The organism is Lichenicola cladoniae (assembly GCF_013201075.1).
Classification (GTDB): domain Bacteria; phylum Pseudomonadota; class Alphaproteobacteria; order Acetobacterales; family Acetobacteraceae; genus Lichenicola; species Lichenicola cladoniae.
The window spans coordinates 4,135,307-4,192,977 of the sequence record NZ_CP053708.1; the positions used below are offsets into that span (position 1 = coordinate 4,135,307).

A 57,671-nucleotide genomic window follows, 5' to 3' on the forward strand; every position below is an offset into this window, starting at 1 on the left:
GACAGCTAATAACGGTAAAATGATGCGTCATGGATGACCTGATGAGTAGTCCCGCCCTAAGACGATGTCCGCTATTTGGTATACGCGATCCTATAATGTCGCCCGCGTTATTTTCCATAACCATACCCACGCCGTCGATTTGGAGCCTCGGCACAGACGCCCAGGAGGACGGCCCCGCTTCGATAAGGCATGTCCCTCATGGAATTTCGGCGGAGGCCCGATCTTACGAGGCTTTATCCGCAGATTTCGGTTTCTTGACCGGGACGAAGATCGGGAATCATACAGCATGACTAGTCGAAAGCTCGGTATAGCCGTTACGACATATAACCGTTGCGACATTTTACTCTCGGGGCTGGAGGCGATAAAGCGCCTTACTTCGATAGATTACGAACTTGTTGTCTGCGACGATGGTTCGGTCGATGACACCGTTTCAGCCTTAACCAGGCATAATATAACGGTCGTCGGCAAGACGAATAAAGGCATAGCCTGGAACAAGAACCGGGGACTTTTTTACCTTAGTCAACACATGTGCTGCGACACAATCATCTTGCTTGACGATGATGCACATCCGGTCTTGATGGGCTGGGAACAGGAATGGATCGCAGCTTGCGATCGGTTCGGGCATGTGAACTACATCCCGCCGCACTACCGCGAAAGCCTGCTTGCAGGAAAAATGACGGCAACGAACCCTGGGGTCGGTCCGACGGTAGGGGGCATGGCAATCGGACAGACTGCACAAGCCTTATCCTGTGTTGGATACATGGATGTGCGCTTCGGCCGCTACGGACATGAGCACTCAGACTTCACGGGGCGCTTCGCTCGTGCAGGATTTGGAGGTTTCAAATATCAAGGGCTCACAAGCATAGAAGACGTTTATTACCTCATCGAGGGCGGTATAGAGCTTGTTCCAAGCGAGAGCAGCGGCACACCTCACGATCTTTCCCAAAATGGGGCACTGCTGGGTCAGCTAGCGAATGATCCCATCTACCGATCACCCTGGCGGACCGATGCCGAGATGCGCGATTTCCTGTCCGAGATGCCAATCGCGTTCTGGGGTGCGCAGGGGGGGTTGATTCCTCCGCGTGAAGCGTTCAGCGCGAGCGCGTATCTCACCCAGTATGACGACGTTCGTGACGCAAATAACGACGCGCTCGAACATTATGTCCGGGCTGGGCGCTCCGAAGGACGGGCTTATGGTCGGGCAACGGAGTAGTATACCCGGGCTAGTCCGCCGGAATTGGTGTCGGGAATTATCCTGATCCGAAAGCGTTTTCTTTGCGACCTCGGATCATGGAACCAAGCCTCGGATCTTGGCGACGGTCCGGATGCCAACTGCATCGCGATGTCGGTGATGCCGATCCGGTCTTGATGGGTGTGCACAGCAAAGCCACGCCCTCCAGGACACGATGCACACGCCTGGAAGCCACACCAATGAAGGTGCCTGCTTGGCCGCCGCCCCGATCTAGAACCATGCCGGCCGCGAACCGATCGAGATCTGGCACAGGACGAGGGAGGAATCGGCCAGCAGAGGCACGCTGATCTGGCACTAGCTCGAACGCGGTCTCACGTGCCGGCGCCGCGGAAGCGCTCCTATACGTAGGCGAATTTGTTTGGAATGGTCCGTAACGCTGGCCACGGCCAGCATTGAAAGCGTGAACTTGATGCTGGTCGCTATCGGCGGCTACGCATCGAGGAGTGCCAGTGCGGTGGTTCGTGTGGATGGCGCCACTTGGCACCAACCGGACAACAAAAACGTCGGGAAACTACCTGCTTACAACCACCTCCACCTGACCCTTCAACATATTCGCCGTAGCCGTTGATACGTGCTGTCAAGCTAGAAATAGCCCTGCTGCAGTGGCAGAACGCGTCCGCGGTCATCGCCAGCCACCTGGGCGCCGGTAATTGAATGTCGCGACTGAGAGAGCTTTGCAGGCACTCCAAAGCCCTGCTCAAGCCACACAACCTCGCCGTCAGTAGATGGAACCTGCCCTCTTAACGCGTTCTTTCAGACTGTTCTCACTTTAAGGTTGTATCTATGTGCGATAGAACATCGAGTTAATGACAGTGCGCCGTTGATCGTAGATGGTCGCCATGACGCGCAAAACGACCCCAGCGAACACGGATTCGGATGCATCCGATCTGGACAGCCGAACGTCAATCTCTATGCGTGGAATCGAATACCGTGATCAGGGGCCGCACCCCGACATCACCAGGGTGGGGTCCACCCATCCGACACGCGGTCAGTATACGCAAATATAACTTGCAGCCATACTGGCAGCGAGTAGTTAAGTTCGTATGTTTATTGGCAATTTAACGTCCGACAACGACTAAGTGATGATGCAACGGTAAAGTCATGACTGCAACGTTTGCGTGCGCCGGGGCAGGAACTTACCTCCCATAGGAGTTGCGTCACCAGTCCAGTGCCCTTCGTGGTCTGGAAGGACGCGGGACCGCAGCGCCGCTACACCGACCGAGACGGCAATTCCGCTGATCATTGCAGCACCTAGATGGAAAGCCCTGCTAAAGACCGGGCCCTCGATCAAGCAATGAGACAGAACGGATAACGACATTTTCATTCATCGACGGCATTGCAAAGCATCTACGGAACGAACCGAGGTTAATAAATCATTATTTCTCGCGTAAGTTGTATATACCTGTATCAAAGTCAATCGCGCTATGGTTGTCTCTGGCCATGATGAAGAGGTCATCGCGGCTGAGGGCTCTACTTTCCAAGGCGGACGTGAATTCTAGAGAGTTTGAGCCGGCATCGAAGTTCGGCAGGATCTCATCCTATCGATAGAGGCGTCTGTAAACTTAGCTGGATAACGAATTTTTGACGGTCGGTTGGAAATGGGGCGTGCTTTAGACGGCTGAATCCGCTTTCCATGATTTAGCCTTGAAGCGGCTATCTACTGTGTCCGATATGCCCTGTGCTCGATTCTACCGCGCCTATGACCATCTTGAACGACAGACAGAGACAAGGACCCGAGCCATGGCGACAATCGCCTGCCTGATCATGATGAAGAACGAGCAGACACTTATCGAGCCCTGGCTGCTTTACCATGCCGACCTGTTCGGCATCGACAACCTCTATGTCTTCGATAACGGGTCGACCGATGCCCACAGCCTGGCGATACTCGAGAAGTACGAGAGCCAAGGCCTCAACGTCGACCGGTTCTTCACGACCCCGAGCGCATATGCTCATAAGGGCGATATCATCAGCTTGCTGGTCAAATCCCTCGATGGCTTGAATAAATACGACTTTTTTGTACCGCTCGACTGCGACGAGTTTCTTATGCTCCGCGACCCCGGTTCGGAGAGCGGGTATACGTCCTCGAAAGACCGCATTATTAGCTACTTTGACTCGATTGATGCCGACGAGGGTCGGATCCTGAAGGTCAGGGAAAACCTGACCAACGTCCTCGGCCATGCCGGTCTGTTCAAATCCGCTTTCTCAGCCAACACGATCTACCCGAGAAATTCTCTGGTCGAGACCGATCATGGTTACCAGAACGCGACGTCCAGCCGTGCGCCCGGATATCGGGAAGTCGATCTGGCTTATGCGCACTTCCATTATCGCCCTTACGAAGAACTCATCCAGGTCTCGCGCGAGAAACTGCGGATGGCACTGACCGACGGCGACATGAACAACAAGGTCACCTTGAGTAACTTCAAGGGCCGGGGATCCCATCTGGTTGAATATTTCATGAACGATGCCGAGACCTATTATGGCCGTTTCCGGCACGTCCCCACCGGGATACTGTTGCCTGAGTTGACCGAGCGGTTTTCTGCACTGGGCGTGCCGGTACCGTTCTCTGACTTCGAGCTTCCCAAGGAAACCGCACGCAACCTGGTGATCGATAGCATCGAACACGACTGGATCCAGGGCTGGGCCCGCGATCGGACCAATCCGAGGCAACCTCTCTTCACTCAGCTTCTGCTCGATAACGTGCCGTTCGTGGAAATGATCTGCGACGAGCCACGTGCGGATGTCATGGCAGACGGATACGAGACCGATCAGGTCGGTTTCCGCGTGCGGCTACCGGAGGTAGTTCTCGATGGCTCCAGCCACACTCTTTCGGCTCGCGACCTGGAAGGTAACGGGATCCCCCTGTCCCTGAACAACGTCATGTTCCAGTCGATCGAGGTCAGCGCCGACGCGTTTCTCCCGGTCCGGAGCCATATCGATGGCGTGACCGATGGCGGTGTCGAGGGCTGGGTCCTGAACGGCCAGGACGGTGACGAGCTCAAAGGAGGCTGCTCGGTCATCCTGGTCAATGGTTCCAAAGTAATCGCCGAGACTGTCGCAGATCTCGAACGCCAGGACGTGTCTACTGTGCTGGGTGGCGACCCTAACTGCGGCTTCCGGTTTGAGCTTCCAAATGACGGTGTCGCTGGCGACCTCAGCCTATACGTAATGCCTGGAATGCGGCCACTTCATGGTAGCCCGTTCAACTTAAACGGCACTGCAAGCATTAGTACTCGTGATTTGCCGAGCGAGCTCCTGGTCGCAGCGGCCGGCACACCGACGTTGGTCGCCGCCTAATTCATCGCCTTGTCACCGACGTCCTAAAACAGGAAGCGAGTATTTTAATCATGCCGAACTTCCTGTCTTCATGGACTGCCTCCGAAGAAAACCAGGTTAAGGCCACAAATATGCGCTCGGCTATCTGCATGGTCGTCAAAGACGAAATCGATGATATCCCACAATGGATCATCCATCATCGCCTTGTCGGCTTCGACCAGATCATCATCTATGGAAACGGTGCCACCGACGGTTCGGCCGATCTCATCGATGCAATGGCGGCCGAATTCCATGTTGAGCATATACTGTGGCCAACCCCTGAAGGCAGGCCGGTTCCTAAGCTCGTCTATGAGGATTGCCTGCGCCGCTTCGGTGGCGCGTACGACTGGATCGCATTCCTGGATGCCGACGAATATCTGGTTCCCGCGGACCCTGAATCACACATTGGATCGCTGTTGGAGCAGCACCGCGATCACTCGGCCATCGCCATCAACTGGCTGATTTTTGGCTCCTCCGACGCTCCGAACACGAATGGGCTTCTCAACACCGAGACGTTCCTAAATCGAGCTGAGGATCAGTTTTCGGCAAACCGCAATGTAAAGTCGATCATCCAGCCGAGCCGGACGATCGAATGCGTCAACCCGCACGCCTTCGTTTGCGACGGTCCCTACTTCACCCTCGACAACGAGATGGTGGAATGGGCATCGGAAGGCCTTGGCGTGGTTCCCGATGGGAAGGTCGTGGTCGGCTCATGGCGGATCCACCACTACATGATCCGGTCGCACGATCATTGGCGTCGCCGTCTGGTTCGTGGAAACGACTCCAAAGGTGCGGAATGGGACGAGGTGTTTCGTCATCACGACCGCAATGAAATCGAGGATCTTACCGCACTCCCGTTAGCGGCCCGCGTGCGGGAGGTCATGACTGAACGCGAGATCTGGTCGTTGATCGAGACTCATAGAACCGACAAGTCCGATCGTCGTACGCCGGTTCCGGATGCCGCCATGCAACTCGTCGCCGAGCCCATCCAGATACCGACGATCGCACTGGTTGCCGGGACGGACCTCGATGCCGAGAAGCTTCGTTCCGTGGAGAGCAGCGCCGTGGCAGATGCCGTTTCGGACGATGACCAACTCTGGACCCAGAGTGGGCTACCGGTTGCACCGTCGGTGGAATGTCATCTCGATACCCTGTCCTCGACCCTCGTTCGCGGTTGGGCGGTGAACTTCGCCGACGCCGAGACGCCGCTGGTCATGCACATCATCATCGACGGTGCGAACGTGGCGGCTGTTCCCTGCCTTATCGAGCGCCAGGACGTCCGGGCTGCCGGTTACCCCTCCGCCCGGGTCGGATTTGAGTTCACGCTCGAGCGTCGGTTCTTCAACGCGCAGACGCATCGGCTCGAGTTCCAGACCGTCAGCGGGGAAGTCATCCGGATCTCGACGCCTGACGAGAAACTCGAGTTCTACGATTTCAGCGAGAAATGGAAGCCGGCGGTCCGCAGCCTGGTCGATGGCATGCACGAAGGCGTCATCAAGGGATGGGTGCTTCGCGAGGAGCAGGATCATGCCTGGCTCGGCGGGTGCAATATCGTCGTCACCTCGAACGGCACGCACGTCGCCAACATCAAGGCCAATCGCAATCGCGGCGACGTCGGGAAGGCCATGGGTGCCGATGTCAATTGCGGCTTCGAGTTCCTGCCGCCGATCGCCTTCCGCAAGGCACATCCGCAAGCGTTCCGCTTCTTCCTGGCGCCGTACGATATCGAGCTCACCGGCAGCCCCTACACGACCAGCTTCGTCAGCGACGGCAACGAGGCGGCCCTGCTGGATCTCAACGACACGCTCGATCGTCTTTATGTGGAAATGACCAGGCTCCGCCGCCAGGTCAAGACGATGCTGCCGAAGCACGTTCACAACCTGTCCGATTACGATACCTGGGCAAGAACCTATCTCGAGGCGCTTCGTACGCGTGTCGAGAAAGAGCGCTACGCGCGCAGCCGCAACCTCAAGACGTTCGAGATCGCGCGCTCCGAGCCGCTGGTCAGCATCGTGTGCCCGACCTGGCGTCCGAAGATCAGCGACTTCTGCGCAGCGGTCGAGTCGGTAATCGCCCAGACCCTGCAGAGCTGGGAGCTGATCCTGATCGACGATGGCAGCCAGATGCCGGACCTGACCGCGCAGATCGATGCCTTCACCAAGCGCGACCCGCGCATCCGCGTCATCAGGCGTATGAAGAACGTCGGCATCAGTGCAGCGACCAACGCCGGCATGCGGGCGGCACGCGGCGACTGGCTGGCGTTCTTCGACCATGACGATCTGCTGGTGCCGGTCGCACTCGAGCTGATGGTATCCGAAGCACAGCGTACCGGTGCCAAGCTGCTCTATTCGGACGAGGATAAGATCGACGACAATGGCTACTATTCGGAGCCGGCGTTCAAGACCGACTGGAACTACCGCCTGCTGCTAGGCTGTAACTACATCTGCCACCTGGTCATGCTCGACCGCGCCACGATGAAGCAGGTCGGTTTCCTGAACCCGAAATACAACGGCGCCCAGGATCATGACTATCTCCTGCGTGTGTCGGAAGTGCTGCGGCCGGACGAGATCCACCATGTCCCGGAGGTGCTGTATCATTGGCGCAAGTCGGAAACCTCGACCGCCAGTAGCACGTCGGCCAAGCAGTATGCGGTCGATGCCGGGGTCTATGCGATCACCGACCATCTGGCACGCCGCGGCAAGTCGGCCGAGGTCACCAGCTTCAACGACAGCACCTGGTACAAGGTGCACTGGAAGATGGAGCAGCAGCCGAAGATCACGATCATCATTCCGTACAAGGAACAGATCAAGACGACGCGCACCTGCATCGACTGCATCCTGGCCGGGACGGACTACGAGAACTTCGACGTCATCCTGGTCGATAACTGGTCTACCTCGGAAGAGGCGATGCAGTTCTCCGAAGAGATGGGGCAACTCGACAACGTGCGGGTGCTCAGGGTCGAGGAGGAGTTCAACTACTCGCGGATCAACAACCTGGCAGCGCGTGCCAGCGACGCCGAGTTCTTCGTCCTGATGAACAACGACCTGTTCGTGACGGATAAGTCCTGGCTGCGGACGATCCTGGACGAGGCGCTGGTCGACGAGCAGGTCGGGATCGTCGGCGGCAAGTTCGTCTATCCGAACCGTCGCGTTCAGCATGCCGGCGTCGTCCTGGGCGTTGGCGGCGTTGCCTGCCACTCCCATTCCGGCATCGGCGAGGATGAGCCAGGCTATGCGGCTCGGGCGTTGTTCGCCCAGGAGGTTTCTGCGGTCACCGCTGCCTGCCTGTTGATCCGCGCCGACATTTACTGGCAGGTCGGCGGCCTGGACGAACAGCATCTTGCGGTGGCGTTCAACGACGTCGATCTCTGCCTGAAGGTCAGGCTAGCTGGCTACAAGGTGGTCTGGACACCCGAATTCCTGGCCGAGCATCATGAGTCCCTGAGCCGTGGAAGCGACGAGATCCGTCCGGAGAAGGAGGCCCGCTTCTTCCACGAGATGCAGACGATGATCGAACGCTATGGCGACTACCTCAAGAACGACCCCTTCTACAGCAAGCACTTCACGCTCGAGCATCGTCCGTTCTTCGATCTCAGGGACCTGTTGATCGTTCCGGACGTTGCAAGACGGTCGACCCCGATGACGCTTAACCCGCCGCTGGCGCACATGGACGCTGCCGATTGATCAGGACGAGGCTGGATATGGTCGAGATGTGTCAAATCGACGGTAATCGGCTTCTACCCGACCGTATATCGTAGGTTGTGTTTCATTGCCTATGCTTAATGAAACGGCCTTCTGCGGTGTCATTGATCGGCACTTCTGCATTGCCCCTTTAGTTGTTTGATAGGATCGGAAAGATGGCGACCCTCGAGCTTTCAACACAATTTGGCGAGCTGCATTCCGGCACGTCGAACGATGAAAGCCATGCTGATTCGCCGACGTTCGACATCCCGTTCATCCGCCCGAACCCGCCCAGCCTTCGCAGCCTTGGGCCAGATCTTGCGCGGATCGAGGCGTCCGGGGTGTTCACCAACTATGGTCCGACCAATACCCGCTTCGAGCGCACTCTCGAGAACGACATGTTCGGCGGCCGTGGGTCCTGCCTGACCGTCTGCAACGCCACAATCGGTCTCATGATGGCGATCCGTTACGTCGTCGACCGCGCCGAGGCACAACGGGCGAGCACTCACCGCAATGTCCATGGCCGGCGCTATGCCCTGATGCCGTCCTTCACGTTCGCAGCCGCTGCCCATGCGGCCGACTGGGTCGGTCTGACACCATTGTTCTGCGACATCGACGAGAATGACTGGGCAGCGTCGGCAGCAGCCGAGGACAGCCTGATCCGCCAATATGGCAGCGAAATCGCGGTCATCGTTCCCTACGCGACATTCGGCAACAATATCGACCTCAGGCGCTACGAGCGCATCGCTGCCGAGACCGGCATCCCGGTCGTGGTGGACGCGGCCGCATCCCTGGGCAGCCTCGAGCTGTTCGGCGAGGCGTTCGGCGCCAGTTTCCCCTTTCCAATCGTATTTTCGATGCATGCCACCAAGACCTTCAGCACCGGTGAGGGTGGCGTCATCTACTCTACGGACCGGACAGCGATCAGCGACCTGCGCACTATGGGTAATTTCGGCTTCGGCGAGCCGCGGTCGGCCACGATGCCGGGGCTGAATTCAAAGATCAGTGAGGTCTCGGCACTGCTCGCCCTGACCCGGCTGAAGGATTTCGATGGCGTGGTCGGTCACCGCGAACGCCTGGCGATCCTCTATCGCAGCATGCTGCCGGGCTGGGGGTTCCAGCGGATGAACGGGCTGCGCTGCGCCTACCAGTTCATGCCTGTTCTGCCGCCCGGCATGGTCGCGATGCCACGGGATGAGATCGTCGCGTCCCTCAAGATTCGTGGCATCGGCGCTGCGTGCTACTTCGCGCCTCACGTCGCGGAACAGCCATTCTTCCGCAACCGAGCGGTGTGTGGCGACCTGGCGGTAACCGAGCGCGTGTCGAAATCTATCATCGCGCTTCCCCTGTGGGACGGCATGACTGGCGAGATGGTGAAGATCGTCTGCCAGACCCTTCTGGAAATCTGTGGCCTCGATGCTTCCCCGACCTTGGTTCCGTCCTCCCTCGCCACCATACCATCGATGAACTCCGCCCTGGCGCAGCTCGACAGCTTCTCGGACCGGGTCATACCGTTGATGGAGACCGCCACATGACGAACATGATCGAGACCGGAGCGCTCATCGTCGGCGGCGGTCCGGCCGGCTTGGCACCTCTGCTTGCAGCCTCCTATCTGGACCTTCTACCGAGGCTCCTGTCGGACGGCCTGGTGATCGCGGAGGGTGGTGGTCATATCGGAGCCGGTGGGATCGGCCGCTACATCATCAATTCGGACAGCTCGGCCATCACCTTCCTTTCGTGCGTCGTCGACAATCCCGATCCGCGGCTTGCCGCGGTGGCGAAGCATCCGGCTGCGCTGGCGATCGCCGGTTGCGGCCGCGGCGCCGTTCCGCTGGCGCTGGTCGGCGCGTTGATGGAGCAGGTCGGGCAGGCGCTCGACACGGTGGTCCGGGACGCGCCCCACGGCACCGTCATGACGCATCACACCGCGCTGCATACCCAGAGACGCGCTGACGGACGCTGGTCGACGCGCCTGCGCTCCACCGCGACGGGACAGGATACCGAGATCGTGTCGGCCAGCGTCGTTCTGGCATGCGGCGGCCATCAGCCGGACTTGCGGCTGGAGAACGAACTGGTTGCCGGAGGTTCGCTGCTGCCTGATTACGGCGCCAAACTCATTCAATCCGACGTGGCTCTGACCGCGGCGGGCCTGACCGACATACGGCGCCGTCTGGCCGGGGTCGCCGACCCGCGCATCGTGGTGATCGGCGGTTCCACCAGTGCCGTGGCGACCGTCCGGCTTTTGCTGGAAAGTCTCGGTAGCCAGTTGCAGGCCGGTGCCATCACCCTGATGCATCGCCGGACGCTCACGCTGTTCTACCCTTCCGCCGATGCCGCCCGCGAAGACGGCTATCTCGCCTTCGGGCCGGATGACCTGTGTCCGGTGAGCGGCTTCGTGTTCCGATTCGGCGGCTTGCGGTTCGACTCACGCGACCTGGTGATGCAACTCCTTGGCGTCGGTGGTCAGCCGGCAGAACCACGCGTGACGCTGCATCGCCTGGCAGGTGATCCCGACCAGGATGGAATTGCCTTCGACCCGGCCGAGAGCCGGCGTGTTCTCGACGAGGCCGACGTGGTGATCTCGTGCCTCGGCTACCGTCCACGCGCACTGCCGGTCCTGGACATGGATGGGACGGTGATCCCGCTCCTGGCGGATCAGCCGGGCGGCGCGCTCGTCAATCCGCAGTGCGGGGTAGTCGATGCGCACGGCCGTGAAATTGCCGGACTGCTGGGGATCGGGCTCGCGGCAGGCTTCACGCCGCATGGCAGCATGGGCGGCGAGCCATCCTTCCGTGGGCAGGCGAACGGGCTGTGGCTCTGGCAGAACGATGTCGGCGCACTGGTCAGCCGCCGCATACTCGATCGGGCCGTCTCAATCCGATCCGCAACGGAGCTGCATGCCGAGACCGGGACATCCCTGAAACGGCCGCCGGTTGCTCCGATAACGATGTGGTCCAATAGCGAATACCAACCCCTGGCGGTCGAAGCCTGATGACGAGGAAAATTTATCCGGACATACTTGCAGGATGAGCATCGACCTGATTGTCGGGGGTACTCCATCCACCCTGCCTGAGACGACATCCAGCACATCGAGCCTCTACAGCTCGATCGCGGTGGATTACGACGAGAGCTATGAGCGCCCGACGCACAGGCGTGTCTATGACCTCCTGGCCTGGGAATACGCCCAGTCGATCGCCCTGCCGGCGAACGCCTGCATCGTCGATGTCGGGTGCGGCACTGGTCGCTGGATTCCGCGCTGGCTCGAGCGCGGACACCGGGTGATCGGCATCGAAGTGGCCCCCGGCATGATCGCCGAGTTGAAGGCCAAATCGTTCGACGGCGATTTCGCGTTGATCGAATCCCGCATGGAAGAGGCGGTGATCGCCCCCGGTTCGGTAGACCTCGTTCTCGCGCTGGGCTCTGTGCAATACGCCGCCGATCCGGAGGCGATGATCCGGCGGTTCGCAACCTGGCTACGGCCGGGCGGCGCCGTCTGTCTGTATGTCGACGGCCTGAAGTCGCTCGTGCTCGAACTCATTCGCGACGGACGGCAGGAAGAGGCGCTGGACCGCCTGGAGAACCGGGCCGGCCTGTTCCGGGACGGCGACCACGAGGCGCCGCTCGCCCTGTATGACCGGCACACGCTGGAGGCGCATTTCGCCGAGGCCGGCCTGGTCGACGTGCACTGCCATGGGCTGGCGGTGGCGGCGAGCGCACTCGGGCGTACCGGCTCCACCGAAGCAATGGAACAGGACGAGGAAGCCGCGATGGATATCGAGCGCGCGCTTTCTGCCGATCCGGCAATGGCGGATGCCGGCCTGCATATCCTCGCCATCGGGTTCCGCCCGCTATAGCTTGAGACGCTTGCCCTATTCGCCCGGAGTATCCGACGCTGTCGATCGAAACATCCGCTACTGACCTGGACAGCCTGCTCGAGACGCTCGCTGCCTTGTTCGCCGGTGAACATAACCTGATCGCCAACTCGGCCAACATGGCGGCGCTCTTGTTCCAGACATTGCCGGACGTGAACTGGGCAGGATTCTATTTCATGGCGGATGGCGAACTCGTGCTGGGCCCGTTCCAGGGGCGGGTTGCCTGCGTGCGTATCCCACTTGGCCGGGGGGTCTGCGGCACGGCCGCCGCGCGGCGTGAAACGATCCTGGTGCCGGACGTGCACCTGTTTCCCGGGCACATCGCCTGCGACGCCGCGTCGCGCAGCGAGGTCGTGGTGCCGTTGATCCAGGACGGACGGCTGCTTGGCGTGCTCGATATCGACAGCCCGGTGGCAAACCGCTTCTCCGAAAGCGACCGCATCCTGTGCGAGGCAGCGGCCACGCTGCTGGTGCGCTCGCTCACGGCCTGACCGAGTTGATTGCCCCGGTCGCGGCGGTCATTTCGGTGGTGGTACGCCGGGGCCAGGTTTTGCTGGTGCGGCGCGCCAACCCACCGGATCAGGGGCTGTGGGGATTTCCGGGCGGCCGCATGGAAGCGGGCGAGACCATGTTCGCGGCGGTGGAGAGGGAGCTTCTGGAGGAAACCGGCATCCGGGCCCATGCCGGGCGGCTGGTCGATGGGTTCGACCTGTTAGACCATGCTCCGGACGGAACGCTTCGGGCACATTTCGTGCTGCTGGTGATCGCGTGCGACTGGATCGTCGGCACGCCGGTCGCGGGGGACGATGCGCTGGACGCGGCATGGTTCGACCTGGATGGATTGCGCGACAACGACCCGCGCTTCAGCGAACGCGTGGCCGCGATCGCACGGAAAGCACACGAAGCCTCAGCCTGAGCCGACCCATGGCCTGACGGGCTCGATAGGCCTAGGTTGTTCCGGATACATAACCAAGTTCGAGACCAGCGATGTCCAGGACAGCAGCGACCCTCCGATGGGGCTGGATACCTGCCCTGCCGATCCGGCGCGCAGTCTGCTTCGGGTTGCTGATGCTGCTGCTGACCGGATGCAGCGAGGACAACCAGCAATCCTGCCGGATCGGGATGGCAGCCGATCTGCCGCTCCTGGCCAATACGATGATCCCGGCCGTGAAGGCCAGTCTGGACGGCCGCGACGTCGTGCTGTTTATCGATACCGGTGCCGTGATGTCATCGGTTTCATCCAGTGCTGCCGAGCGGTTCGCCTTGAGTGGAGGCATGGGAAGCCGGTCGGTGACGCTCGGTGGCATCGGTGGTGCGATCATTGCTCCACTCGTCACTGTCCGGCACCTGGGCCTGGGTTACGGTCATGCGCGCGACATCGAGTTGCCGGTCCTGCCGGGCCTGCCCGCCAGCGTGCAGGGCCTGCCGGTGCTCGGACTGTTCGGCGCCGATTTCATGGCCAACTACGACGTCGATATCGACATCCCGAACCATCACTTCGCGCTTTATCTCTTGCATCACTGCGGCAAGAATATCCAGCCGTTCGACCCCCCGTACTTCCAGGTGCCATTCCAGCTCGATGGGACCGCGATCAAGCTGGATCTCAAGCTCAACGACACGGCGCTGAACGCCGTACTCGATTCAGGCTCATCCATCACCACCATCACCGAGGAGGATGCCGAACGGGCCGGAGTGACGAAAACGCTGCTGGCGTCGGATCCGGGCAACACGCGACTGATCGGGATCGACCACCATCTTATCAAAGCGCGCCGGCACCAGTTCGGCAGCCTGGAGATCGGGGACGAGCAGATGAGGAACTTCCATTTCGCCGTGGCCGATATTTCCAGCGGCACCTCGTTGCTGGGCGCGGACTTCCTTCGCCTCAATCATGTGTGGATCTCGTATTCGCGCCAGATGCTGTTCATCCAGCCGGCCAATGACCTCATGCATGCCACGGTCAAATGATCTGCAGGTTCTGGACCACGATCTCGAGTTCCTGAAACGTCGGCATGTGCTGGGTCGGTACCATCTTGCGGCCGCTTTCGATGCTGATCTGTGGCGGGTTTCCATGCAGATGCGCCACGATCACCGCGCGGATCAGCTCGTAGTATTTCGATTCCTCGATCACCACCGACCGTAGTTTCGCGGCGATCGGCGCGACGACGCCGTAGGCCAGCAACACGCCCAGGAAAGTGCCGACCAACGCGCCGCCGATCATCTCCCCCAGCACTGCCGGCGGCTCGCTGATTTTCGACATGGTCTTGATGACGCCGAGCACCGCTGCGACGATGCCCAGCGCCGGCAGCGCGTCCGACATACTCTGCAGCGCGTGGCACGGGTGCAGTTCCTCGGCCAGCGTCTTTTTCAGTTCGCGCGCCATGATGTCGTCGATCTGGTGCGGGTCGTCGGCATTCATGCCGACCATGCGCAGATAGTCGCAGATCATCGAGCTGGCATGCCGGTTCGCCAGCACCTTCGGAAAAGCAATGAAAGCACTGCTGCTCTCGGGGCTTTCGATATGCGGTTCGATTGCCGTGGCGCCCTTGGCCGAAGCCAGCCGCACGAAAAAATAGAGCAGGCTTAGCATCTCGACATAGTCGGTCTTCTTGTAGGCTGGTCCCTTCACGGTCTTCTTGAAGCCGGCGACGGTATGCTTGATCTCCTGGATCGAATTGGCCATCAGGAAACTGCCGACCGCCGCGCCCAGGATGCTGAGCAGCTCGAACGGCATCGAGGCGATCAGCGGGCCGATCGCGCCACCCGACGCGATGAAGCTGCCGAACACGCAGAGCAGCAGGAACACCAGGCCACCGATGGTGAACATCGCGGCTCAGCTCCCGCCGGCATGCTGGCGACGCAACGTCAGGACGATGCGGCGATTGGCGCTTGCCAACGGGTCGGCGGGCAGCAGCAGATGCCGGTCGGCGAAGGCGGTCACCTCGCTGATCCGGCGATCCGACAGGCCGGACCGGACCAAGAGGTCGCGCGCTGCATCGGCACGCCCGGACGACAGCGTCCAGTTCGAGATGCCGCCCGACGGCCACGGCGCCGCATCGGTATAGCCACCTATCGACACCGGCTCGGGAAGCGTCTCGAGGAACGGTGCCACCTTGCGCAGCAAGGCGCTGGCACGGGCATTGAGCGTGGTGGCGCCACGGTCGAACATGGGCAGCCCTTCGCGGTCCATGATCTGAATGCACAGGCCATCGGGTGTGACGTCGATCGCCATCTGGCCTGCGAACTCGGCCAGCGCGGGATCGGCGCCGACGAGGCTCCGCATCCGTGCAGCCGCGTCCTTGAGGCTTGCATCCTCGGCCGCAGCTTCGGCGTGGTGCGTCAGGCTGGACGGGCCGCCGCCATCGTCGGGCTCCACGGCCAGTGCGACGGTCGAGCCCTGCCCGGCAACGGCAGCGGTTCGGCCTAGCCCGGACGGCGGAGCGTCGTCGTCGCTGTCGGGTGTGGCGGGTATTCCGTCCCCGTCGGTTGCCACTTGGCCCGGCGCGGTCTGGATCGATACCGTCTGTGGCGGTGCATCCGCGGGCGGCGCGCCGGTACCCCTGGCGACCAGGCTGGTGCCCTTGTCCAGTGGGCTTATGCCGCCCGGCACCAGTCCGGCGCCGGAAAATCCGTTCTCGACGTTGGCAAGCGGGCTGAAATAGGCGGCGATGCCTCGGCGCTGCTGCTCGGTGGTGGCGTTGAGCAGCCACATCAGCAGGAAGAACGCCATCATCGCGGTGACGAAATCGGCGTAGGCGACCTTCCACGCGCCACCATGATGGGCTTCCACCACCTCCTCCTCGCGTCGGATGATGATGTTGACGACTTCGCCCTTGCCGCGCCGCTTGACCATTCCCGGCACCGCCCCCGATTGCGTCATTCACCTGATGACGCATCGTGACCGATCCGGCTTAACCAGCCGCTAACGCGGCGCCGGCAGCCGCGCGATCTGCACCGCAAGGTCCGGTGGCAGGTCGGGCCGGATCCTGGCCCGATACAGCCGGTAGCGTTCGGCGACGCGGCCGTCACGCTCACGGACCAGTTCGCCGACCGGCACCAGATCTGCCCAGTAGCGCGGGTCGGGGGCATCGTGCCGGCGCTCGCTCCTGACCAGCAGCCCGGTCGCCTCGCCCGCGGTGTCGTGCGGCAGCCGGAACATCTGCCAGCGCGGCTCGATGCCCAGCACCACCCGTCCGGGCAGGTCGCGCGCGAGCTCGGCGGCAAGCCCGTATTCGTCGGCGGCGATGAAGCCCGGACCGGAACGCCCGACCGCCAGCGCCAGCTCCGGCCAGCCGGCGAGGCGCTGCAGGGTGACGTCGAGCGCACGCGGCAGCGGGAACGGTGCGAACGTCGCCTGCGCATAGACCGGCAGCACGAGGGCGAAACCGAGCACCGACGCAGCCCGCCACCAGCGCGCACCGGCCGAAGCGGCGATGACCGCACCCGGATAGAGCAGCCCGGGCCAGTTCGCCTGCACCCGGTCGCCGAGCGCGTGCTGGACGAACACCGCGAGCGGCAGCAGCGTCACCCAGGCGAGCAGTGCCGGTCCGGCCTCGCCGCGTCGTCCTGCCTGCACCGCCCGAATCATGCCGGCCACCAGCAGCACCAGGATGAACGGCGTGGCCAGGCCAAGCTGTCCGCCCAGCAGTTCCGGCAGGTAGCGGCCGGCACGGGCGGGCTGCCAGGCGCCGGTTCGGCCTCCCTGCTTGGCGAAGCTTGCCCAGCCGTGCGTCGCGTTCCAGTCCAGCACCGGGGCGAACAGCAGAAGTGCCAGCGCGCCGGCAATCCATGGCCAGGGCGTGCGCAGCCACGACCGTCCGGCGCGGGTGGTCAGCAGCCACAGGACCAGGCCGGCTCCGGTCAGGACGGCGGTATACTTGCTGTCCAGCGCCAGCCCGATCGCCAGGCCCACGAGGAGCCACCAGCCTCGACGCCCGGTCGCCAGCACGCGGCCGAGTGCCGCGAGCGCCAGCGTCCAGAAGAACAGCAGCGGCGTGTCCGGGGTCATGGTGACGCTGCCGACGCCCAGCAGCAGGGTCGCGTTCAGCATCACCGCGGCGACGATCCCCCGCCGCCGACGCTCCTGGCGGGTGCCGCCCCACAGGTCGGAGGCGGCGGATGCGAGCAGCAGCGTACCCAGGGCAGCCGACAGCGGAGCCAGCAACCGGACCCCGATCGGGCCGCTGCCGAGCATCGAGGTACCGGCGCGGATCCAGAGTGCGGTCATCGGCGGATGATCGAGATAGCCGGGCGCCAGTGCCCGCGACCAGACCCAGTAGTAGCTCTCGTCCGCCGATATTGGCGTGAACCCGCACACCAGCAGCCGCAGCACGGTCAGCGCGCCGAGGGCAAAAACCCAAGCCTTCAACGCAGGCGCCAGATCAGTGTCGAGGAGACGGCATAGTTCCACACCACGCCGATCGCGGCCCCGGCGGCGCCGGCCGGTTCCCAGCCATGGTGGGCATCGTGCAGTGCCCGCGCGATGCCGATATTGGCGACACCGCCCGCGCTGCAGACCAGCATGAAAAGGGCCAGCCCCTGCCACATGCGCCTGCCGCGCAGACGCCGGTCGCGATAGGTCAGCGCGTTGTTCAGCCAGAAATTGACGCCCATCGCGACGATCGTGCCGACCGTCTGCGATGTGCCGAAATGCGCCCCGGATCGGCGCATCAGGTCCAGCACGACGAGATTGACGAGTACTCCGGCGCCTCCGACCACCGCGAAGGCGATGAAGCGGCCCGGCAGGTAGCCCCGGCAGGCCTTGTCGAGCAGCATGACCGCGAACTGGACCAGCACCAGCACGTCGAGCTTGCTTTCCCCCGCGATCCGCGGCCGGAACCGGGCCGGGATCTCGAGCACGCGCGGCGGCTGCGGCGCAGACAGGATCAGGTCGAGCAGGATCTTGAAGCCTTCGCCGCTAAGTCTCGGCGCAACCTGCTCGAAGTAGCGCCGTTCGCAGGCGAAGAACCCGCTCATCGGGTCGCCCAGGGGTGCGAAGCCGGGCCGCATCGGCAGCAGGCGCTGCGCGATCCGGATGCCGGTCTCGGACAGGCGGTGCCGCCATGGCGAGGACAGGCCGGACGCATCGCCGCCGGCCACGTGGCGCGAGCCCACGGCGATGTCGCAAACGCCCTGCGCGACCGCATCGAGCATCGGCACCAGCCTGGTTTCGTCATGCTGCAGGTCGCCGTCCATGACCGCGATCAGCGGCGCCGACGAGGCCAGCACGCCTTCTATTACCGCTGACGACAGGCCGCGCCGGCCGATCCGGCGCAGGCCGCGTACCCGCGGATCGATGGCGCCGAGCGACCTGATCTCGTCCGAGGTGCCGTCCGGACTGTCGTCGTCGACGAAGATGACCTCCCAGTCGCGCCCGGCCAGGGCAGCGTCCAGGCTCGCCACCAGCGGGCGCACGTTGGGTCGCTCCTTGTAGCAGGGGACGATTATGCTGATCAGGGGTGGCATCGGTTATCGGGGAAGCCCTAGAGACCGTTTGAGACTGCGCTAGGCCGATTGAGAGCTCCCGTTTGGGAGCACCCATACTGGCTATCGGAGCACCGGAGCGGAGCGGCCTCCTGGCCGTGAGCACCGGAGCGCACGAAAGCCACGACGGATCGCCGACCTAGCAGCATTCTCGAACGATCTCTCAGACCGGGACGCCAGCCAGGTCGCGGCTGGTGCGGATGGTCTGCAGCGTCTGCAGCCGGCTGACATGCGGCGCTTCGGTCAGGCGGCGGGTGAGCTGGTTCTCGTGCGCGGTGTCGCGGGCGACCAGCCGGAGCAGGAAATCGCCGCCGCCCCGGATCATGTGGCACTCGCGTACCTCGGGCCAGTCCGCCACCAGCGTCTCGAACTGCGTCAGCACGCTCTCCTTCTGGCTGTCGAGCCCGACCAGAGCGAAGAACACGATGGTCCAGCCGAGCAGGTGCGGGTCGCTGTCGCCGTAATAGCCCCGGATGACGCCAAGCTCCTCGAGCCGGCGCACGCGACGGAGGCAGGGCGGTGCGGAGATGCCGGCGCGCTTCGCCAGCTCGACGTTGGTCATCCGGCCGTCCCGTTGGAGTTCGGCGACGATCCGCCTGTCGATGGCGTCGAGGTCCGGGAAGCCGATCTTGTCTGCCGTCTGCATGCTGGCGAACCTGTATTGCACTCGAGCCTGGGCCGCAAAGTCCGTTTCCGGCGATCGGCCTCGCCGGGCGGATGATCCGGAAGGCCGGGTTGGCCGCCATCTTGCTTGCACTGCAGCAAAACAGGCTCATATCCTGGCGGCAAGGGTGCCCTGAAGAATCGATTGGATCATGACCCAGACCTACTCCACCGATCTGCTGGTCGTCGGCGCCGGCCCCGCCGGCTACACGGCCGCGATCTACGCCGCACGTGCCAACATGAAGCCGCTGCTGGTGGCCGGGCTGCAGCCTGGCGGCCAGCTCATGATCACCACGGATGTCGAGAACTACCCGGGTTTTGCCGACGCGATCCAGGGTCCGTGGCTGATGGAACAGATGGCGGCGCAGGCCGAGCATGTCGGCACCCGCGTCATGTCCGACCTGATCATGGAGTGCGACCTGTCGCCGCGCCGCGCCGGCGAGCCGTTCAGGCTGATCGGCGACTCGGGTGACATCTACCTGGCGAAGACCGTGGTGATCGCGACCGGAGCGCAGGCGCGCTGGCTGGGCCTGCCGGCCGAGAGCCGCCTGCACGGCGCCGGCGTGTCGGCATGTGCCACCTGCGACGGATTCTTTTATCGCGGCAAGCGGGTTGCGGTGGTGGGCGGCGGCAACACCGCGGTCGAGGAGGCGCTCTATCTCACCCATCACGCCGACCATGTGACCCTGATCCATCGTCGCGACCGTCTGCGAGCCGAGCGCATCCTGCAGGATCGGCTGTTCGAGCACCCGAAAGTGTCGGTGATCTGGAACAGCGTCGTCGAGGACATCACCGATCGCGGCTCGCCGCCGGTGGTCGATGGGGTGATGCTGCGTGACATGGTGTCCGGGGAGAGCAGCCGGCTCGACGTGGATGGCGTGTTCGTGGCGATCGGCCATACGCCGAATACGTCGGTGTTCCGGGGACAGGTCGAGCTGGATGACGAGGGCTATATCGTCACCACGCCCGGCAGCACCCGCACATCGGTCGAGGGCGTGTTCGCGGCCGGCGACGTGCAGGACAAGATATTTCGCCAGGCCGTGACCGCAGCCGGCACTGGTTGTATGGCAGCACTGGAAGCGGAACGATATTTGACCGAAAAGGTCTCTCCGCAGCAGATGGCGGCTGAACACGCGATCGCGGCCGAGTAGAATGAACGAACGCCGCACCGCTCGTCCGGCATCGAGTCGCGGCGATTTCCACCCTGATCCCACCCACCATAGTCAATGAGCACGGAGCGATGAGCATGGATTGGGACAAGCTCAGGATTTTCCATGCCGTCGCGGATGCGGGCAGCTTCACCCACGCCGGTGATGTGCTCAATCTCAGCCAGTCTGCAGTCAGCCGGCAGATCTCGGCGCTGGAGGAGGCGCTGCAGGTGCCGCTGTTCCATCGCCACGCACGCGGGCTGATCCTGACCGAGCAGGGCGAACAGATGAACCGCACCGTGCGGGAAGTGTTCGCCAAGCTGGCAATGACCGAGGCGCTGCTCACCGAGAGCAAGGAAAAGGCGGCCGGCCGGCTCAAGGTGACCACCACCACCGGCTTCGGCACATCCTGGCTGGCGCCGAGATTGCCGCGCTTCCTGAACACCCATCCCGACATCTCGATCACCCTGATCCTCGAGGATAGCGACCTCGATCTCGGCATGCGCGAGGCCGATGTGGCGATCCGGATGCATCCGCCGCGTCAGCCCGACCTGGTGCAGCGCCACCTTGCCGACATCCAGATGCCGCTATGCGCGTCGCCCGACTACATCGCCAAGCATGGTTCGCCGGCCACGGCGGAGGATCTGGACCGCCATCGCATCATCCTGTTCGGCAACCATCATCCGCCGGTGGCCGACGTGAACTGGCTGGCCGGACTGGGCCGGCCAAATGGTCAGAAGCGGCAGTCGGTATTCGAGGTGAACAACTTCATGGCGATGGCCGATGCGATCGAGGCTGGCCTCGGGATCGGGTCGCTGCCTCATTACATGCTGGTCGATCGCCCCAGCCTGCAGAAGATCTCGATGGATGTGAAGCCGCCGACGGTCGAGGCGTATTTCGTCTATCCGGAGGAGTTACGCACCTCGAAGCGGGTCGCCGTGTTCCGTGACTTCCTGCTGTCCGAGATGCCCGCGCGCAGCTGAGTGCGACGGGCGGGCTCGCGCGGGCGTCGCCGGGCGCGCCCGTGCCGCGACGCCAACGGCATCACTGACGGTTGTAGACATCCTCGATGCGGATGATGTCGTCCTCACCCAGGTAGGCACCGGACTGCACCTCGATCAGCGTCAGCAGGATGCGGCCGGGATTTTCCAGCCGGTGCTCGCAGCCAAGCGGCAGGTAGATGCTCTCGTTTTCCCGGACCATGGTCTGCTTGCCGTCATGGGTCACCAGCGCCACGCCGGCGACGACGATCCAATGCTCGGCACGATGAAAATGCTTCTGCAGCGACAGCTGCTCTCCCTGCTTGACCACGATCCGCTTGACCTGGAACCGGTCGCCCTGGATCAGGCTCTCGTAGAAGCCCCATGGACGATAGCTGCGGTTATGCGCCACCGCCTCGTGCCGACCAGCGCCGCGGAGCCGCTCGACCACCTTCTTGACGTCCTGGGCGCGATCGCGATGGGTGACCAGCACGGCGTCCTCGGTGACCACCACGATCGCATCCTGCAGGCCGGTCACCGCGGTGACGATGCCGTCCGACCGGACGTAGCAGTTCGTTGTGTGCTCCAGGAACACGTCGCCGATGCCCACATTGCCGGTCGCATCCTTGGGACTGATCTCCCACAGCGCTTCCCAGCTGCCGACATCGGACCAGCCGAGATCGGCCGCGACCACGGCTGCCCGGCTGGTACGCTCGGCCACCGCATAGTCGATGCTGATGTCGGGTGCGGACGCGAAAGCCTCGGGCTGAAGCCGGATGAAGTCGAGATCCGTTGCCCGGCTCTCGACCGCGCGACGCACCGCCGACAGCACCTCGGGCGCATATAGCTGCATCTCCTCGAGCAACGTCTCTGCGGTAAAGACATACATGCCGGAGTTCCACAGATGGGTCCCCGACGCTACCAAAGTCGCAGCGGTTGCGGCATCCGGCTTCTCGATGAAGGCTTCCAGTGCGTTCACGCCGGGCAGGCCATCGAGCGGCGCGCCCGCCTCGATATAGCCATAGCCGGTCTCGGGCCGTGTCGGCTTCATGCCGAAGGTGACGATCCGGCCGCTGCGTGCGGCGGTCACGGCGGTCGCGACCGCTTCGGCCAAGGCTTCCGGCTTGGTGATGGCCGAGTCCGCGGCCATCATCCAGAGCACGGCATTCGGCATGTCTTCGGCCACCAGCAGGGCCGCGGCGGCCAGCGCGGGGGCCGAGTTGCGCCCGACCGGCTCCAGCACGATGCGGGCACCTTCGATGCCGGCTTCACGCAGCTGTTCCGCGATCAGGAACCGGTGCTCCTGGTTGCAGACGATCACCGGTGCCGCAAATCCGGCGCCGACCCCGCGCAGGGCCGTTTCCTGGAGCATGGTCTTGTCGGAAATCAGCGGCCAGAGCTGCTTGGGGAAACTCGCGCGCGATACCGGCCAGAGGCGGCTCCCGGAACCGCCGGACAGGATGACCGGCACAACGACAACACTGTTCGCGTCGCCATGACGCTGCTCGACAGCAGGAACTTGACTGGCTTCGAGCATGGCATTTCTCCGGCATGAGCGTGAGACGCTCGGCTTGCTGTTATCGCGTGGAACGCGTGGCTGGTTATCCTGGCGTCGAACACCCGGCTTCGGGGCCTATAACGCCGGGATCGAGGTTTAGGACAAAAGCGTCCTTCAATATGCCGATCAGATCGGCCGGTGCGCCTTGTCCAGCAGCCGACGCAGCAGGCCTGGCTTTGCCGGGACGGCCTTCTTCTGGGCAAGCAGTTCGGCGTCGCGCTCCGCCTTCGCCCGCCGGTCCTTCTCGGCCATCCATTTATCGACGTTCATCCCGGCCTTGGCCGCACGCCGCGCCTCGTAGGCCTGCTTACCTGCGGAAGCCGGTGCGGCTTTGGCGATCTTGGCGGGGCCGGCGGCCGATACGGGGGGCTTTACCGCCGGAGCACGGACGGCAGTGGGCCGGTCCGGCGTCGTCCTGTCCTTCTTTTTGAACATCGGGCGTCTCTGACTCACTAGCTGGGCCGAGGGTTCTCCACCCTTGAACTAAACTCGGCAAGTGCCGGCGCGGCGCAGGAATAAGGTCACGTCCGACAGGCCGGAGCGATCAGCTGCGGGCAGCGACGCTTCCATGCCAGGCGCACCGGTCACCCGGATGGGAAAAGAACATCGCCGAGCGGGTTGGAGCGAAAAAACGGCCATCGCCCAACTGAAGCACCAGCCTGTGCCCATGTTCGGAGCTTCTGGCCGAGAGCGGCATCGAGGCCGGTTTGCAGAGCAGGCTATCCTGATGCGCTGTCACCTTGGTATGGTGGCCAGCCTGTGCCGCCTCGCCGCACGAGGGCAGGACGACCATGCACAGCCCGGTGACCAGAGCAGAAAGCATGGTCCGGAAGCGCGTCGGACGGGTCGAATGCTGCATCATCTGGCCTCCCTTCTACCTGTCAAAGGGTAAGGAGCAGACGCGAACGAATCAAGAACAAACTGAGCGGGACGAACTCGATGCAAATATGCAACACTAGTCACTAATTTGCAACCATGACGATAGTAACGTGTCAGCGGTGACGACTTGCACGCTGGTTAACCCGCTCGCGTAACTCTTTTCCGGCCTTGAAGAACGGCACGACCTTCTCGTCGACCGCCACCGGCTCACCCGTGCGCGGATTGCGACCGGTGCGTGCATCCCGTTGCTTGACGGTAAAGGCACCGAAGCCACGAAGCTCGACTCGCTCGCCGCGTGCAAGGGCCGCAGTGACTTCGTCGAAGATGGTGGAGACGATCAGCTCGATATCGACCGTGCGCAAATGCGGGTTGGCGGACGCAAGCTCGGCGATCAATTCCGACTTGGTCATGCCTGTTCCACCCCCGGCCACATCGTCAAGGTTGCCAGACCGAAATTGCACCGTCAAGCGCAAGTCCTTGCGGGACAAGGGTTTTCGAAACAGGATCGTTCAATAGTGCAACGACTGTATCATGCGTCATGGCGACGGCGATGCCGTTCAGGGCGCCACTGATACGCGTTCGAAACCAGCCTTGTTTCGCCTTCCGATCCAATGGCTGGACCGGCAGATCCAACGACAAATGCCGGTTGCTCGCCAGCCACTGCCTGGCGTCGCGCTCGTCGCCGATCTGGTCGATCAGGCCGAGTCCCAGCGCCTGGTGCCCCGTATAGGGACGACCATCGGCGAGGCTGCGCACCTTGGCGGGATCCATGTGCCGGCCGGTCGCGACCATGCCGACGAACTGCTCGTACAGGTCCATGACAACGCCCTGGAGCATGACGCGGCCTTCGGGCGACAGCGGCTTGACGATGCTGGGCTGGCCCTTCAACGGCCCCGAAACCAGCTCGTCCACATTGATGCCGAGCTTGCCCAGCAGGCCGGACACGTCCGGGCTCTGCAGGATGACCCCGATCGAGCCGGTCAGCGTCGCGTTCGAGGCGAAGATCCGGGTCGCCGGCACGGCGATTATGTAGCCGGCCGAGGCCGCGACGCCGCCCATCGTCACCACGACCGGCTTTTTTTCCGCGAACCGGGCGATCGCGTCGTGCAGAGACTCACCGCCCGACACCGAACCGCCGGGGCTGTCGATCGCCAGGATCAGTCCCTTGACCCCGGCATCCTTGGCCGCCGCGTCGATCAGGTCGAGGCGGTCGCGATTCTCGGTGATCAGCCCATCGATCCTGAGCCGGGCCAGATGCGGGCCGCTTCCGAGCAGGTGGCCCTGATGCCGGCCGAGGCTGGTCGCCAGCAGGGCCAGCACGAAGCCCACTACCGCCAGCGCCCGCCATATGGTGAGCCGGCGCTTCAGCCGCAGGCGATCGACGACCAGGTCAGCTTCGAGGGTCATGCGGCAAAGCCAATCGGACAAGTTCGACCTCGACGTTATGGCCGAATGCCGGTCGCAGGGAAGGCCGGTTCGACACCAGCAGCCGCAATGCCGATCGAGTCCGGCCTGGACGATCGGACGGAAGCGTGACTGGCTCGTCCGGAACCGATGCCGCACAGTCGTTGCGACCAAGGACTGCCATGCTCGAACACGTTTCCGACCCCGACAGCACGCTTCGCCGCACATTCGAGGCCCAACGCGAAGCAGCCGCCGCGTCGTCGGCATCGGGACCGGACCTGGCTGCCCGGCTGGATGCGCTGGCCAGGATCGCCACGCTGCTGGACCGGTCCGGCAGCCGGCTGCATTCGGCGATTTCCGATGATTACGGCCACCGCGCCTACCCTGAAACCGCACTCGCCGAGCTGATTCCGATCCAGGCGGCGGTCCGGTTTGCGCGGCGCCGGCTGGCGGGCTGGATGCGGCCGCAACGGCGCCGCGTGGGGGCCGCGTTCCTGCCGGGACGCGCCTGGGTGATGCAGCAGCCGCTCGGGTGCATCGGCATCGTCTCGCCGTGGAACTACCCGCTTTTCCTGTCGATGGGCCCGCTGGTGGATGCGCTGGCTGCCGGCAACCGGGTCATGCTCAAGCCGTCCGAGCTGACTCCCCGGTTCGGGGCACTTCTGGCGGAACTGCTGGGGGAACGCTTCGATCCGACCGAAGTGGCGGTCATCAATGGCGGGGTCGATGTGGCGCGCGCCTTCTGTGCCCTGCCGTTCGACCATCTGCTGTTCACCGGCTCGACCTCGATCGGGCGCGACGTGATGCGTGCCGCATCGGCCAATCTGACACCGGTCACGCTGGAGCTCGGCGGCAAGAGCCCGGTCATCGTGTGCGCCGACGCCGATATCGGCCGCACCGCCCGCAGCCTGATGGTCGGCAAGCTGTTCAACGCCGGGCAGACCTGTATCGCGCCGGACTACGTGCTGGTGCCGGAGCATCGGATGGCGTCATTGACCGCGGCGCTGCTGGGCCAGGCCGGGCGCCTCTACCCACGGATCGCCGGCAACCCCGACTACAGCTGCATCATCTCCGACCGGCACATGCGCCGGCTCGACGACGCAGTCGCCGATGCGACGGCCCGGGGCGCGACATTGCTGCGCCATCCCGATCATGCCGGCGAGGTCGAGGCGGCCCATGCGTCAGGCCGGTTCGTTCCGAGCCTGGTGACGTCGTCACCACTCGATTGCAGCCTGATGCAGGACGAGATCTTCGGGCCAGTGCTGCCGGTGCTGCCCTACCGGTCGCTCGACGAGGCGATCGCCTTCGTCAATGCGCGGCCACGGCCGCTGGCGCTCTATTGCTATACCGACGACCGCCGGATCGAACGCGAAATCCTGGCCCGGACGATCTCGGGCGGCGGGACCGTCAACGGCACATTGCTGCATTGCGCACAGCCCGACCTGCCGTTCGGTGGCGTCGGTGCCAGCGGCATGGGCGCCTGCCATGGGGAGGCCGGTTTCCTGCGTTTCTCGCACGTGCGCGGGTTCTACAAGCCTGGCCGGTTCAGCGGCTTCACCACCATGGCACCGCCGCATGGGCGAATGACCCGGCGTCTGCTGCCCCTGATGCTCGGCCGCCGGTAGGCGGCCAACGCATTTCTTATGCCCAATCGCCATCCAACCGGATGACGCTTCGGATCAGTCGACGACCTTGCGACGACGACCGGGCTTGCCGCGTGGTTTCGGTGCCGGCTCTTCCTCGTCGGTATTTTCAACCGGGGCCCGCCCGCCATCCTTGCGGCCGAGGCCGATCTGGCGGGCCAGCGCGGAACGGCGCTCGGCATAGTTCGGGGCTACCATCGGATAGTCCGACGGCAGGCTCCAGCGCTCGCGATACTGTTCCGGGGTCATCCCATAGGCACTCTGCAGATGCCGCTTGAGCATTTTCAGCTGTTTGCCGTCTTCGAGACAGACGATGTAGTCCGGGAACACCGAGCGCTTGACCGGCACCGCCGGCTGCAGTTTCTCGGGCTCCGGCGTCGACTGCCCCGCGCCGGACAGAGCCTGATAGACTTGGCGAATGAGTGCCGGAAGAGCCTCGGCGCTGACGCTGTTATTGGAAACGTGAGCCGAGACGATCTGTGCCGCCAGCGTCAGGATTGCCTGACCGTCTTCTTCTGCCATTACCGCGTCCACGCTGTTCATCTGGCGCCGCTCTTACAGCAGGACGATGCCGGCGCGAAATAGCCGCTGGCTCGATCGTGACAGTAAAGCCGACTATCCCGACAATAAAACGTCTATAAACCGGCGGTCCCGTCACCTACCGAGGCAGCCGATCCGGCGGGACCGGTATTGGCCGGGCCGACACTGGTGGCGGTGGGCATCATTGCCGGGAGCGGCCCACGCGCCAGCCCACCGGGGCCTGGAACGGATGCCGCAGTGCCCGGCCCATTCCCTGGCTCGCAGCCGCATAGCATGACAGCAGTGCCCAGTATCAGGGCCAGCCCAATAGACCGGCTTCGGACTCGCGACATGTTCAGTCTCCTGTTGGATCGTCTGGGGCCGGTGAACGGGCGGAGTCGGGAAGGGTTCGGTTCCGGGGCCGCTTTTGTTTCTCTCGCAATGGCCCGTGTGTTCCTGATATGTTCTTGCCATGGTACCGTTCGATCCTCATGCTGCCGGCGCGCCCGGGCATAAACCACGCCTCCGGGACCTGACCCGGACGCCGAGAGGATATGTGCAGACGGCACGATGCCGGAATTGCGGGCATCTGGCGGCACTTCCGGTCGCTGCCCTGCTGACCCGATTCGGCGAGCTGACCCCGATCGAGCAGGTCCGGGACCGCATCACGTGCAGCGCCTGCAATAGCCGTTCGACTGAAATCAGGATGTTGCGCCTGTGCGATCCGGGTTGCCCGCGCCAGCGTGGATGACGCAGCGCCGGTCGGAGCCGGTGCAGAATGCCTGGATCGCAGTTATGCTCCCGGTCATGCGGCAATAAGGGTCAGAAAAAGCGGATGGAAACCAGCGTATGGTTTCGTCCGTTTCGAACCCGGGAACGTCGAGCCATGGGAAATCGGTGCCAGTGTTACAGGAAATACTTGAACCTACGCCGCGTATTACCGCCCAGGCGGACCGAGCTGCTGGTTTCGTCGATGACCGGGACGCATCCGTTATTGCTCTCCTTCACGATGCCGGCCCACTGCTCCTCTGCCTGTCTCACCTTCGATGGGACTTCGTCTGGCAGCGGCCGCAACACCTTCTGAGCCGCGCCTCGGCTCACTATCGCGTTGTCTATTTCGAGGAACCGATCCTGACCGCAGGGGATGGTCCGCAATCCCTCGATCTGCACGTCTCGCCGGAAGGTGTGCTGATCGCGGTCCCGCATATTCCGGCCGGCACCGACCCGACCACGATCGTGGCACTTCAGCGTTCGCTGCTCGATACGCTGCTCCTGGAACTGGGCAATGCCGTCGCGGTCGCCTGGTTCTACACGCCGATGGCAATGGATTTCGCCGGCCACGTCCAGGCCACGACGGTGGTCTATGACTGCATGGACGAACTCACCTTGTTTCGCGGCGCCTCCCCGAGGCTGGTGCTGCTGGAACGGCAACTGCTTGACCGCGCGGACCTGGTCTTTACCGGGGGACGCAGCCTCTATGAGGCCAAACGCGGGCTGCACCCGCACGCTCACCTGTTCCCATCCAGCGTGGACGCCCCGCATTTCCAGCAGGCCCGTTCCGACCGGACGGCACCGCCATCCGACCAGGCGGATCTTCCGCATCCGCGCATCGGCTATTTCGGCGTGATCGATGAACGCATCGACTACGCGCTGCTGGACGCGATCGCTGTAGCGCGCCCGGACTGGAGCTTCATCATGCTCGGTCCCACCGCCAAGATCGATCCGGCCTCGCTACCCCGGCATCCGAACCTGCATTGGCTCGGCATGAAATCCTATGCGGAGCTTCCCGCCTACCTCGCCGGGTGGGACGCCGGCATCATGCCGTTCGCGCTCAACGAGGCGACACGCTTCATTAGCCCGACAAAGACGCCCGAATTCCTGGCCGCCGGCGTGCCGCTGGTATCCACGCCGATCGCAGACGTGGTGACGGATTGGGGGACAGGCGGCATGGTCTCCATTGCCGCCGACCCGGATGCAACAATCGCCGCGATCGAGGCGTTGCTGGCACGTCCGATCGAACCCTGGCTGACCGACGTGGATCACCGCCTGTCGCAACAGTCATGGGACAATACCTGGGGTCGCATGATGGAATTCCTCGACAGTGCCGGTTCCCATGCCGACCGTTCCGCCATCACCGCGGCCGACGACCGAAGGACGATTCCACGGCCCGATTGATGTCCAACTCCGCGTCCCGCGACTCACTCGAGTTATGGGGGGGCGTGGAGTGCAGTGTCGTGCGCGTCGGCAATATATGGCGTGACCAGGTAATCGAGACCGGACACGAGACGCGCGGCACGCACGACATCGACCTGGTCGCCAAACTTGGAATACGAACGCTTCGGTATCCTGTCCTTTGGGAACGCCTGCAAGCAGATCGCTCGGGCAGCCGTGTCTGGGACTGGCACGATCGGCAACTTGATCGGCTGCAACAGCATGGGATCGAAGTGGTGGCCGGGCTGCTGCATCACGGATCGGGACCACGCGAAACGTCGTTGCTCGATCCGGCACTCGGCGATGGTCTCGCCGTGCATGCGGGTCTGGTGGCGCAACGCTATCCATTCATCAAGCTCTGGACCCCGGTCAACGAACCGCTGACGACAGCGCGTTTTTCATGCCTGTATGGCCACTGGTATCCACACCGGCGCGACGAAAATGATTTTCTTCGAGCGCTCGTCATACAATGTCGGGCCGTCCTGCTGTCGGTCCGTGCAATTCGCCAGCATAGTCCCGACCCGCGTATCCTGCAGACCGAGGATCTGGGCCGAACCTTTTCCACACCTCCCCTGCGGGAACAGGCGACCTACGAAAACGGGCGGCGCTGGCTGAGCCTCGACCTGTTGCATGGACGCATCGACCGCACCCACCCCTGGCGCCGGCGATTCGAGGATGCAGGTGTTCCCGCGCACGATCTCGACGAACTCGCGACCGGGGAAGCAAAACCGGATCTGATCGGGATCAACCATTACGTCACCAGCGACCGGTTCCTGGATCATCGGTTGCCCCTGTATCCAAGCCACATGCATGGCGGCAACGGCCGGCAATCCTACGTCGATACCGAGGCCAATCGGATCGACCTCGACCCGGGCGCCACCGGCTGGGAGCCACGCCTGCAGGAAGCCTGGACCCGCTACGGCTGCCCGATGGTCATCAGCGAGGCACATCTCGGATGCACCAATCCGCGCGAGCAGGTCTTGTGGCTTGCGGAAGCATGGCAGGCGGCTCGTTCGTTACGAGCCGACGGCGTGGACATACGGGCCGTCACGGCATGGGCCCTGTTCGGGCTGGTCGACTGGAACACCATGCTTCGCGAGCGGCATGATCTCTATGAACCAGCGGCATTCGATATCCGGCACGACCCGCCCCGCCCGACCGAACTTGCTGCAGCGATCGAGATGCTGGTCCGCCAGGGTGATATGGAAGCCCCGACGGCGGACGATGTCGGCTGGTGGCGGCGGAAGGAACGTGTCCATCACGCCTTGCGCAAGGCCTAGGACGGGGCCGAACCAGCTTCGGACAGCATACGGTCCGGCTGCGCCACGCCCTGCAGCCGCAGATGCTGCAGCATCAGGATCGTTTTCGCATCGATGATCCGGCCGCTTTCGACCATTTGCCATGCCGCGTCGAACGACAATTCCAGCACTCGGATGCGTTCGCCTTCTTCCGGCAGGCCACCACCCGATCCGACACGGTCCTCGGGACGATAATCGGCGATGAACAGATGCAGCTTCTCCGCCGATGCACCTGGGCTCATGTAAAGCTCGAACACCTGGCGGATCGCATGCAGCCGGTAGCCCAGCTCCTGCTCGGCTTCCTTGACGATGGTCTCGGCAGGCGCATCCCCGTCGTCGATCATGCCGGCGCAGATCTCGACCAGATAGGCGGCGTCGCCGTTCAGCTTCGCCGCTATGCGAAGCTGGCGCACCAGCAGCACGAGCCCGCGCTCGCGATCGACCGGCAGCACCCCGGCGCCGGGACCATTGTGAAAAACCTCGCGGTCGAGGATTTCGGTGCTGCCGTTCCGCCCGGGCTGCCGGAACGACACTTTCTCGAGCCTGTAGAAATCGTCGGAGAGGGTCACCCGCGTTTCGATCCGGATGTCGTCGTCGTTCTGTTGATCCATGATGCGCCTCGAGTGGTCGGTCGAACGTCTGCCGGCTAACCGTAGAGAGCGGCAATTCCGAGCCTGAAGATCGCCAGGATGATCGCGATCAGGATGGTGGCGATGCAGACCGCCACCAGCTTGTCCCGGAGCGTCAGGCGCTCCCGCTTTGTCGGTCCGGTGTCATCAACCATGCCAATATCCCAGAAGCAGCTTGCAGTTGGCCAGCGTGATTACCAGCAGGACGGCGGCGATGGCAGCCGCGACGATCCTGTCCCGTACGGACAGCGGACGTTCCGGCTCGCCGGCACCTCGCGGCTGCCTTCGCTCGGGCTGCGTGTTGATCCCGTCGAACGGCATGCTTCCCCTGTGACGACAAGCCTCATGGCAATCAGCATGGACCACCCTGCGCCCGATCCCAAGGCCCCCTGCCCTGGCAGGCTAGGTCGTCCGGCGTTAGCGCACTAGGATCGGCACGAGTGGCGACCCCGTGCTGGAGGATCGATGATCGGACGATTGGGCCTTCTCGCCATACCGTCGACCCTGGCCGTGGTGATCTACATGAGCGTCGTTTTCGGCCTGTCCAGGCACGAGACCGGTCTGCTGTTCCAGGCCGACCGGACGCCTCCCGATGTTGCCAACGCGAATGTCGATGGGCTGCAGTCGGTGCGGGTCCGGACCGCCGACGGGCTCGACCTGACGGCCTGGTTCCTGCCGCCTCCGCCCGGCCAGATGACGATCCTGTATCTGCACGGCAACGGCGGCAACCTCACCAACCGGATCGGTCGCGTCCGTCGCATGGCGCGACAGGGAAACGGGCTGCTGTTTCTCGAATATCGTGGCTATGGCGGCAATCCGGGCACACCGAGCGAGGACGGACTTGCCGCCGATGCCGCCGGTGCCCTGAGCTTTCTCCGTGACAACGGGATCGAGGGCGGGCACGTGGTGCTCTACGGCGAGTCTCTTGGTACGGGCGTGGCGGTTCGGCTTGCCACGGACCATCGGGTCGGCGGCGTCATCCTGGATTCGCCCTACACCAGCATCGCCAACGTGGCGCAGTCGCGGTTCCCGTTGCTTCCCATCAAGCTGCTCATTCGCAACCGGTTCGACCTGATCGGACGCATTGCACGGATCGAGGCGCCGCTGCTCATCGTCCAGGGCGCCAGGGATCAGGTCATACCGCCGGCGATGGGACGGGCGGTTTATGAGGCGGCCGTCCAGCCGAAGACGATCTGGGTGGCCCCGGACGGCACCCATGACGATGTGCTGGAAAGCGGCGGCGACCCCATCGTGACGAGCTTCATCGCCGGCATCAGGATGGCGTCGCGCCTGCCTGGACCATCACCCGCCCCCAAAGCCGGCACCCGATAGGTCTCAGACGCTGAGGCGAGGCCGGAGGGTTTCGGTCGGAAGGTTCAGCAGCGACATGCTGGTGATGGGCGAACCGGCACGGGCGGGAGACGAAGGCGGCCGACCGCGCACGACATCGAGCGGTGCCCAGCCGGAGCGGTTGAAATCGATCCCGGCCATGTCCTGCCGACGGCGCCGACCGAAATCGTGCAACGTTGTGAACTGCTCCTCGACAGTTCGCGAGCCCGGCACCGGGCCGTACTCTCCGGACCCGCCGCTGAGCATGTAGGTGGCGCGTGTGTCCCTGATCAGGCCGGCCGATACGGCCACGCCAGCTTGATTGCAGTTCGAGTCCAGCACCAGTGTCGCGCCGGCGACCAGTGGCACGAACAGGGCCATCGGGCTGATCCCGGGCATCCTATCGTCGTCTGTCTTGGTGATCGCCAGGAAAACATCCGAGGCATCCGCCTTCAGCCCGGCGACCGCGGACATCAGGAAGTTCGAGACGTTCCAGTTCGCGACGTCGTAGCCTCTCGGCCGGGTCGAGCGACCGCCGCACGCATAGAGAATATAGGCGGTCGCATCCGGCTGAGGCGGCGCCAGTGCAGTCGAGGAACCACCACCTGCATCGAACCCGGCGAGCGAGACCAGGGGAATGCCGCATAGATCGGGGATGGGGCCGACACCGCGATTGCTCAGGATCGCCGCCGGCACGGCATCGTACAGAATTTTCGCGTGATGCTCCGGCGCCGCATCCGGATCGAGCAGCATGTAGGCGGCACCAGCCCGGAGTATGCCGAGCAGGAACCCGGGCAAGGTGTCCGCGCACGGTTCCGCGACTGCGACGATATCGCCGGCCCCGAGGCCGCGACCGACCAGGGCCCGGGCAATCCGATCACCCAGCAGGTCCAGCGCGCGGTAGGTCAGGTTGCGCGCCGGATCGCCCTGAACCATGACGGCGAGCGCGTCTGGCCTGCACGCGGCCTGGAAAGCGATCAGTTCAGGCAGGGTCTCGACCGGTCCCGGCCGTGTAACCGCCAGGCGCTCGCGTTCCGGTGCAACAGCTTCGGCATACCGGACCGAGGCGATCGGCACATCCGTCGACACCGAAAGCTCGGTTGCGAAACAAAGCAGCCTGTTCTGTAGGGTTTCGAGTTCCTGGCGGCTGTAGAGCGCCGGGCTGGCGTCGAAATCGATCCTGATGCCTCGCTGGTCGGGGCGGTCGTAGGCAAACACCACCAGGTCGTCGACGGAACCGTTGCAAAGATTATGGACGGTGGTCTGGCAGTCGCCGAATTGCAGGGCGTAGTCGAACGGCTCGATGTTGATGCCCAGCGCGCAGATCTGCTGGCTCGGGCTGATGAAGCCGAGATCCTGGCGAAGATCTTCATACCGGTATCGCTGGTGGCGCAGGGCGGCACGCATCGATCTGCCGACCTGCGCCACCAGATCCAGCAGCGTCGTCTGGGGCGTGAACCGGATACGCAGCGGGACGGCGTTGGCGACCATGCCGGGAACGGTGCGCATCTCCCGTCCCATGCGCCCCGAGACCGGCATCTTGACGACCAGGTCGTTCGCCCCGGACTCGCGATGGAAGTAGGCGGCAACCACCGCGGTCAGGATCTGCGGCACCGTGACGTTCAGGCCGCGGACCGCTTCCTGGAACCGGGCCGCGCAGGGCGCCGGAAGATATGCGGTCGAGCGAAGCAGGCCACCCCAGGACGGGACACGGCGACGCGTCAGCGACACCGGCGCCGGCAGGTCCGCCAGTTGCCGTTTCCAGTATTCGCGATCCGACACGATCGCACCGGACCCGCGATAACGGTGTTCGTCCTCGATCTGGCGGCTGAGCGAGCCGAAGCCGTTCGGGGCCGGCTCCTGCCCGTCGAGGAACGCCGAATAGATCGCGGCGACCCGATGCGCGACCAGTGCGGCCGCGAAGCCGTCGCCGATGATGTGATGGCAGCGGTGATACCAGAACACCCGGTCCGGACCGGCCTTGAAGATGACCGACAGCCACAGCGCATCGTGCTCGAGATCGAGCGGCGTTAGGAGCTCCTGCATCATCCAGTGCATGGCGCAGCCGACGGGATCGGCCTCGTCGCCAAAATCGATGACCCCAATCGATCCGGTAAATCTGGAATGGACGAGCTGGCACGGACGACCGTCACGCTCGACGATCACCGTCCTCGGTGGTTCGATCTCATCGGCAACGCGATGGAGCGCCTTCCGAAGAAAGCCGACATCGACTTGGCCCTTGATCTCGAACGTCTCGGCGATCTTGCAGACCACATCGCCGGAGCCAAGCTTGTGCGTGGCCCAAGCGCCCTGTTGCGCCAGAGTTAACGGAAAAATACCGATCTCAGGAACAGGGATTATATCCAGTGGCATGTGATCATCTCATAATCGAGATGACCCTATCAGCCCGGAGGCCGTCGGAGAACTCCGTATTTCCGGCGTCGATCACATCACGGGGAGACCTCGTGACCCCGGGGTCAGGGGCTGTTGGATGTCAGCTTGATCGGACTTGCGATACCGGGCTAACCAGATGGTCTGCCGAAATCGTCAACATGATGGGTCGAGGGTGCATGGCTCGGTTTGTCTCGGTCGGCGGCGATTGCCAGGCCGGCCTGCGGGTTTCGGCTATGAATCCGGGCGGCGTTCATCACTTTTTCGACTGGCTGGCGATCTCGATCCAGTCGACCATTCGATTGATCGAGAGCGATTTCCGGGACTTCCTGACCTGGGAGAACCTTCACCCCATCTACAACGGCGAAATCCTGGCGGGTGTCATCGATACGCAGCTCAGGGTCGAGTTCGCGCATGATTTTTCCGGGTTCACGCGTGAAGAATGCGACAGCGCACGGGCTCGCTATGAACTTCGTGCCAGGTGGTTCCGGGAGTTGTTCGAGGAAGACGAGCCCGCACCCTACTTCGTCCGGCGGTGGCACCCACGCGACGGCGCCGACGACGAGGCATCGGCAATACGGTTGTTCAAACTTCTTCGCGCAAAGCGGCGCGACATCAGCTTTCTCTATCTGCACAAGGATCCGACGCGGGGCGAACTTGTTTCCGGCGCGTACCGTAGTGCCTACCTCCCCCCGCCGACCAGCGAGGATTGGATGGGCAACGAGGATGCCTGGAACTACATGCTCAAGGACTTCGCGGTGCGTCCGCTCGCTGACGTCCAGGCCCCGATCATGAAGCTCAACATGCCAAGGTTCGCATGACGAGAGCCGTGTTTCAGCCTGGCGTCGCCAGGCCCGGGTGACGCACACCAGATCGTGCTCGGCAACATGGCAAACGGGATCGGAAGACAAGCCGCAACAGCAAGCGCTGTGCAGGACCGTCGATCGCCGCGGTTCCGAGCCTGATCACCGAAAGTCGTTTATGCGGTGCGGAACCTAGCTTCGAGGCAAGCTTTAGCGCGGCGCGTCATCTGATCCCGTTCGCTACCTGTTCGGCGACAGCCTCATGACCAACCGGGGGCAGCGAAGGACATGATGCACGAACGCTCCGCCGTAATTGCATCATGCCGGAGAATGCGGTGGCAAATGGCGATGGGGTTTGCCCATTCTATCGATCGCCAGTCCGGACCGTCGTTTCTCGAAGTCCACGCCGATCAGCTCAACGGTTCGCGATCGCTCAGGCCGGGTCGCCCGACTGCGCGCGTCCCTGCGCGGCGTAGATCGGTTATGCCCGCAACAACGATCGCGCTCCCGTACGGTGGGGCAAGTGGTTCCGTTACTCTCCCGATCGAGCCCACGCTTCCCCTCGTCGGTGGCAGCAGAATCGCGCCGACCCATTCCAGCTCGGCCCGGCCTTCGTGATGCCATCGCCATCTGCTTCGGCCACGGCCGGCGGCACCGCGGCAATTCCTGGATCGCCGGGCAGATCGCGCCTCCTGCTTCTGCTGGTGCCGGCACTGCTCTTGTCGGCCCTCGGCATCTGCAGCGCCTTCCTGGCCTCCGGCATCGCCTCGTCCTGGTTCGCGCCGCTCTATTTCGTGCTGCTTCTGGTGTCCTACGGCCGCCTGGCACTGACCACGGTCAGCTCGCTGCTCGGGCTATACCCCCGGTCCGCACCGCGGTCTCCGGCGCCGGCTGCACGAAGCCCGGACCAGCATGCCGGTCGCATCCGCACGGCGATCCTGCTGCCGGTATTCAACGAACCGCCGGAGCCGATTGCCGCAGCACTTCGTGTCATGGCGGAGTCGCTCGACGAGACGGACGATGTCGCCTTCTTTGTCCTCAGCGACACGCAGGATGCGATGCGTGCACTCCACGAAGCCCGGTTCTTCATGCCGTCGACAACATCACGATCCGGCGTTCCGATCACCTATCGCCGCCGCACCCCGAACACCGGTCGCAAGGCTGGCAACATCGACGAGTTCTGCCGGGAGCATGGGTCCGACTACGAGTTCGCCATCGTGCTGGACGCCGACAGCCTGATGACCGCGGACGCGATCCGCGCATTGATCGACGCCTTGCAGCGCGACCCGGACGCCGCATTGATCCAGTCGGTGTCCTACCCGATCGGTGGCACCACCCTGTTCGCCCGGCTGCAGCAGTTCGGCGCCCGCCTGAACACACCTTTGTCGGTCGCCGGCCAGAATCTCTGGCAGCATCGGCGCGGTACCTATTGGGGCCATAACGCCATCCTGCGGCTCCGCCCGTTCATGGAGCATGCGACGCTTCCGATATTGCCGGGCCGACCACCATTGGGCGGCGAGATCCTGTGCCACGACACCATCGAGGCGGCGCTGCTGCTGCGGGCCGGATGGGACGTCCGCCTGGCGCCGGACATCGCCGGCTCGTTCGAAACCACGCCCAGCAACCTGGTCGACCATCTCGCCCGCGAACGACGCTGGTGCCAGGGCAACCTCCAGCATCTGCGGCTCATGCTGGCATCCGGATACCGGCCCGCCTCCCAGCTACATATCGCAATGGGTATCCTGTATTATCTGGCACCCCCGATCGGATTGCTGACGACGATACTGCTTCTGCTCAGTGCCATACTGGCACACGGGACTACGGGATCCGCCCCGTCCCGGCTTGCGGTCGAGTGTTGCCTGTGGCTGACGCTGTTCATGCTGTTCGCACCGCGCCTGGCCAGCGTCGCTCGAGCGCTACTGCTGCCCGGCTTGGCGCGCCGCGGCTACGGCGGGCGCATACGGCTGATCCTCGGCGTGCTGCTCGAGCAGATCGCCAGCACGCTACTCGCGCCGATCTTCGCGGTATCCGTCACCGGCTTCGTCATCGACACGTTTCGCGGCAAGGTAGTGGCCTGGAACACCGCGGCGCGCGGCGACCGTCCGGTCGGCTGGATCGAGGCGTGGGAACGGTTCAGGGTTCACACCCTGGTCGGCCTGGCGGTGATGGCCGCACTCTGGATGATCCGCCCTGCGTTGCTGCCATGGTCGATGCCGTTCCTGGCCGGGCTGATCCTGTCTGTCCCGATTGCCTGCTGGTCCGGCAGCGTCCGGCTCGGCACGCTGGCACGACGGTTCGGCCTGTTCCTGACATGCGACGAGTTGGCGCCGGTTCCCGAGCAACTGGCATTTGCCTCACTGCTGCCGGCTGCCCCGGAAGCTGTCGGCTACCGGCGGCCGCCCACGCGCCGGGATGACATGACCGTCGCGAACGGCGACTGATCGTCAGACGCGCAGATCCATCGGCGCGACCGCCGGCTCCTGCGCATCCACCAGCGCGTCGATCACCACCGGCCCCGGCGTTGACAGGGCCCGGCGGATCGCAGGTCTGATGTCCGCCACGGTCGCACAACTGACGCCGGTGGCACCGACCGCCCGGGCATAGGCCGCGAAATCGATATGTCCCAGTTCGCAGCCATAGGTGGGATTGCCCATGTCGCCCTGCTCGAACATCACCTCGGCCAAAGCATCGTTGTTGAGCACGAGGATCTTCAAGTCCAGCCGGTGCAGCACCGCCGTCGACAGTTCGGCCATCAGCATGGCCAGGCCACCATCGCCGACCACGGCGATCGACATCCGGTCCGGATGCACGAACGCGCCGGCGATCGCCAGCGGCAGGCCGGACGCCATCGACACCAGGGTACCGGACCCGGCCCAGCCCTGACCGGCACGGATCGTGATGTGCCGTGCGGCGAACTGCGTGTTGCAGCCGCAATCCAGGCTGAACAGCGCCCGGTCCGGCGCCAGGTCGCTCAGCGCCCGCACGACCGTCTGCGGCCGCAGGCGGGGTCGCGTCTGGGTGGCCTCGACCTTTCGCAGCAGTGCGTTCCAGTCCCGCATCCGCGATTGCGCGTCCGCGAGGAAGCGCCGGTCCGTCTGGCGCCGAAGCAGCGGCTGCAATTGTGCCAGCGTCGCCTGCATGTCGCCGACGAGCCCGATCTCGACCGGGTGCCGCAACCCGATGCGGTCGTTCAACCGATCGACCTGCACTCCGCGCGCCTGGCCGGGCTTGGGATAGTAATCCGTCCACGGCATCGTCGAGCCCAGGATCAGCACCGTGTCGCACGCCTGCATCGCCTCGAACGACGGACGCGTGCCGAGATGGCCGATCCCACCGGTGGTGAGCGGATGCTCGTCCGGCAGCAGCGCCTTGGCCAGATACGCCTTGGCGACCGGGGCACCCAGCGTATCGGCCAGGAGTTCCACCTCCGGCCGCGCCGAGAGACATCCCTGCCCGGCCAGGATCGCGACGCGCCGGCCGGCATTCAGGATCTCCGCCGCGGCCTGCAACTGGTCCGGCGACGGGGCGCTGTCCGGGCGCACCCAGCGCGACGCCAGCCTGCTGCGCGCCGGATCGACCGAGGGTCTATCCGCGCCGAGCCGCAAGGACTGGACGTCCTTGGCGATGGTCAGATGCGCGACGCCACGGTCGCCCAGCGCGGCGCGGCAGGCGCGATCGACCACGTGCAGTGCGTGCGCCGGTCCGCTGATCCGTTCGTTGAACAGCGCCGCGTCGGCCATCAGCCGCACGGTGTCGACGCTCTGGGGATAGCGCATCCCCTCCATGTCATGGAACGTCGAGCCGGTGATCGCCACCACCGGCGATCCGTCCAGCTTGGCGTCGAACAGCCCGTTCAGCAGGTGGATGGCGCCTGGCCCGGTGGTGGCGCAGCACACGCCGAGCCGGCCGCCATGCTTGGCAATGCCGGACGCCATGAACGCCGCCGCTTCCTCGTGACGCACACCGATGAACGCGATCTCGTCGCGACGTCGGCGCAATGCCTCGATGAGCGGATTGATGCCGTCCCCGACGATGCCGAACGCGTGGGTCGCACCCCAGGCGATGAGGATATCGACGACGATCTCGACCGTGCTCGGGTCGGGCGCTGTGCTCTTCGGCGCTTTCGATGCGCCGTCGGGTGTCGCGGCCAGGGCTGGAACAGCGGCGGCGGCGGCGGCGACGCTGGTCAACCCCGCCAGCCGGAACAGTCGCCGGCGGTCTAGACCAGGTGGGCGCAATTGATCGGTCATGATGCTCTAGAAACTCGGCAGATCAAGGAGGTAACCCTTCGGATCAGGATGCATCTTTGATTCTCTCGAGATCGTGTCCGCGAGGCCATATGGAGAAGGTGTTGGATTTTGCGGCGGTGGACGATCCGACCCTACCGACCAACCCGGCTCGCTCTGCTGTCATCGCGCTCAAGCTTGGCACGCAGAATGCCACCGTTCGTCATCACCCGGCCGTGCCCTGCCGTCGCCTGCCTGAGTTCGTGCAATCTCTACGTGAAAGAGACGCGTCAGCAACGGCTCAAGCTCTCGAATTTGTGATACTGACGGCTGGGCGTCTGTCCGAAGTGCGCAAGGTGACTTGGCACGAAATCGACATGGACACGGCTACATGGACGGTGCCGGCGTCACGGATGAAGATGAAGCGGGAGCATCGGGTGCCGCTATCAGAAAGGCGATGGAGATACTACCGAGCCGCCCCGCGCCCCCTGTAGGCAGCGACAGCGACGTCTTCGCCGGTCAGAAGGCCAACACTGCCCTCATGGCGCTTGATATGCTGCTGCGGCGCTTCGATCCGATCTGGAAAGACCGGCATGGCGATCCGATCACGGTCCACGGCTTCCGGTCCACGTTCCGCGACTGGTGCGCCGAGGCAAAGGGCACGCCGCGTGAACTGGCAGAGACGGCCCTTGCCCACAGGGTTGCGGGTGTGGAGGGTGCCTACCAGCGCGGCGACATGTTCATGAAGCGCCGGCTGTTGATGGAGGACTGGGCCGTCTATGCCGCCAGCGCGCTGCCGAAGATCATTACTCACAAGTCGGTGACATAGGCTACAATCCCTTGTACTAGTATCTGCCATTTGATACGGTCAGGCATGAAGAGAGATGGCCGAACTTTTGATCATGGGACGCTGGAAGCCATACGGCTGATGGCAGTTGAACGCGTTCGCGACGGTGAACGGCCGTCCTCTGTCGTAGCGTCGTATGGCTTCTGCCGGACCACGATCTACAAATGGCTCAGAGCAGCGTCAACGCCTGAACTGGGAGATGAGGCGCTGCATTCGACAAAGTCTCTGGGCCCGCCGCGCAGTCTGACGCCAAGTCAGGAGCAGCAGGTGTTCCTTTGGGTCAATGGGAAAGATCCTCGTCAGTATGGTCTGGATTTCGGTCTTTGGACGCGCTCCATGATCTCCGCTTTGATCGAGGAGAAGTTCGGCATCAAAATTGGCTTGACGGCAGTCGGCACCCTACTGGCGAGGCTGGAGCTCACGCCGCAGAAGCCGTTGCAGAGGGCTTATCAACGCGACCCTGAAGCCATCCAGACGTGGCAGCGTGATACGTTTCCTTCTATTGCCAGTAGAGCAAAAAGCGAGGGCGGCGAGATCTACTTCTGGGACGAATCGGGGTTCCGTGCCGATACGGTGCATGGGAAGACCTGGGGCAAGAAGGGACAAACACCGGTTGTCGAGCGCCCGGGTCAACGGCAGTCGATCAGCGCGGCATCAGCCGTCAACGCTCGCGGTGCGTTCTGGTATTGCACCTACCAGGGCGGCCTCAACGCGGAGCTGTTTATCGTCCTACTGAAGATGATGATGCGTAACCGCCGCAAGCCCGTTCATCTCGTAGTCGATGGTCTTCCAGCCCACAAGACAAAGCTCGTGAACGCCTACATCCAATCAACCAACGGGATGCTGACGCTTCACTTTCTTCCCGGCTACGCTCCCGATCTTAACCCGGACGAGCTCGTGTGGAGCCACATCAAGCGTACCGGTGTAGCCAGAACACCATTGCGGAAGGGCGATAGCTTGGGCGAGAAGATCGAGGGTCAGCTTGCCAAACTCAAACGTATGCCCAAGCTGGTGCGCTCATTCTTCAGAGTGGAAAGTGTAGCTTATATCACCGACTGCTGAGTAATGCAAGAGCTAGCTGGGCCAAGCTTGGGCATGTGCTGCCGTGAAGCGGCTTAATAGACGACCAATATACTCATGTTCACGGGCCAACCTGTAAACATGCGTATATTATTAATAGCATCCAGAGGCCAGCAAGCCGCTCAAGAGGTGAGTCATCTGCAGGCCAAGCGTATGGAGATAAAGAATGCAGCCTATTAACTCAACAGATTCCACGACCGCACTTCTAATTCCATGCCCCCCGGACAAGTTCGGGGAATTCATCGCTGGACTGCTTGGGAAGCCTCATGTTTTGTCCAAAGAGTTTCAAGGCCACTTCGAAATCGGTGTTGATGAAGTCTTAGAGTTTCACCATTTGATCGAGCAGCGAATTGCTGACCAAAATTTTGCTAGTCTGATCGAATGCGTGCTGACGACTACTTACGCTGACCGGTCTTCAGTCGAAGTGCGATCGATTGACCAGTTCCGCGCCTACGCAGAAACTCGTTCGCTGATACCTGTTCATATTGCTATTACGTGGATTTACCTTTTTAGTTTCACGGGAAGACAGTTCCCGAAAAACAGCAGATAGATGTAGGAATCTCTACCTCATTTGATAATTTACCAGAGCCTGAAGCGGCCGAAGCATATCTCGCACGCTCGTACCGTAACATACGGCTAAAGCTGGGAGATCAAACGGGACTCGTGACCATACGGATAAGTCATACTAGCCGGTCCTGGGGGCTTGATATTCTCAATCTCTTAAGCACATGCACAGAAAAGGTTCTGCAAAATGATAGCAAGACCATACGCGGTCTTATAAGATACTATGGCGCAAGAATTGGGGTTTTGAGCTTCGTACCGAGCTTCACGGTGTTTTTAACCGTAGGAGTTTCTGTTTTAAACAACCTTCAGAAACCATTGATTTCCCAATATCAGAGTCTTCACAGCGGACAGACTGTTGATGAAGCTGACATACGAGCACGGGTAGATTTCATATTTAATAGCTTAAATACCCTACATTCAACAATCTTATCCACCGCAACTATTCTTTACGTCATCTTGTCTATCATCCTTTCCATTCTTACATCCGTTGGGATTGCCAGCCTAACTGATATCAAAACTCCGAGCTTCATTCTTTTTACGGACAAGGCCAAGATTGCACGCGACAATAAACAAAAGAGTCTGAAACTTGACACGATTGTTTTTTTCGCGACCTTCGCAGTCAATGTTGTTGCTGGTGTTATTGCCGGTGTCATTTTCGCCAGATTTTGGTCCTAGCGTGTTTAGGTAATCTTACCTGGATTCGCCGAGAAGGCGGTAGACGTTGATAATCCTAGGTTTGGCGGCGGCATAGGGAGCAACGCTGATTAAGCCCGCGCCAGTAGGTTCCGAACTGCCGTAGCGGTCCAGGCACCGCCGCGTGCGGTCATAATGCCTGTGACTGTTAGATCAGCCGCAATGGCACGTAGCGGCAGGGCGCGCCCGCGCACCTCTATAACGATGGGAAGCAGGCTGGCAGCGAACGCATCGGCCTTTCTGACCGGCGCATCCTGACCCATAGCCATAACCTCTGCCCTCATCGGCGGAACTTCACCCTTCCTGCGACCGACATACACGCCCCTAGCCTTCACCGCTGCCAGGGCGGCTTTCGTGCGTGCGCTGATCGCCTCGCGCTCGTGCTGCGCAACCAGAGCCATGATGCCGATAATGAAGCTGTTGGCGTTCGGCATGTCGCAAGCCACGAAGGCTATGCCGGTATCCCGCAAGGTCATCAGGAAGGCGCCGTTGCGGCTCAACCGGTCCAGCTTGGCGATAAGCCGGGTCGCGCCGGTCAGCTTGGCTAAGGCCATGACGAACAACGCACATTCCACTGTATTATTTGTCAGGCCAACTTTTCCATTCCGCCCGGCATCCAACGGGATGCTGTGTTCTGATCCATGCCGGGCCGAACGCCGCCGTCAGTACAGCAAGGATGAATATGCCAAGGCAAAGGCACGATCCAGTGCCAAACGCGCCGCCTTTTTCGCGCTTTCTGCCGCTGGCCTTGCCACCATCGACCTGCACATAACGCCGCCGAGTGACGCGGGCCGATAGCGAGCTATGCGTCTAGGACGCGACTAGGCTAACCATGCCATGCAATCCGCGCATACCGCCGCTTGCCGATTCCGGCCCGGCCCGGCCTTGCTGGCGGTTGATCTAGCCAACCCCTAGCTGTCGCCCGCGTCTGTCTCGAACCGCCGCCAAGACCGCCTATGCTTGGTTTCTGGCAGCGTCCGATGGCCACCGCCGCCCTTCTTTCGGGAGTTCCTAAGCCTTATGCTCTCGCCTTCTGCGCTAAGCATCAGGCACCCTAATGTTGCAAAGGCTAGATCAAAAAGGGATGACCTTGAACTAATTTTAGGGAAGCAGTCCCAGCTTGTTTCGAAACCGGTCCAACATGATCCTGTATTTTAACGAGCGTCCAACTGGAGTTTCATCAACATGAACGTGAGACTCAATGCACAAAAACAGGACGCAGTCTGTAAACTGCATGAGGTAAAGCAGCGCTTTCGATCTTGGAGATGAAAGATGGAGGTGCATGACGCCATGACGGCTGAGTAGGATGTCTGCCCTTGTGCTCGCCCGATAGTACCGATCGAGGGCACGGCCAGCAAGAATACGTGTTCGAATGTCATCTACAGCAAGCAGATCAGCGTCTGACGCATGGTTTGTGATGTTGTGCTTCAGCATATCGTCAAAGTAGACCCGTTTAGATCGTGCCTGGACGTAAGCTAAATGAAGAACCGCCCCAGGATCGGGAAGGCCCTTTGTTGTAACCTGATTAATGGGTGCTGCTGGATTAGGATCGCAGCCTTCTAAATCAGCCACGCTTTCCTTGCCTGAGCATAGAGACGAACTCAAATGAACTCATCTCCGATGCATCGACCCACTTAGCCCGGCGTGCAACAGCATTCTTTGAAATAAGAAGGATCTTTTTCCCAACGAGGGTGTGCGTTCGGCCCCGCGTCTGTCTTGAGACGTTGGACGGAGTTACCTTCTTTTCTAACTGGCGACGGACAGGAGGTTGCTCCGTGCGACTACCCTGGGAAGGGCTCTCGCAGACGTGGTAGTAGTTCATAATGTGTCCCATGCACCAGATATGGTGTTACGGTCACGAGCAACAATCGCAACGCTCGTAAGCTAACGCGACACATGTAAGAAAAGCTATCACCAATGGTAGCAGTGATAAGCTCACCATATCAATTGGTTGCGTAGACTATCAACAGCTTAGCCAATGTATCAATAATAGCGCGTTCCGTTATAAATTCGTTAATCTCGTGATGTGCAATGAGGTGACTATCAGATGTACCGCTGGCTGCTGATCATTGGTTCACACCTGCTGCCTTTGAAGGCGGCACGCTGAAAGCTCTTGCACCGTCCCTGTAGCACATCCATTGCCAGTTAATCCGCCGCTTTTTTATCGGTTGCGGCCTGCTACAACATGCCGAGGATTCGGTAAGTGATGCTCGCCTGGCGTTCCGGTAGCTGCTTATCAACCGAGCTTGTGAGACGGCAGCACCGGCAGAAGGCACACTGCAAACGTGCAAGCGAACCGCACGCGCACAGTCTTTATAAATTTTCGTTGTAAAAGGCAGCTTCCGCCAGTTTGTGCCTGGCTTTGTGCCTAGCAGCCGCAATGACACTGTAACTTATTGATATTATTGACGTAGTGGCGGACCCGAAAGGATTCGAACCTTCGGCCTTCGCCTTCGGAGGGCGACGCTCTATCCAGCTGAGCTACGGGTCCCGCGCAGGCTGCATAGCCTGAAGCGCTGCCGAATGCCAGTCCGAAACCGGGACCCCAGTCAGGGCGTCCCTGCACCCGCCAGCCCGTCCAAATTGCCGGGGAGATAGGCCGGGACCGCCCCCGCCCAGCCCTGGCCGGCCACCCAGCCGGCGGCCGCGATGTCGCCGCCGGACGGCAGCGGCAGGTCGGGGGTCATGATCCAGGACACGACATCGTCGATCACCGCCATCCGGGTCAGGTCGCGCATCAACAAATGATAGCCGGCGGGATAGACGCTTCGGCGCACGTCCGGCGGCAGCATCGTCCAGGTGGCGGCCATCGAACGGGCCGGCACCAGCTGGTCACGCCCGCCATAGGCGATCAACACACGGCCCCGCATTCGCGACGCGGCGTCCTGCGCCCGGCTCATCAAATTCACCAGGCCGCGCAGCGTCGCGGTCCGGGTGGTCCGCACCGTCAGCGGGTCGTAGGCCAGCCGGTACAGGGCGGCCCGGTTGTCGCTGGCCATGATCTTCAGCGGCAGCTCCCGCCCGGTCAGCTCCCAGTCGGGCGCCAGGGTCGCGGCGGCCCACAGCGAGGCCGTCATGACCGGGTTCATCTGGTTGCGGCTCCACACCGCCGGCGCCAGCAGGATCGTGCCGGCGACCGGCGGCGCGTCCGGTCGGGCGGCCAGGCACATCAGCACGGCACCGCCCATGCTCTCGCCCATCAGGTAGAGCGGCACGCCCGGATGCCGTGCCGCCACCAGCCGGGTAAGTTCGGCCGCATCCGACACCAGCCGGCCGGTGCCGGGCCAGTGGCCACGCATCGGCGCCGCCCCGAACCCACGCTGGTCCGGCGCATAGACGGTGATCCCGCGTGCCGCCAGCACCGGCGCCGGCAACTCCCAGGCGTCGCGGCTGTCGTTGAAGCCGTGCAGCGCCAGGATGATGGCCCTGGGCGCGCCCATGCCGGTCGCCGGCCAGACCCGGGCAGGCAGACGGGCCCCGTCCGACAGGGTGAACACCATATCGGCCGGCACCAGCCTGCGATCGGCTTCATGCGCGCCAGGCGGACGGTGCGCTGGCGCGTCCAGCCGGAGTGGTACCGCCGCGGTGCAGCCGCCGAGCCAGGCCAGCATTGCCGAACCCAGCATCGCCCGGCGACGGATCGCGCGGATCAGGGGGCGTGGACCGGCAGAGGTTTCAAAGCGCACCCGTCCTGCGTATCATCGCGATATTCCCCAGGCCAAACTTCGAGGCGACACGATGCCGTTCGGCGCAGCCACTCCTACCCCGCAACTCGGGCCCGCCGCTATCGAGACCATCGTCGTCAGCAGCCGCGTGCTCGCCTGCGACGGCGACGCCGGTCCGCTCGGCCATCCGCGCGTCTGGTTGCGCATCGTCGAGCGCCAGACCTTCTGTCCCTATTGCTCGCGTGTGTACGTGCTAGCGGCGGGCGCCGGCGAAGGCGACGATGCCGGGCATTGACCGTGCCGCCAGACCACCCGTCCCCTGACCTGCTCACGCCGGATACGCCGCTGAGCGATCCCGACGATCCGGTCGCCGGGTCCGGCCCGGTCGACACCGACGCTCCCTGGGCCGGCATCCACCTGGTGCTGGTGGACGGTTCCGGCTTCATCTTCCGCGCATTCCACGCCCTGCCGCCGATGAACCGGTCGGACGGCACGCCGGTGAATGCGGTGTACGGCTTCACCAACATGGTAGCGCGGTTCCTGCGCGACCATGTCGGCACCCATCTCGCGGTCATCTTCGATGCCGGGCGCCTCACCTTCCGCAACGAGATGTACGACCAGTACAAGGCGCAGCGGCCCGATCCGCCGCCGGAGCTGATCCCGCAATTCGCCCTGGTGCGCGAAGCGACGGCGGCGTTCGGCATCCCGTCGATCGAGCTTGCCGGGTGGGAAGCCGACGACCTGATCGCCGCCTACGCCTGCAAGGTGGCGGCAGGCGGCGGGCGCTGCACCATCGTCTCGTCGGACAAGGACCTGATGCAGCTGATCCGGCCGGGCATCGACATGCTCGACCCGATCAAGCAGAAGCCGATCGGCGAGGACGAGGTGCGCGAGCGCTTCGGCGTCGGCCCGGACAAGGTGATCGAGGTCCAGGCGCTGATGGGCGACAGCGTCGACAACGTGCCCGGCGTACCCGGGATCGGGCCGAAGATCGCCAGCACGCTGGTGCTGGAATACGGCGATCTCGACGGCATCTATCGCGCCATCCCGACCATGAAGCCGTCCAAGCGCCGCGATGCGCTGGTGGCGCACGAGGCCGCCGCCCGCCTGTCGCGCGAGCTGGTGATCCTGCGCCACGATGCACCGCTGCCGCTGCCGATCGAGCAGCTCGCCTTCACCGCGCCGGACAGTATCCGCCTCGGCACCTGGCTCGGGGAGATGGGCTTCAAGTCGATCGCCCAGCGCCTGTCGATCGAGGCATTGTCGCCGGCACCCAGGCCGCGGCCGGCCCCCGTCGCACCCGCCGGCGCCGAACCGACCGCCGACGAGTTGATCCCGCGTCACGATGCGCCGTTCAGCGACTACGACACCGTCACCGATCTGACCGTACTGGCCGGCTGGGTCGCCGAGGCCCGTGCGGCCGGCTTGTGCGCGGTCGATACCGAGACGAACGGGCTGGACCCGCTGCGGGCCGACATGGTCGGCTTCTCGCTGGCGACGAAACCGGGACGCGCCTGCTACGTGCCGCTGCTGCACGAGGGCGATCTCGAGCATCCGGTCGGGCAGCAGCTCGATACCGCCGCCGCGATGGCGGTGATGGCGCCGCTGCTGACCGATCCCGGCGTGCTCAAGATCTTCCAGAACGCCAAGTTCGACATACTGGTGCTGGAACGGGCCGCCAGGGGCATCATCACCGGGCCGATCACGCCGATCGACGACACCATGCTGATCTCCTACGCGCAGGCCGCCGGCGCGCACGGGCATGGCATGGACGAGCTCGCCTCGCGCTTCCTCGGTCACACCCCGATCACCTACGACCAGGCTACCGGGACCGGGCGCAACCGCATTCCATTCGCGCGGGTAAACCTGAAATCGGCTACCGACTATGCCGCCGAGGATGCGGACGTCACGTTGCGGCTCTGGCACATCCTGCATCCGCAGCTGCGCACCAACCAGTCGCTGTCGCTGTACGAGCAGATGGAGCGTCCGCTGATCCGGGTGCTGGCGACCATGGAGGCCGCCGGCATCAAGGTCGACGAGGTCGAGCTCAGGCGCATGTCGGCGGATTTCGCCGCCCGCATGGCGGTGATGGAAACCGACATCCACGCGATGGCCGGCCGCAGCTTCAATCTCGGCTCGCCCAAGCAGCTCGGCGAGATCCTGTTCGACGAGATGAAGCTCCCGGGTGGCAAGCGCATGAAGACCGGCGCCTGGGGAACGGACTCCGCCGCCCTGCAGGCTCTCGCCGAGCAGGGCAGCGACCTGCCGGCCCGCATCCTGGAATGGCGCCAGCTCGCCAAGCTGAAATCGACCTATGCCGACGCGCTGGTGACGCAGATCAACCCGGAGACCAAGCGGGTCCATACCTCGTTCCAGATGGCGATCACCTCGACCGGCCGGCTGTCGTCGAACGAGCCCAACCTGCAGAACATCCCGATCCGTACCGAGGAAGGCGGCCGCATCCGGCGCGCGTTCGTGGCAGCGCCCGGCCACGTGCTGGTCTCCGCCGACTACTCGCAGATCGAGCTGCGGCTTCTGGCGCATGTCGCCAACATCCCGGCGCTGCGCGAGGCGTTCGCGGAAGGCCAGGACATCCATGCCCGCACCGCGTCCGAGGTGTTCAACGTTCCGATGGAAGGCATGGACCCGCTGACAAGGCGGCGCGCCAAGGCGATCAATTTCGGCATCATCTACGGTATTTCCGCGTTCGGGCTGGCACGCCAGCTGGCGATCTCGCCGGGTGAGGCGCGCACCTACATCGACGCCTATTTCGCGCGCTATCCGGGCATACGCGACTATATGGAGTCCACCCGCGACGAGGCCCGCGCCAACGGCTACGTGTTGACCCCGTTCGGACGGCGCTGCTGGGTCCAGGGCATCGCGGACAAGAACCCGGCGCGGCGCGGCTACGCCGAACGTCAGGCCAGCAACGCGCCGCTGCAGGGCGGGGCCGCCGACATCATCAAGCGCGCCATGGTGCGGCTGCCGGCGATCATGAACCGGGACGGTATCCAGGCGCGGATGCTGCTGCAGGTGCATGACGAGTTGTTGTTCGAGGCGCCGGAAGCCGAGGCGGATGCGCTCGCGGCAATGGTCCGCACCGTGATGGAGGGCGCTGCCACCCTCTCGGTGCCGCTGGTGGTCGAGACCGGGATCGGCCGTAGCTGGGCGGAGGCGCATTGAGGATCATCCGCCTCCTCATCCCGATCCTGCTGGTCGTGGTGGTGATCGTGCAGGTGGCAGTCGGGCTCAACTGGTTCGGGCTCGGCGCGCCGGATCCGCGGCTCGCGACCAAGCCGCTCGGCGAGGCACAGATCGATATCGGGGGGCCGTTCACCCTGACCGCGGCGGATGGCCGCACCGTTACCGACCGCACCTTCCTCGGCAAATGGGTGCTGATCTATTTCGGCTACACCAACTGTCCCGACACTTGCCCGACCGCGCTGAACGACATCGGGAATGCGCTCGACATGCTGGGCGCCGAAAGCGGCAAGGTGGCTCCGCTGTTCATCACCATCGATCCCACGCGCGACACGCCGGCGGTCATGGCGGCCTACACGGCGAAATTCGACAAGCGCATCATCGGCCTGACCGGCACCACGGCACAGATCGAGCAGGTGAAGCAGGCTTTCCACGTATATGCCTCGCCGGCACCACACGACGAGCATGGAAAGATGGTCATGGATCACAGCTCGGTCATCGTGATCATGAACCCGCAAGGCACGTTCGTGGACGCGCTGAACGGCAACGCCAATCCGGAAATCATCGCCGCCAGGCTGCGAACACTGGTCCAGTGACACGATGATGGGACGTCTCTTCCGGCGATCGATTTTGTCGAGCCTGGCACTGCTGCTCGCCGCGGCGGCGCCGGTACCGGCGGACCAGACACCGGCCGATGCGCCGCCGCTGATCGCGCCAGGAGGCCAGACCCTCGGCAGTCCACATCGCGGCGGCACGCTTCGCCTCACCGCGGATGCAGGTGCCGGCACCGCCGACCCGCAGGTCAACTACAACTCGGAAATGATCACGCTCGGCGTGGTGGTGTATGACGGGCTGACCGCGTTCGCCAAGCGTCCGGGAGAGGCCAGCAACATTCCGGTTGCCGATCTCGCCGAGGCACTCCCCGAGCCGCAGGATGGGGGCCTTACATATGTGTTCCACCTGCGCCCGGGCATCCGGTTTTCCAGCGGGCGCGAGGTCGGTGTGCGCGACGTGGTCGCCTCGTTCCAGCGCATCTTCAAGGTGAACTCGCCGACCGCGGGCGGCTTCTATGGCGGCATCGTCGGCGCTGACGCGTGCCTGAAGGACGGGCCGAACTGCACGCTGGCCGGCGGCGTGGTCGGCAACGAGGCCGACCGCACCATCACCTTCCACCTGACCCATCCGGACGCCGAGTTCTTCGACAAGCTCTCGTTTCCGCACGCCTACGTGCTGCCGGCGGACACGCCCGCGCACGATCTCGGCAACAATGCGCCACCGGGCACCGGCCCCTATCGCATCGTGAGCTACGACCCGAACCATGGCATGACGGTCGAACGCAACCCGTATTTCAAGGTATGGGCGCCCGAGGCACAACCGGACGGCTACGCCGACCACATCGTCTACAGCTACGGCCTGACCGACGAGGCCGAGGTTACCGCCACCGAGAATGGCAACTTCGATTACATGTACGACAACGTGCCGCTCGATCGCTACGGCGAGCTCGGCGACCGTTTCCCGGACCAGGTGCATATCAACGACATCTTCGGCATGTTCTACCTGATCATGAACGTGAACCTGCCGCCGTTTAACAACATCAAGGTCCGGCAGGCGGTCAACTACGCCGTCAACCGGCGCGCCATGCAGACCTTCTACGGCGGCCCGGCGGCAGGCAGCGTGTTGTGCCAGAACATTCCGTCCGGCCTGTCCGGCTACGAACCCTACTGCCCCTACACCAAGGGCGCCGACTTCGCGCATCCCGCCACCGAGTGGAAGGCGCCGGACCTGGCGCGGGCGAAACAGCTCGTCGCGGAAAGCGGCACCAAGGGCATGCATGTCACGCTGGTGGTGCCGAACCGCGCCGTCGAGATCGCCATGGGCACCACCCTGCAGAACATGCTGCGGTCCCTCGGCTACGATGCGGACGTGAAGGCGATCGCGTTCGCGATCCAGTTCACCTACATCCAGAACACCAACAACAAGGTGCAGATCAGCCTGTCCGATTGGTATGCGGATTATGCCGAACCATCGGATTTCCTGACCGCCCTGTATGGCTGCGAGAACTTCCATCCGGGGTCCGATTCGTCGGTGAACATCTCCGGTTATTGCAGCAAGCCGGTCCAGGCTTTGTTCGACCAGGCCGCCCTGGTCTCGGTGACCGACAAGAAGGCGGGCGCCGCTCTCTGGGCCAAGGCCGATCGGATGATGCTGCAGGACGCACCGGCCGCACCGCTGATCAAGATGAAAAAGATCGATCTGGTCTCGAAACGGCTTGGGAATTTCTACAACACCAATCTCTACCACATGCTGTTCTCCCAGGTCTGGGTCCAGTGAGCACGACCGTCTCGTCCCGCAGCGCCGTTCGTGTGCGAGGCCCCTGGGAAATCGCCGGCCGCGCACTGCTGCGCATGCCGAGTGCGGTCATCGCCGCCGGGGTGCTGGTGCTGCTGGTCGCCGCCAGTCTCGCGGCGCCGCTCTATGCGAGCCGTGTCGCCCATACCGAGCCGTTCGTGTCCGATGTCGCCGCCACGGTCACCCTGCACGGCGAGGAGATTCCCGTCATGCAGCCGAACAACAACCGGCTGCATCTCGGCCTCACCCCGATCGGCCCCACCTGGCACGCGGATGCCGACCTGCTCGGTGCCGACAGCCAGGGTCGCGACGTGGCCGCGCGGCTGCTGTACGGCGGCCGCAACTCGCTGCTGATCTCGAGCTGTGCCGCGATCCTGTGCATCGTCATGGCGGCGGTGGTCGGCATCTGCGCCGGGTTCTTCGGCGGCATCGTCGACATGCTGCTGTCGCGGCTGATGGACATCATGTGGGCGATCCCGGTCTATCTGTTCGCGATCTCGCTCTCGATCGTCACCGTCAGCCAGGGGCTGCAGCTCGGGCCGTTCGTGATCCGGTCGGACAACCTGATCCTGCCGATCGCCATCATCGCGCTGGTGTATGTGCCCTACGCCGCCCGCCCGATCCGCGGCCGCGTTATGTCGCTGCGCCAGGCCGAGTTCGTGCTGGCGGCCCGCTGCCTCGGCGTGTCGCGCACACGCATCCTGATGCGCGACATCCTGCCGAACGTCAGCACCACGCTGATCGTGCTGGCGCCGCTGGTGATGGCGCTGGCACTGCTGGCCGAGAGCGCGCTGTCGTTCCTGTCGATCGGCGTGCAGGCGCCGGCGGCAAGCTGGGGCACCATCATCGAGGACGGCCAGGGCCTGATCTACACCAGGCCGATGGTCGCGATCGCGCCGGGCCTGGCCATCGTCGTCACCGTGCTCGCGCTCAACATCCTCGGCGACGGGCTGCGCGACGCGCTCGATGTCAAGGAAACCAGCCGGCGGCGCACGTAGATGCTGACCGCCCTGGTGAAGCGCCTCGGCCAGACGGTGCTGGTGCTGTTCGGCATCAGCGTGCTGGTGTTCCTGGTGTTCTTTGCCACACCCGGCGCCGACCCGTCCGCGCGGATCGCCGGTCGCAACGCCAGCCAGGAAACCCTGGCGGCGGTGCGTCACCAGTACGGGTTCGATCGTCCGCTACCGGTCCAGTACGTCAAGCTGATGGGCCGGCTTTTCATCACCTGCGACCTCACCTCGTTCGTCGATCACGGCGAGGAGGTGGTGCCGGAGGTGATGCGTGCGGCTCCCGTCACCATTTCGCTGGTCGCGGGCGCCGCGGTCATCTGGATCGTGGTGTCGATCGCCATGGGCACGATCGCCACCGCGATGCGCGGCACGTTCGTCGATCGCGGGCTGATGATGCTGGGGCTGGTCGGGATATCGATGCCGGTGTTCTGGCTCGGCGAGGTCACCAACCTGATCACCCAGAGCCGCTACCACGATACCTGGATGTTCTCCTGGGTGCCCGGGCTCGGCTACGTGCCGCTGTCCGACGATCCGATCGGCTGGTTCCGCCACCTGATCATTCCGTGGTGCGTGCTGGCGGTGCTGTTCATCGGCATTTATGGCCGCGTGCTCCGGGCCGACCTGGTCGCCGCGTACGGCGAGGATTTCATGCGTACCGCCCGCGCCAAGGGCCTCACCGAAACCCGCGTGCTGCTGCGGCACGGGCTGCGCACCTCGCTGATCACGTTCGTATCGCTGTTCGGGCTGGATTTCGCCCAGCTGGTCGGCGGCGGCGCGCTGCTGACCGAGGTGGTGTTCGGGCTGCAGGGGGTCGGGCGGCTGACCTACCAGGGGCTGATCAATCTCGACCTGCCGCTGATCATGGCGACCGTGATGTATTCGGCGATCTTCGTGGTGCTCGCCAACGCGGTTGTGGACCTGGTGTATCTCCTGCTCGACCCGAGGGTGCGTGATGGACGCTGAGTATCGCGGCGGCGACCCGTTGCTCGAGGTACGCGACCTCACCATCACCCTGCCGGCCGGACGCGGAAAAACCGTGCGGATCATCGAGAACATCTCGTTCGCACTGGGTGCCCGCGAGATCATGGGGATGGTCGGCGAATCCGGCTCGGGCAAGAGCATGACCGCGCTGGCGATCATGGGCCTGATCGACGCACCCGGCGCATCGATCACCGGCTCGGCGCGCTTCCGCGGCCGCGAGTTGATCGGGCTCGGACGACGCGAGATGCGGGCGCTGCGCGGGGCCGAGATCGCGATGATCTTCCAGGATCCGATGACCGCGCTCACCCCGGTCTACACGATCGGCTGGCAGATCGACGAGCAGCTCCGCGCCCACAAGCGCCTGAGCCGCGCCGGCGCCCGTGCGCGCACCGTCGAACTGCTGGGCGACATGGGCGTGCCCGACCCGGAACGTGCCGCCGATCGTTATCCGCACCAGCTTTCGGGCGGCCTGCGCCAGCGCGCGATGATCGCCATGGCGCTGTCCTGCAATCCGTCGCTGCTGATCGCCGACGAGCCCACTACCGCGCTCGACGTGACCGTGCAGGCCCAGATCCTCGACCTGTTGCGACGGCTGCGGAGCGATTTCGGCTCTTCGATCCTGCTGATCACCCACGACATGGGCGTGGTGGCCGAGACCTGCGACCGGACCATGGTCCTGTATGCCGGCAACGTCGCCGAACGCGGACCCACCGGCGCGCTGTTCACCCGGCCCGGCCATCCCTACACCGCCGGCCTGCTCGACAGCATTCCGCCCCTGCATGGCGAACGACCGAAGCGCCTGCCCTCGATCCTGGGCGCGCCGCCGAACCCGGCGCAGCGGCCGGACGGCTGCCCGTTCCTGCCCCGCTGCAGCCATGGCCACGATACCTGCGAGACGCGGCCGGCCCTGGTCACGGTCGGGGAACAGGACGTGGCCTGCGTGCTGCCACTGGAAGGCCGGCCGTTGCCGCCGCGGATCCAGCCGGCGTTCGCGCCCACGGTGTTCCCGGCATGAGTGCCACGGCCCCGCTGATCGAGACGAAGCACCTGTCGAAGCATTACCAGGTCGGCAGCGCGTTGCGCGGCAAGCAGACATTGCGGGCAGTGGACGACGTCTCTCTTGCGGTCCGGCCGGGCGAGACGCTCGGGCTGGTTGGCGAGTCCGGTTGCGGCAAGTCCACGCTCGGCCGCTGCCTACTGCGCCTTACCGACATCACCGACGGCGCGATCGAGTTCGAGGGACGCGACATTACCCGCGCTCGCGAGACCACGCTCCGGCCGATGCGGCCACGCATGCAGATGGTGTTCCAGGACAGCTATGCGTCGCTGAACCCGCGCCGGCGCGTGGGCGACCTGATCGCCGAGCCGCTACGCGTGCATCGCGGTCCGAACGGCCGGCGCACCCGGTCCGAGATCAGTGACCGGCTGCACGAGTTGACTAACCTGGTCGGACTGCCGGCGTCGGCGCTCGAGCGCTATCCGCACGAGTTCTCCGGCGGCCAGCGCCAGCGCATCAACATCGCCCGCGCCCTGGCATTGTCGCCGCGACTGGTGGTGGCCGACGAGCCGGTCTCGGCGCTGGACGTCTCGATCCAGGCGCAGATCGTCAACCTGTTCATGGATCTGCAGGACCGGCTCGGGCTGACCTACGTGTTCATCGCCCACGATCTCAGCGTGGTGCGCCAGATCGCGACGCGGGTGGCGGTGATGTATCTCGGCTCGGTGGTCGAGCTCGGCGACGCCGACACGGTGCTGCACAGCCCGGCGCATCCCTATACCGCGGCGCTGATCTCCGCCGTCCCGGAGCCGGTGGTCGGGCTGGCGTCACGCCGCACGCTGCTGACCGGCGACGTGCCGAGCCCGATCTCGCCGCCGCCCGGTTGCCGGTTCCACACGCGCTGCCCGATCGCGCAGCCGCGCTGCCGCACCGACGTGCCGGCATTGCGCGATCTCGGCGACGGGCGCCAGGCCGCCTGCCATTTTCCGCTGAACTGAACTCAGCCGGACGTGAACCCGGCCTTGCGCAGACGGGCGACGGCGGTATCCAGCGCACCCAGGAACGCCGAGCGGTCTTTCTGCGAGAACGGTTTCGGACCGCCGGTCATCTGCCCGGCCGACCGCAGATCGTCCATCAGGTTACGCGTCGCCAGCGTCATGCCGATCGAGTCAGTGTCGAAGCGCCGGCCGGTGGGACCGATCACTTCGGCACCGGTCTTCACGCAGCGCGACGCCAGCGGCACGTCGGCGGTGATGACGATATCGCCGCGTTCGGCGCGTTCGGCGATCCAGTCATCCGCCACGTCCGGCCCGGCCTCCACCACCACCCGCTCGATCAGCAGCGACATCGGCGCCGCGATCAGGCTGTTGGACACCACGAATACATGCAGCCGGTACCGATCGGCAACACGGTAGATCTCCGCCTTGACCGGGCAGGCATCGGCATCGATGAAAATTCGGATGGGGCGGACGGAAGTGCTCATGCGCGACCGGTAACGCAGCCGGGCTTCCAAGGGAACCGCTTCGGTCAGTGGCGAGCACCGCGTGGAAACCGAATGCCGACTATTCCAACCTAACCTGCATCCTGGAAGGCAGGATCGATGCTGATTTTATCGGACAACCGGCCGGACACCGCCCGGTGACACGGTCGCGTCACGATCGGGCTTCGACAGGAACCGGCTTTGCCACACCGTTGACGACACCGATAACGGGTCGCAGAACCATCGTGTCAACGCTGACCTGCGCGACAACGCGGCGGGTCGGGCGCAAAGGTGTCTGGTCGATATCCCGACGGAATGCTAAACTTGTTCGATATGGTATCGTTCCGATCAACAGAGGGTTATCTCAGCGTTGAACAACACCGACCTTTCGCCGTCGCTCCAGGAAGAGATGATCCGGCAAACGCATGCGGTCGGGGGGCTGACTTTGTATACCGCGCCGATCCGGCTTCACAACGAGGTTGGTGCTTATCTCTACCGGTCCATGCCGTTGGAAGAGGCAAGGATAT

At 63.7% G+C, this 57,671-nt stretch carries 50 protein-coding genes and 1 tRNA gene (1 of these 51 cut by a window edge); 31 read left to right on the plus strand and 20 right to left on the minus strand.

The features are described 5' to 3' along the window. The first annotated feature begins 286 nt into the window (after positions 1–286). The 9 genes from HN018_RS18690 to HN018_RS18730 all read left to right on the plus strand — a co-directional run bounded on the left by HN018_RS18690 (position 287) and on the right by HN018_RS18730 (position 14,081). Positions 287–1,213, plus strand: coding sequence for a glycosyltransferase family 2 protein (locus HN018_RS18690; RefSeq protein ID WP_171835111.1), 927 nt, complete (start codon positions 287–289; stop codon positions 1,211–1,213). A gap of 1,779 nt (positions 1,214–2,992) precedes the next feature. Then, complete coding sequence (locus tag HN018_RS18695; protein ID WP_171835110.1) at positions 2,993–4,546, plus strand: glycosyltransferase family 2 protein; 1,554 nt, start codon at positions 2,993–2,995, stop codon at positions 4,544–4,546. Between the two features lie 128 nt (positions 4,547–4,674). Then, positions 4,675–8,247, plus strand: a complete 3,573-nt coding sequence (locus tag HN018_RS18700; protein ID WP_171835109.1) for a glycosyltransferase — start codon at positions 4,675–4,677, stop codon at positions 8,245–8,247. 173 nt (positions 8,248–8,420) lie between these two features. Continuing rightward, on the plus strand, positions 8,421–9,779 hold the full coding sequence (locus tag HN018_RS18705; RefSeq protein WP_171835108.1) for a DegT/DnrJ/EryC1/StrS family aminotransferase: 1,359 nt from the start codon (positions 8,421–8,423) through the stop codon (positions 9,777–9,779). Further along, positions 9,776–11,236: an aminotransferase DegT gene (locus tag HN018_RS18710; RefSeq protein ID WP_171835107.1), complete on the plus strand. Its 1,461-nt coding sequence runs from the start codon at positions 9,776–9,778 to the stop codon at positions 11,234–11,236. Before HN018_RS18705 ends, HN018_RS18710 begins: the two co-directional genes overlap by 4 nt. Positions 11,237–11,270: 34 nt before the next feature. After that, positions 11,271–12,098, plus strand: a complete 828-nt coding sequence (locus tag HN018_RS18715; protein ID WP_171835106.1) for a class I SAM-dependent methyltransferase — start codon at positions 11,271–11,273, stop codon at positions 12,096–12,098. A 95-nt stretch (positions 12,099–12,193) separates the two neighbouring features. Next, entirely contained in the window at positions 12,194–12,607 is a 414-nt protein-coding gene (locus tag HN018_RS18720) for a GAF domain-containing protein (protein ID WP_338033993.1), read from the plus strand. 5 nt (positions 12,608–12,612) lie between these two features. Continuing rightward, positions 12,613–13,032, plus strand: a complete 420-nt coding sequence (locus HN018_RS18725; protein WP_204259577.1) for an NUDIX hydrolase — start codon at positions 12,613–12,615, stop codon at positions 13,030–13,032. 71 nt (positions 13,033–13,103) lie between these two features. Further along, positions 13,104–14,081, plus strand: a complete 978-nt coding sequence (locus HN018_RS18730; RefSeq protein WP_171835105.1) for a retroviral-like aspartic protease family protein — start codon at positions 13,104–13,106, stop codon at positions 14,079–14,081. Here HN018_RS18730 and motA read toward each other — a convergent pair. The 5 genes from motA to HN018_RS18755 form a co-directional block, all read right to left on the minus strand. Further along, a complete protein-coding gene (motA, locus tag HN018_RS18735) occupies positions 14,074–14,940 on the minus strand; it encodes a flagellar motor stator protein MotA (protein ID WP_171835104.1) in 867 nt (288 codons plus the stop codon). The genes HN018_RS18730 and motA overlap by 8 nt on opposite strands. Positions 14,941–14,946: 6 nt before the next feature. After that, positions 14,947–15,993, minus strand: coding sequence for a flagellar motor protein MotB (locus HN018_RS18740; RefSeq protein WP_171835103.1), 1,047 nt, complete (start codon positions 15,991–15,993; stop codon positions 14,947–14,949). Positions 15,994–16,035: 42 nt separating this feature from the next. Further along, a complete protein-coding gene (locus tag HN018_RS18745) occupies positions 16,036–17,481 on the minus strand; it encodes an ArnT family glycosyltransferase (protein WP_239478822.1) in 1,446 nt (481 codons plus the stop codon). Continuing rightward, positions 17,478–18,578 (minus strand): glycosyltransferase, encoded by a 1,101-nt coding sequence (locus HN018_RS18750; RefSeq protein ID WP_171835102.1) that lies wholly within the window; start codon positions 18,576–18,578, stop codon positions 17,478–17,480. Before HN018_RS18750 ends, HN018_RS18745 begins: the two co-directional genes overlap by 4 nt. Before the next feature lie 181 nt (positions 18,579–18,759). Then, positions 18,760–19,242, minus strand: a complete 483-nt coding sequence (locus HN018_RS18755; RefSeq protein WP_171835101.1) for an Lrp/AsnC family transcriptional regulator — start codon at positions 19,240–19,242, stop codon at positions 18,760–18,762. A 169-nt stretch (positions 19,243–19,411) separates the two neighbouring features. On the opposite strand from HN018_RS18755, the gene trxB reads away from it, so the two are divergent. Then, complete coding sequence (gene trxB / locus HN018_RS18760; RefSeq protein WP_171835100.1) at positions 19,412–20,410, plus strand: thioredoxin-disulfide reductase; 999 nt, start codon at positions 19,412–19,414, stop codon at positions 20,408–20,410. A 95-nt stretch (positions 20,411–20,505) separates the two neighbouring features. Next, the gene (locus tag HN018_RS18765) at positions 20,506–21,390 is read left to right on the plus strand and encodes a LysR family transcriptional regulator (RefSeq protein ID WP_171835099.1); all 885 of its coding nucleotides are present in this window, start codon (positions 20,506–20,508) and stop codon (positions 21,388–21,390) included. 61 nt (positions 21,391–21,451) lie between these two features. Here the strand turns inward: HN018_RS18765 and HN018_RS18770 are convergent, their stop codons facing one another. From HN018_RS18770 to sppA, 5 genes are all read right to left on the minus strand, one after another. Continuing rightward, complete coding sequence (locus HN018_RS18770; RefSeq protein WP_171835098.1) at positions 21,452–22,924, minus strand: mannose-1-phosphate guanylyltransferase/mannose-6-phosphate isomerase; 1,473 nt, start codon at positions 22,922–22,924, stop codon at positions 21,452–21,454. Between the two features lie 147 nt (positions 22,925–23,071). Continuing rightward, complete coding sequence (locus tag HN018_RS18775) at positions 23,072–23,380, minus strand: hypothetical protein (RefSeq protein WP_239478824.1); 309 nt, start codon at positions 23,378–23,380, stop codon at positions 23,072–23,074. A 109-nt stretch (positions 23,381–23,489) separates the two neighbouring features. Beyond that, positions 23,490–23,807 carry a hypothetical protein gene (locus HN018_RS18780; RefSeq protein ID WP_171835097.1) on the minus strand — a complete coding sequence of 106 codons (318 nt, stop codon included), beginning with the start codon at positions 23,805–23,807 and terminating at the stop codon, positions 23,490–23,492. 130 nt (positions 23,808–23,937) lie between these two features. Further along, complete coding sequence (locus tag HN018_RS18785) at positions 23,938–24,234, minus strand: integration host factor subunit beta (protein WP_171835096.1); 297 nt, start codon at positions 24,232–24,234, stop codon at positions 23,938–23,940. A gap of 25 nt (positions 24,235–24,259) precedes the next feature. Further along, on the minus strand, positions 24,260–25,231 hold the full coding sequence (gene sppA, locus HN018_RS18790) for a signal peptide peptidase SppA (protein WP_171835095.1): 972 nt from the start codon (positions 25,229–25,231) through the stop codon (positions 24,260–24,262). Positions 25,232–25,410: 179 nt separating this feature from the next. Between sppA and HN018_RS18795 the strand changes: the two genes are divergently transcribed. Then, on the plus strand, positions 25,411–26,853 hold the full coding sequence (locus HN018_RS18795; protein ID WP_171835094.1) for a coniferyl aldehyde dehydrogenase: 1,443 nt from the start codon (positions 25,411–25,413) through the stop codon (positions 26,851–26,853). Between the two features lie 54 nt (positions 26,854–26,907). Here the strand turns inward: HN018_RS18795 and HN018_RS18800 are convergent, their stop codons facing one another. Then, positions 26,908–27,414: a MucR family transcriptional regulator gene (locus HN018_RS18800; protein WP_408886727.1), complete on the minus strand. Its 507-nt coding sequence runs from the start codon at positions 27,412–27,414 to the stop codon at positions 26,908–26,910. An 879-nt stretch (positions 27,415–28,293) separates the two neighbouring features. Between HN018_RS18800 and HN018_RS18805 the strand changes: the two genes are divergently transcribed. Together HN018_RS18805 and HN018_RS18810 are read left to right on the plus strand one after the other, a co-directional pair. Next, positions 28,294–29,565 (plus strand): glycosyltransferase, encoded by a 1,272-nt coding sequence (locus tag HN018_RS18805; protein WP_204259578.1) that lies wholly within the window; start codon positions 28,294–28,296, stop codon positions 29,563–29,565. Between the two features lie 59 nt (positions 29,566–29,624). Further along, entirely contained in the window at positions 29,625–30,881 is a 1,257-nt protein-coding gene (locus HN018_RS18810) for a family 1 glycosylhydrolase (protein ID WP_171835092.1), read from the plus strand. Here HN018_RS18810 and HN018_RS18815 read toward each other — a convergent pair. From HN018_RS18815 to HN018_RS18825, 3 genes are read right to left on the minus strand one after another with little or no spacing between them, the layout of a single operon-like run. Beyond that, positions 30,878–31,510: an NUDIX domain-containing protein gene (locus HN018_RS18815; protein ID WP_171835091.1), complete on the minus strand. Its 633-nt coding sequence runs from the start codon at positions 31,508–31,510 to the stop codon at positions 30,878–30,880. The two genes, HN018_RS18810 and HN018_RS18815, sit on opposite strands and share 4 nt — an antisense overlap. Before the next feature lie 35 nt (positions 31,511–31,545). Beyond that, complete coding sequence (locus HN018_RS18820) at positions 31,546–31,683, minus strand: hypothetical protein (RefSeq protein WP_171835090.1); 138 nt, start codon at positions 31,681–31,683, stop codon at positions 31,546–31,548. Further along, on the minus strand, positions 31,676–31,849 hold the full coding sequence (locus tag HN018_RS18825; protein ID WP_171835089.1) for a hypothetical protein: 174 nt from the start codon (positions 31,847–31,849) through the stop codon (positions 31,676–31,678). The genes HN018_RS18820 and HN018_RS18825 overlap by 8 nt, the downstream gene beginning before the upstream one ends. Positions 31,850–31,993: 144 nt before the next feature. On the opposite strand from HN018_RS18825, the gene HN018_RS18830 reads away from it, so the two are divergent. Beyond that, positions 31,994–32,860: an alpha/beta hydrolase gene (locus tag HN018_RS18830; RefSeq protein ID WP_171835088.1), complete on the plus strand. Its 867-nt coding sequence runs from the start codon at positions 31,994–31,996 to the stop codon at positions 32,858–32,860. 3 nt (positions 32,861–32,863) lie between these two features. On the opposite strand, the gene HN018_RS18835 is transcribed toward HN018_RS18830, so the two are convergent. Continuing rightward, a complete protein-coding gene (locus HN018_RS18835) occupies positions 32,864–35,230 on the minus strand; it encodes a condensation domain-containing protein (protein ID WP_171835087.1) in 2,367 nt (788 codons plus the stop codon). Positions 35,231–35,427: 197 nt separating this feature from the next. Here HN018_RS18835 and HN018_RS18840 point away from each other — a divergent pair, with 197 nt between their 5' ends. After that, the gene (locus tag HN018_RS18840) at positions 35,428–36,069 is read left to right on the plus strand and encodes a DUF1796 family putative cysteine peptidase (RefSeq protein ID WP_171835086.1); all 642 of its coding nucleotides are present in this window, start codon (positions 35,428–35,430) and stop codon (positions 36,067–36,069) included. Between the two features lie 599 nt (positions 36,070–36,668). After that, positions 36,669–38,492, plus strand: a complete 1,824-nt coding sequence (gene mdoH, locus HN018_RS18845) for a glucans biosynthesis glucosyltransferase MdoH (RefSeq protein WP_171835085.1) — start codon at positions 36,669–36,671, stop codon at positions 38,490–38,492. A 3-nt stretch (positions 38,493–38,495) separates the two neighbouring features. Here the strand turns inward: mdoH and HN018_RS18850 are convergent, their stop codons facing one another. Continuing rightward, positions 38,496–40,301, minus strand: a complete 1,806-nt coding sequence (locus HN018_RS18850; protein ID WP_171835084.1) for a thiamine pyrophosphate-dependent enzyme — start codon at positions 40,299–40,301, stop codon at positions 38,496–38,498. An 89-nt stretch (positions 40,302–40,390) separates the two neighbouring features. Here HN018_RS18850 and HN018_RS18855 point away from each other — a divergent pair, with 89 nt between their 5' ends. The 5 genes from HN018_RS18855 to HN018_RS18875 all read left to right on the plus strand — a co-directional run bounded on the left by HN018_RS18855 (position 40,391) and on the right by HN018_RS18875 (position 43,443). Continuing rightward, complete coding sequence (locus HN018_RS18855; RefSeq protein WP_171835083.1) at positions 40,391–40,771, plus strand: tyrosine-type recombinase/integrase; 381 nt, start codon at positions 40,391–40,393, stop codon at positions 40,769–40,771. Then, complete coding sequence (locus HN018_RS18860; RefSeq protein ID WP_171835082.1) at positions 40,669–41,106, plus strand: site-specific integrase; 438 nt, start codon at positions 40,669–40,671, stop codon at positions 41,104–41,106. The genes HN018_RS18855 and HN018_RS18860 overlap by 103 nt, the downstream gene beginning before the upstream one ends. Before the next feature lie 45 nt (positions 41,107–41,151). Next, entirely contained in the window at positions 41,152–42,186 is a 1,035-nt protein-coding gene (locus HN018_RS18865) for an IS630 family transposase (protein ID WP_172443494.1), read from the plus strand. Positions 42,187–42,370: 184 nt separating this feature from the next. After that, positions 42,371–42,754 carry a hypothetical protein gene (locus tag HN018_RS18870; protein WP_171835768.1) on the plus strand — a complete coding sequence of 128 codons (384 nt, stop codon included), beginning with the start codon at positions 42,371–42,373 and terminating at the stop codon, positions 42,752–42,754. A gap of 257 nt (positions 42,755–43,011) precedes the next feature. Continuing rightward, positions 43,012–43,443, plus strand: coding sequence for a hypothetical protein (locus HN018_RS18875; protein ID WP_171835769.1), 432 nt, complete (start codon positions 43,012–43,014; stop codon positions 43,441–43,443). An 89-nt stretch (positions 43,444–43,532) separates the two neighbouring features. Here HN018_RS18875 and HN018_RS18880 read toward each other — a convergent pair whose 3' ends face one another. The 3 genes from HN018_RS18880 to HN018_RS18890 form a co-directional block, all read right to left on the minus strand. Further along, positions 43,533–44,081, minus strand: a complete 549-nt coding sequence (locus HN018_RS18880; protein WP_171835770.1) for a recombinase family protein — start codon at positions 44,079–44,081, stop codon at positions 43,533–43,535. A gap of 1,794 nt (positions 44,082–45,875) precedes the next feature. Continuing rightward, positions 45,876–45,952 (minus strand) — tRNA-Arg (locus HN018_RS18885). Between the two features lie 58 nt (positions 45,953–46,010). Further along, the gene (locus tag HN018_RS18890) at positions 46,011–47,147 is read right to left on the minus strand and encodes an alpha/beta fold hydrolase (protein ID WP_239478826.1); all 1,137 of its coding nucleotides are present in this window, start codon (positions 47,145–47,147) and stop codon (positions 46,011–46,013) included. Positions 47,148–47,199: 52 nt separating this feature from the next. On the opposite strand from HN018_RS18890, the gene HN018_RS18895 reads away from it, so the two are divergent. The 8 genes from HN018_RS18895 to HN018_RS18930 all read left to right on the plus strand — a co-directional run bounded on the left by HN018_RS18895 (position 47,200) and on the right by HN018_RS18930 (position 56,662). Further along, the gene (locus tag HN018_RS18895; RefSeq protein WP_171835771.1) at positions 47,200–47,421 is read left to right on the plus strand and encodes a zinc-finger domain-containing protein; all 222 of its coding nucleotides are present in this window, start codon (positions 47,200–47,202) and stop codon (positions 47,419–47,421) included. Between the two features lie 116 nt (positions 47,422–47,537). After that, entirely contained in the window at positions 47,538–50,309 is a 2,772-nt protein-coding gene (gene polA, locus HN018_RS18900) for a DNA polymerase I (RefSeq protein WP_171835847.1), read from the plus strand. Continuing rightward, the gene (locus tag HN018_RS18905; protein ID WP_171835772.1) at positions 50,306–50,923 is read left to right on the plus strand and encodes an SCO family protein; all 618 of its coding nucleotides are present in this window, start codon (positions 50,306–50,308) and stop codon (positions 50,921–50,923) included. The genes polA and HN018_RS18905 overlap by 4 nt, the downstream gene beginning before the upstream one ends. Positions 50,924–50,927: 4 nt before the next feature. Further along, positions 50,928–52,658, plus strand: a complete 1,731-nt coding sequence (locus tag HN018_RS18910) for an ABC transporter substrate-binding protein (protein ID WP_239478828.1) — start codon at positions 50,928–50,930, stop codon at positions 52,656–52,658. Between the two features lie 74 nt (positions 52,659–52,732). Beyond that, entirely contained in the window at positions 52,733–53,674 is a 942-nt protein-coding gene (locus HN018_RS18915) for an ABC transporter permease (RefSeq protein WP_171835849.1), read from the plus strand. Continuing rightward, a complete protein-coding gene (locus HN018_RS18920) occupies positions 53,675–54,649 on the plus strand; it encodes an ABC transporter permease (protein ID WP_171835773.1) in 975 nt (324 codons plus the stop codon). Next, entirely contained in the window at positions 54,639–55,682 is a 1,044-nt protein-coding gene (locus HN018_RS18925; RefSeq protein WP_171835850.1) for an ABC transporter ATP-binding protein, read from the plus strand. The genes HN018_RS18920 and HN018_RS18925 overlap by 11 nt, the downstream gene beginning before the upstream one ends. Next, a complete protein-coding gene (locus tag HN018_RS18930; protein WP_171835774.1) occupies positions 55,679–56,662 on the plus strand; it encodes an ABC transporter ATP-binding protein in 984 nt (327 codons plus the stop codon). The genes HN018_RS18925 and HN018_RS18930 overlap by 4 nt, the downstream gene beginning before the upstream one ends. 2 nt (positions 56,663–56,664) lie before the next feature. Here the strand turns inward: HN018_RS18930 and HN018_RS18935 are convergent, their stop codons facing one another. Further along, on the minus strand, positions 56,665–57,147 hold the full coding sequence (locus HN018_RS18935; RefSeq protein WP_171835775.1) for a YaiI/YqxD family protein: 483 nt from the start codon (positions 57,145–57,147) through the stop codon (positions 56,665–56,667). A gap of 367 nt (positions 57,148–57,514) precedes the next feature. On the opposite strand from HN018_RS18935, the gene HN018_RS18940 reads away from it, so the two are divergent. After that, positions 57,515–57,671, plus strand: partial view of a hypothetical protein gene (locus HN018_RS18940; protein WP_171835776.1) — the beginning only. It continues 452 nt past the right edge of the window; only the first 157 of its 609 coding nucleotides appear in the window; the start codon lies at positions 57,515–57,517; its stop codon lies beyond the right edge, outside the window.

Bases quoted from the DNA above. Each gene is read 5' to 3' on its own strand.
- HN018_RS18690 (WP_171835111.1), top strand. From the start codon at position 287: ATGACTAGTCGAAAGCTCGGTATAGCCGTTACGACATATAACCGTTGC.
- HN018_RS18695 (WP_171835110.1), top strand. From the start codon at position 2,993: ATGGCGACAATCGCCTGCCTGATCATGATGAAGAACGAGCAGACACTT.
- HN018_RS18700 (WP_171835109.1), top strand. From the start codon at position 4,675: ATGGTCGTCAAAGACGAAATCGATGATATCCCACAATGGATCATCCAT.
- HN018_RS18705 (WP_171835108.1), top strand. From the start codon at position 8,421: ATGGCGACCCTCGAGCTTTCAACACAATTTGGCGAGCTGCATTCCGGC.
- HN018_RS18710 (WP_171835107.1), top strand. From the start codon at position 9,776: ATGACGAACATGATCGAGACCGGAGCGCTCATCGTCGGCGGCGGTCCG.
- HN018_RS18715 (WP_171835106.1), top strand. From the start codon at position 11,271: ATGAGCATCGACCTGATTGTCGGGGGTACTCCATCCACCCTGCCTGAG.
- HN018_RS18730 (WP_171835105.1), top strand. From the start codon at position 13,104: ATGTCCAGGACAGCAGCGACCCTCCGATGGGGCTGGATACCTGCCCTG.
- motA (WP_171835104.1), bottom strand. From the start codon at position 14,940: ATGTTCACCATCGGTGGCCTGGTGTTCCTGCTGCTCTGCGTGTTCGGC.
- HN018_RS18740 (WP_171835103.1), bottom strand. From the start codon at position 15,993: ATGACGCAATCGGGGGCGGTGCCGGGAATGGTCAAGCGGCGCGGCAAG.
- HN018_RS18750 (WP_171835102.1), bottom strand. From the start codon at position 18,578: ATGCCACCCCTGATCAGCATAATCGTCCCCTGCTACAAGGAGCGACCC.
- HN018_RS18755 (WP_171835101.1), bottom strand. From the start codon at position 19,242: ATGCAGACGGCAGACAAGATCGGCTTCCCGGACCTCGACGCCATCGAC.
- trxB (WP_171835100.1), top strand. From the start codon at position 19,412: ATGACCCAGACCTACTCCACCGATCTGCTGGTCGTCGGCGCCGGCCCC.
- HN018_RS18765 (WP_171835099.1), top strand. From the start codon at position 20,506: ATGGATTGGGACAAGCTCAGGATTTTCCATGCCGTCGCGGATGCGGGC.
- HN018_RS18770 (WP_171835098.1), bottom strand. From the start codon at position 22,924: ATGCTCGAAGCCAGTCAAGTTCCTGCTGTCGAGCAGCGTCATGGCGAC.
- HN018_RS18775 (WP_239478824.1), bottom strand. From the start codon at position 23,380: ATGTTCAAAAAGAAGGACAGGACGACGCCGGACCGGCCCACTGCCGTC.
- HN018_RS18780 (WP_171835097.1), bottom strand. From the start codon at position 23,807: ATGATGCAGCATTCGACCCGTCCGACGCGCTTCCGGACCATGCTTTCT.
- HN018_RS18785 (WP_171835096.1), bottom strand. From the start codon at position 24,234: ATGACCAAGTCGGAATTGATCGCCGAGCTTGCGTCCGCCAACCCGCAT.
- sppA (WP_171835095.1), bottom strand. From the start codon at position 25,231: ATGACCCTCGAAGCTGACCTGGTCGTCGATCGCCTGCGGCTGAAGCGC.
- HN018_RS18795 (WP_171835094.1), top strand. From the start codon at position 25,411: ATGCTCGAACACGTTTCCGACCCCGACAGCACGCTTCGCCGCACATTC.
- HN018_RS18800 (WP_408886727.1), bottom strand. From the start codon at position 27,414: ATGAACAGCGTGGACGCGGTAATGGCAGAAGAAGACGGTCAGGCAATC.
- HN018_RS18815 (WP_171835091.1), bottom strand. From the start codon at position 31,510: ATGGATCAACAGAACGACGACGACATCCGGATCGAAACGCGGGTGACC.
- HN018_RS18820 (WP_171835090.1), bottom strand. From the start codon at position 31,683: ATGGTTGATGACACCGGACCGACAAAGCGGGAGCGCCTGACGCTCCGG.
- HN018_RS18825 (WP_171835089.1), bottom strand. From the start codon at position 31,849: ATGCCGTTCGACGGGATCAACACGCAGCCCGAGCGAAGGCAGCCGCGA.
- HN018_RS18830 (WP_171835088.1), top strand. From the start codon at position 31,994: ATGATCGGACGATTGGGCCTTCTCGCCATACCGTCGACCCTGGCCGTG.
- HN018_RS18835 (WP_171835087.1), bottom strand. From the start codon at position 35,230: ATGCCACTGGATATAATCCCTGTTCCTGAGATCGGTATTTTTCCGTTA.
- HN018_RS18840 (WP_171835086.1), top strand. From the start codon at position 35,428: ATGGCTCGGTTTGTCTCGGTCGGCGGCGATTGCCAGGCCGGCCTGCGG.
- mdoH (WP_171835085.1), top strand. From the start codon at position 36,669: ATGCCATCGCCATCTGCTTCGGCCACGGCCGGCGGCACCGCGGCAATT.
- HN018_RS18850 (WP_171835084.1), bottom strand. From the start codon at position 40,301: ATGACCGATCAATTGCGCCCACCTGGTCTAGACCGCCGGCGACTGTTC.
- HN018_RS18855 (WP_171835083.1), top strand. From the start codon at position 40,391: ATGGAGAAGGTGTTGGATTTTGCGGCGGTGGACGATCCGACCCTACCG.
- HN018_RS18860 (WP_171835082.1), top strand. From the start codon at position 40,669: ATGGACGGTGCCGGCGTCACGGATGAAGATGAAGCGGGAGCATCGGGT.
- HN018_RS18865 (WP_172443494.1), top strand. From the start codon at position 41,152: ATGAAGAGAGATGGCCGAACTTTTGATCATGGGACGCTGGAAGCCATA.
- HN018_RS18870 (WP_171835768.1), top strand. From the start codon at position 42,371: ATGCAGCCTATTAACTCAACAGATTCCACGACCGCACTTCTAATTCCA.
- HN018_RS18895 (WP_171835771.1), top strand. From the start codon at position 47,200: ATGCCGTTCGGCGCAGCCACTCCTACCCCGCAACTCGGGCCCGCCGCT.
- HN018_RS18910 (WP_239478828.1), top strand. From the start codon at position 50,928: ATGATGGGACGTCTCTTCCGGCGATCGATTTTGTCGAGCCTGGCACTG.
- HN018_RS18915 (WP_171835849.1), top strand. From the start codon at position 52,733: ATGCCGAGTGCGGTCATCGCCGCCGGGGTGCTGGTGCTGCTGGTCGCC.
- HN018_RS18920 (WP_171835773.1), top strand. From the start codon at position 53,675: ATGCTGACCGCCCTGGTGAAGCGCCTCGGCCAGACGGTGCTGGTGCTG.
- HN018_RS18925 (WP_171835850.1), top strand. From the start codon at position 54,639: ATGGACGCTGAGTATCGCGGCGGCGACCCGTTGCTCGAGGTACGCGAC.
- HN018_RS18930 (WP_171835774.1), top strand. From the start codon at position 55,679: ATGAGTGCCACGGCCCCGCTGATCGAGACGAAGCACCTGTCGAAGCAT.
- HN018_RS18935 (WP_171835775.1), bottom strand. From the start codon at position 57,147: ATGAGCACTTCCGTCCGCCCCATCCGAATTTTCATCGATGCCGATGCC.